Below are 57,671 nucleotides of genomic sequence, written 5' to 3' on the forward strand. Positions count from 1 at the left end.
CGAAGCGATCGCGCTTGAGCCAGTCGTCGAGAACGTCAAACCACCCTCTACTGGGCGCGCGTCCAACTGCGATGGTCATCGGACTAAAATCCTCTTTTTTTACTAAAATTGCAACGTTTTTAAGGCAGTACGGAAAGTTACTGTAACTAACTCCCGTGAGGAATTAACGTTTTTTTGACAATCTCAACAGCCTGAAAGCAACTGAGATTCTGAGAGCTTACTGATCTGAAATCAGCATTTCTCTTTGTTTATGTCATTACACGTACCATCGGCTAGTAATCTAGTTTGTGGTAACTTAATGATTCTTAATTTATCACACTAGTCCGGGTTTTGCCTGATACACAACAAGCAAGTCAGGTATGAAACACTAACCTTATAATTAACAGGACTTACGCAAACAATAGCCGAAACCGTGATTTTCAGGTAGGGGCAATACCCTGCGGTCAGCTAAAGCTACATGAATTGCCCCTACAACGTGTCATTTTGCGTAAGTCCTAATTAATATGAATATCAGAATTTTTACAATTTGACACAAGTTTTCTCAGAAATCTGAAAAAATTTAGTGCAGATGGGCGTCGATAGGTAACTCATTCCCCAGAGGTCAAAAATAGTCAGGGAGCAGGGAAGAAAGAATTTTTAACAAATATATAGATTCTATGGGTAGCACGAACAGTGAGAGGTGCAGTTGAGTTTTTGTCAACGATGTTTGGTAAAATGTAAATGGTTACTTCGCCGCCACGATCGCTGATACACCTCTGGAAAACCTATGTGAAACGTTGGACAACGGGAAAGGAAGTTGGCACATCTTGACTAATACAAATAGCCTAAGTGGTTTGTCCCATAGTGCAAGTAAGCCAGCATCATCCGGGACAGTAAAATTTGTGGGGTACAGGGTCAAGAATTCATAACTGGATGCAAAAGCGTTCAGTGTGCGAATATGTCACAACGAGTATCTCACGGGCAATGGTAGTTAAATGACGGCATCAACAACGATTAACAAAGGCGATCGCCTCCTGCATCAAAATGTTCTCGGTTCTCGTCGGTTCAGTAACTACTGGTGGGCAACTATCGTTACCTTGGGAGCAAGCGGCTTTTTATTGGCTGGCATATCCAGTTATTTGAAAGTTAATTTACTCATAGTTTCCGATCCAACTCAACTGGTATTTTTCCCCCAAGGACTAGTAATGGGGTTATATGGCACTGTTGGCTTGCTATTAGCCACATACCTCTGGCTAGTGATTTTATTGGACGTGGGCGGCGGTTACAACGAATTTAATCAGGAAACTGGCACAATCAAAATCTTCCGTTGGGGATTTCCTGGCAAAAACCGCCGCATTGAGATTAACAGCCGCATAGAAGATGTGCAATCTGTGCAAATAGCCGTCAAAGAAGGTCTTAATCCCCTTCGCGCCCTCTATCTACGCATTAAAGGCCGGCGAGATATACCCTTAACACGGGTTGGACAACCGTTATCTTTAACAGAGTTGGAAACAGAAGGCGCAAAGTTAGCCCGCTTTTTGGGAGTGTCGCTAGAAGGACTTTAAGGGAGTGGGGAGTGGGGGAGATTAGGGAGACAAGGGAGATGGGGGAGATTAGGGAGATGGGGGAGAGAAGGAGAATAACCAACTCGCATCTTGCACCTAGCCCTAGCGATTAGAAATCGCGGCTATACAAACATACTCCTTTGGAGAACCCGAAGGGTAGTCCGCCTGCGCGGACTAACATAAAATCAAGGGTTTTGCCTGTGTAGCCGCGACTTCCAGTCGCCTGGTGCAAGATATGAGCCAATGCCCAATGCCCCTCGAAACGATAAGATAGTCTGGTTAAATCAGTAACTGGCAATGCGGTTAAAAATTTCCCAATTTTTGCTTTCTTTTGTACTCATTAGTGGTTTGATGTTGGGTGGATGTTCAACACAGCAAGTCGCTTCTAATACATCTTCTCCAACCTCGACAGCTACCTCAACCACAAGTGAGGCAAGCATCAAGACAACTACTGAAGCAACATCTGTATCTCAAACTAGTAATGAGACTATTCCTGGAATCACAGATTTACCACGGCTAGAAGGCAAGGCTACTGTGGTGCTGACGGTTAAAGGCTCGCCGATTACTATCGAAGTAGACGGCACTGATGCCCCAATTACAGCTGGTAACTTTGTGGATCTAGTCCAAAAGGGCGTGTACGATGGTTTAGCTTTCCATCGAGTTGTACGCGAACCCCAACCGTTTGTTGTTCAAGGGGGCGATCCTCAAAGCAAAAACCCGAAAGTTCCAGTAGATAAACTGGGAGAAGGTAGTTATATTGACCCAAAAACGGGAAATGCTCGTTATATACCTTTAGAAGTTAAGCCAAAAGGTTCAGATACACCGATTTACAATAAACCATTTGATGCTACTGCTCAACCCGTCGTATTGCCCCATAAGCAGGGTGCAGTAGCGATGGCGCGATCGCAACAACCAGATTCTGCTTCTGCCCAGTTTTACTTTGCTTTAGCCGATCTAGCCTTTTTGGATGGTAACTACGCTGTGTTTGGCAATGTCACTCAAGGCTTTGCTGTAGTGAATAAAATTCAGCAAGGCGATCGCATTGACTCTGCTAAAGTCACCCAAGGGGCTGAAAATCTGAAAACACCTGGACAGTAGGAGAAATCAATTCAAAATTCAAAATAAAGAATTGAATGTTTGAATAGCGAAAAATTCCTCACTCGCAAAATTCAAATTGGTTAAGGTTTGTGTCACTGGTATTGGTTTAATTTCCGCCTTGGGTGGAAGCTTGGAGGATAGTTGGCAAAATTTGCTAGCTGGTAAATCTGGAATTCGATTACATCAACCATTTCCAGAACTTACACCACTTCCGTTAGGTTTGATTAGTCAACAACCATCTGAGTTAATATTGTTAACTCAGATGGTTGTTTCTTCTGCTTTGCAAGATGCTGGATTATTTCCACATGCAGCTGATTGTGCTGTAGTCATTGGATCGAGTCGATCTTATCAAGCGTCTTGGGAAATGCTAGCAAGGCAAATGTATGAAGATGCGGCGAATTCCTCGGTGTCCTCTTTGGGAAATTGGCTAGATACATTACCTCACATGAATGCGATCGCAGCTGCAAGACAAATCGGTGCATCAGGGATAGTTTTGGCACCGATGGCAGCTTGTGCTACTGGAATTTGGTCTATTGCCCAAGCAGCTTTACTTATCCAAACTGGGCAATGTCAACAAGCGATCGCTGGCGCAGTGGAAGCACCAATTACACCCTTAACTTTAGCAGGGTTTCAGCAGATGGGTGCTTTAGCGAAAACTGGGGCTTATCCCTTTGATTTGCACCGAGAAGGCTTAGTATTAGGGGAAGGCGCAGCTGTGTTTGTCTTAGAATCAGCAGAGTTAGCAAAGCAGCGTCAAGCAAAAGTCTATGGTGAAATTCTCGGTTTCGGCTTAACTAACGACGCATATCATAGCAATTCACTAGAACCTGAAGGGAAAAGTGCGATCGCTGCCATCAAACAATGTCTAGAACGTAGTTGTCTGTCACCACCCGACATTGATTATATTCATGCTCATGGCACAGCTACCCAGCTAAATGACCGCATAGAAAGTATGGTAATTCAGCGTTTGTTTCCTCAAAGAGTAGCAGTTAGTTCCACCAAAGGAAGCACAGGTCATACATTAGGAGCATCTGGAGCTTTAGGTGTAGCTTTTTCTCTCATGGCATTAAAGCATCAAATATTACCACCTTGTGTAGGATTGCGGCAGCCAGAGTTCGATTTAGATATCGTTACAGCCGCTCGTCTCAGTAAAATTAGGCAGGTCTTATGTTTGAGTTTTGGCTTTGGTGGACAGAATGCCGCGATCGCATTGAGAGAGAATGAAGGCACTTAAACCTAAATGTTATGTAACTCTTGTGGGGTGGGCAGCGTTCGATGGTTCCTGAGCTTTGTCGAAGGACTGAGCGCTCACACCGAAGTCTTGCCCAGCCTAATTATGCAAGTTAAATGTAAAACAGCTTACCAACCCTAAGGAACTTGCAAGTAAAAAAATATCCAACTACTTCTTGTGGGATGGGCGTCTCGCCCGTCCAATAAACTGGGCGGACTAAAGAGGGACTCCCCCCAAGATTGGATAATTTATTTTTTGGAATTCCCTAACAAAGCAGGCTATCTAGAATGCATTAGTCCATTAGTCCCCATACTGCTTTGCAGGCATAGCAGGATATAGAAAATAAAACTGTAACAAAAACTACAAAATCCTTGTTTTTCCCAAAAAAAAGGATAAGCTAAGTATAGATGATATCCGGTTCGTAAAGATACCGTGATTAGGAGAAAATTTTATGATTTCAAAATCCCTGTTGCTGGCAGAACCTGCTTCTCCAGCGCATATATGCCCATTTGACCAAGCCTGTAGCTACTTAGAAGCGGCAGCTAAAGAATTAAATTTAAATCAGGGTTTGCTGGAAATTCTCAGCCACCCGCGTAAAGTTGTCACGGTTTCCATTCCGGTGAAACTAGATGATGGGGAAATACAAGTTCTCGCTGGACATCGCGTACAGCACTGCGATGTCTTAGGCCCCTACAAAGGTGGAATTCGTTACCACCCAGCTGTGACACTGCGGGAAGTATCCGCTCTAGCAATGTTGATGACTTGGAAATGTGCATTGTTAGGTATTCCTTATGGTGGTGCCAAGGGTGGCATTCCCATAGATCCCAAACGCTACAGTGTTGGCGAATTAGAGCGAATCAGCCGCCGATATATCAGCGAGTTGATTAAAGATATTGGACCTGCGGTAGATATTCCTGCACCCGATATGGGTACTTCTGCCCGTGAAATGGCTTGGATGATGGATACTTACTCTGTAAATGTCGGTCATGCTGTACCAGGAGTTGTAACTGGGAAACCCGTTTCTATTGGTGGTTCTCTGGGACGAGAAATGGCAACTGGACGTGGTGTGATGATTATTGTGCGTCAGGCGCTAGCAGATAAAGGTAAATCCTTGGTCGGAGTGCGAGTAGTTATCCAGGGTTTCGGTAACGTTGGTAGTGCTGCTGCGGAATTACTATATGAAGCAGGCGCGAAAATTATTGCTGTTTCAACGGGTGCTGGGGGAGTATTTTCCGAAGTTGGTCTTGATATTCCCAAGTTGAAAGTCTACGCTGCTGAAAATCGCAAGAGTATTATCGGTTTCCCGCAATCTGTACCAATTAGCAATGCAGATTTATTAACTTTACCCTGCGATGTTTTAATACCAGCAGCTTTAGAAAACCAGATTACTGAAGAAAATGTGAATCAGGTGCAGGCGCAAATTGTCGCCGAAGCAGCTAACGGGCCAGTTACTCTTGAGGCTAACTTGGCGTTAGAGGCGCGGGGTGTGACAGTGCTACCAGACATTTTGGCAAATGCTGGCGGTGTGGTAGTCAGTTATTTGGAATGGGTGCAGGGTCTTTCTTACGTATTTTGGGATGAGGAGCGTGTTAATAGAGAAATGGAACATTTGATGGTGAATGCCTACCATCGGGTGATTCACCAGTCGAAAGTACGGCAAATTTCTTTAAGGTTAGCAGCTTACACTTTAGGGGTAGGTAGAGTGGCTCAGGCGCTGACTGACAGAGGTCTTTATCCTTAAGGGACTGACAAATAAAAAATACTCAACTACTTCTTGTGGGGTGGGCGACACGAGAGCCTTAAGCCAGAGGCGGGCAAGACTTCGGCGTGAGCGCTCAGTCGAACGCTGCCGACCCCACAAGATTGGGTAATTTATTTGTTGGAAGTCCCTAAGGTTTTAGGAAAGTTTTTAATTAAACACCAGCCTCAGTGAATGCCCGGCTCAAGGTATCAACCAAATCTAAATGTTCCGCCCACTCTATAAGGTAGGTGTAGTCTAAACTTTGTGTTTGCAACTTGAGTATTCCCAATACATCACGCCACTGTTTTTCAGATTGACTACTCCGCCCCCACCGCAACTTCTGTAAAATCGTATCCTCTGGCGAAGCCACCCAAAATGGAGGTATCCCATCTAAATTGGGCAATATCCGACGCGCCATCTGCGATACTGCGAATGGTGAACCATCAGTGATGTAAAGGTCGGCATTAGCTATGGTTTCGGTATGAGTGATGTTGAGCATTCGCTCGGAACCTCGCTTCAAATCTTCAACCGCCCCTGCTGGACAATAGTATCCTGCTGTTTCCAGTGTCGTTACCAACAAATCGATTTGGTCAGGTTGAACTGAAATCACCAAATCCAAATCACGAGTCGAGCGAGGTTCCCCATGAATTGAACTAGCAACACCTCCACTAACGTAATAAGGTATATTTATTGACTCAAAAAGTTGGTGGAGTTCGTTTGCTAGTGAGATGGAATCTTGAATCCACATACTTTCATCAACACCAATTGATTGGAAGTTTGGAGAAAATTTTTCTGCCAGCAATGCACGGGCAAATATACAACGAATTTCTTCCTTGGAAACACCGCGATGTCGTGATTTAATTCCTGCAAGGCAAAGTTTTTTTATCCCACGTTCATGAGCCACGAAAATTTTTATCCGTTGTTCAAGTGAGAGTTTTCGCAACTGGGTAAACAGATAAGTATCGGCATCGATGCTGATATCAGTGGCTTGCGATCGATAATTCAGTTTTGCGCCCATCTGTGAAGATGCAGCTTCAGCAGTTGCAGTATCAAAAATTATTAATCCTTGTTCTGCGGTCATACTACTCTTAAACGCGATTTATCAATTTGCCCACAGGGTGATACATTGTAGCCTACAATAATTTAGCGATCGCTCCAACATAACTAATACTGATTGTCTTTGATGTTACAACAGAAATCACAATCAGATACTTGGTATATATGGCAACTGACCTCCACAAACAGGGATTATTGCTGTTGCGTCAAGCCCTTGATAACTCCACAGCCAACTTTCGCTCCGGACAATGGGAAGCTATTGAAGAATTACTCCAGCAAAAGTCACGGTTACTCGTTGTCCAACAGACTGGTTGGAGTAAAAGTCTAGTTTATTTTTTAGCAACATTATAATGGTGTCCCAAGGCGGTAGTTTTCTTTTGGTGAAGGTAGAGCTATTGAGCTAGAGTGAGAAATTAGAGGCAATTATGCGTATTCAACACCGGAATCACAATTGATGTATAAAACACACCGTGTCTAATACAAATAATCGGAGTTTAACAAGTGTATGGTGACAGAAATACAACCAACGACTCAGACTTTATACGACGATGATTATTATCTTTGGCTTAAGACAACCATTAACCAACTTCGCGCTAGACAATTTTTATCTGTTGATTTAGATAATTTGTTAGAAGAATTAGAAACTATGGGTAGAAGGGAGAAGCGAACAATTGAAAGTTTATTAATTAAGCTTCTTGAACATCTACTAAAACTCAAGTGTTGGGATGAAGAACGAGAACGTAATGAAGGACATTGGAAAGGAGAAATCAGGACTTTTCGCAGAGAGATTAAAAATACTCTTAAAGATAGTCCTAGCTTAAAACCTTATATTTTATAAATATTTGATCAATGTTACCAAGATGCAAGAGCAGAAGCAAGCGATCGCTCTCAACTTTCCATTGACATATTCCCCTTGATACCCATTGGTTCTTTAGAGCAAATTTTAGATGAAAACTGGTTTCCCGAATATAATCACAATCATCATGCTAAAGCTGATTAGAATAGATACTTAATTTGTGCTGACCAAAGAAAGGATCATAACCTAAATCAAAATGATAATAATTTTTTCTGAAGTGCTGTCATACATAGGGCGATGCGAGAGTTGATATCTTTTTGCTCAACTTCATCAATACCCAATTTTACTTTGAGGTGTTGGATATGATTTTGAACAGCTCTGAGCGCTCGCGTAGCGCGATGCCCTGAGCTTGCCGTGAGCGCAGCGTCTCGTAGAGAAGGGTCTCGGAGAGAAGCCGAAAGGTTAAAATAGATACGCAACTTGGGCTTCCATAGGAGTTATCCAGCAGTGCAGCCGGATTTAATAGGCTTGGAAATTAGCAAGGGGGAACTGAGACGTTTGACTGGGTTCGATCCAGAAGACGTTTTTCGACCCTCGGTTATGCAAGATAGTAAGAAGCGATTAGGGTTTTTCATCAATGAAATGCTGGTGACGCTGGCGCTAACGCCAATAATTGTTGGCTTTGTTTATGCGTTTATTATTCTGCCGACAATTGGCTCTTCAATTCGACTCGGAATTCTTTTACTAATTTTAGTGCCAATCCCGATATTAGTTGGGCGATCGCTCTGGCGACAATTAACCTGTCCCGAAGGACTGACAATACTTTTAGATGAAGTTGATAAATATCATGACCTGATTGGCGCCATAGATATTAATGACCAATTGGCAGCATCAGGAAACGTTGAAAGCAGTATCCATGACCGAGATCAAGTAACCGCCGCCCTGCGACTGATTAGAGAAGATTTAGTCCGCGCTCTGAAAACGGAACGAATTTTACGAGATAATAAAAAATTGCTTGCTAATAACCAAGAGTTATTTGTAAATAATTTAGCCAGTCTGCAAGCTTTACAACTTAGTAGTCAAGCAGGCGAATATGCTCAACTGCTAAATCAATCATTGCAAATTGCGATCGATGTGCAAGCAGAAATCAGAAAATTATACAAAGGCTAAGAGAATGTTTGAGAAGCACTAGAAGGCGACTAGAAGTCGCAGCTACACATACTTGTATTGCGCGGAGTCGAAATACAAAACCTGCCTCCGCAGGTTAGAAAACCCTTGATTTATTAGTCCACGGAGGTGGACGAGAGCTTGTGTAGTAGCTAGCGACTTCGAGTTGCCTAATACTTTTAAAACATCCTCTAAGTAGAGATTACTTAAATGAGCAACAAACCTAAAATAATTGTCCTGGATGATGACCCTACAGGTTCTCAAACAGTCCACAGCTGCTTGCTGCTAATGCGTTGGGATGTGGACACTTTACGCGCCGGGTTGCAGGATGATTCGCCGATTTTATTTGTGCTGACTAATACTAGATCGCTAACGCCAGAGTCAGCTACATCTGTAACCATAGAAGTTTGCCAGAACCTAAAAATCGCCTTGAATGTTGAAGGGATTGACGATTTTCTGATTGTCAGCCGTTCTGATTCTACCTTACGGGGACATTATCCGGTTGAAACCGATGCGATCGCCCAAGAACTCGGACCCTTTGATGCCCATTTTCTCGTCCCAGCATTTTTTGACGGTGGACGCATCACCCGCGACAGTGTGCATTACTTAATTATTGGCGGTGTACCCACTCCAGTCCATGAAACTGAATTTGCCCGTGATTCAGTCTTCAGCTACCATCACAGTTACTTACCCAAGTATGTCGAAGAAAAGACTCAAGGACGAATTAGTGCCGAAGTTGTAGAAAGATTTCTCCTAGCCGATATTCGCGCTGGTAGTTTAGAACGCTTGTTACAACTCAATGGTAATCAGTGCGCTGTCGTCGATGGTGAAACTCAAGATGATCTCAACCGCTTTGCAGTAGACATATTAGCAGCAGCAAGTCAAGGGAAACGCTTTCTATTTCGCAGTGCCGCCAGTATTTTAACAGCTTTAGCCGCTTTACCACCCCAACCCATTGCTGCCGAAAAGATGGCGCAGTACGTGCGACAAGGCAAACCAGGTGCAGTGATTGTTGGTTCCCATGTTAAAAAGACTACTCAGCAATTAGAGGCGCTGTTGCAAATAGAAGGAACTGTGGGAATCGAAGTGAATGTAGCGCGATTACTTGATGATCCAAATCAATCTGCTACACTGCTAACTGAAATTCAGAAAAGTACACGGGCGGTACACGAAGCTGGCAAAACACCAGTAGTTTATACTAGCCGTCAGGAACTGAGTTTTAAAGATGTCAAAACACGATTGGAGTTTGGGACAAAAGTTTCAAGTTTATTGATGGATATTGTGCGCGGTTTACCATCTGATATAGGATTCTTAATCAGTAAGGGTGGTATTACCTCTAATGATGTTTTGAGTAGTGGACTCGCTTTAACTTCAGCCCGTTTACTCGGTCAAATTTTAGCTGGTTGTTCAATGGTGTTAACGCCATCCGATCATCCTCAATTTCCTAATTTGCCTGTAGTGCTGTTTCCAGGTAACGTCGGCGATGCTGATGCCTTGGGGACAATTTATCAAAGGTTGACTGTGCCAATTTGAGATTTGAGACTTTCCTGCGGAACGCTACGCGTAGCTTGCTTCTCCAAAGGAGTACGGCTACGCTCAGTCGAACGATTTGAGATTAAAGAATCTTTTGGTTGATGTCGGACTAATGTTCCGCTACGCCAACCCCCTTGTGGGTGACACAAATCCAAGTTGCGCTGGAAGCGCACCAAAGGTGCGACCCAAAATTTAAAATCTGTTGTCTTTTGGCTAGTACTGCATGACTTCTGATTCTGCGATTCCCAATCTAAAGTCAAATTCTGCACTTCCTAATGCAGAATTTGACTCTATCGTTTCTGAGGTAGACGTAAATCCTACTGTTTCTGATCTAGAGTCAGATTCTATCCTCCCGGTTGCGGAATTAAATTCTGTCCTCCTTTATTTAAAATCAAATACTGTCCTTGGGGATGTAGAGTCAAATCCTGTTAATCCCGATGTAAATTCAAATACTGCTAACCCTAACCCAGATGTAGAGTCAAATACTGATGCGGCATCAGATTTTATCCTGACTGATTTAAATCCCGATGAGTTAGCATTACCAGGGCATCGCGTAAATGAGAATACTCAAGTCCAGTTAAAAAGTAAGGAGGGACGACTGTTATTAATTTTGCCACCAGAATCTCAAGTATCTGCCTCAGAACTCAGTTGGTCTGATATTTGGCAACAAATAAAACAGCGTCTGAATGCAGGCGATCGCTTCCGTATATCTAATAGCCCTGTGCATCTGATGGCACAAGACCGCCTAGTAGATGCCAGACAACTGCAAGAACTTGGCGAGGCTTTAAGTGAAGTCCAACTCCGGCTGATATCTGTCTCGACGAGTCGTCGTCAAACTGCGATCGCTGCGGTGACATCGGGGTATTCTGTAGAACAACTACAGCCGGTAAGTTCTCTGGTCTCCGAGTCAACAGCTACAGCCATACCCCAGGCAGATGCCCTCTATCTGGAAATGACAGTCCGTTCTGGAGTAGAAATTCGTCATCCTGGTACAGTAATTCTCTTGGGAGATTTAAATCCAGGTGGTATTGTAATTGCAGATGGAGATATTATCATCTGGGGACGTTTACGGGGAATCGCTCATGCTGGGGCTGGAGGTAATAGTGAGTGTCTAATTATGGCCTTGCAAATGGAACCAACCCAATTGCGGATCGCAGATGCTGTAGCGAGGGCACCAGAAAAATTACCGATGCAATTTTCTCCAGAAGTGGCGCATATTACGCCCCAAGGGATTCGCATCGCTAGGGCTAGTGATTTTTACAGAAACCAATTTACTAAGATAAATTAGCAGCCCTGAATATTTACTTAAAAGATGAAGAATACGAAAGATGAAATATAGCGGTTTTCACATGGATAGAATACACTACTCTAATCCCTAATTTCTTTCCCCTAGAGAAGTGTATTGTACACAACCGAGGGTAGACGCTTCCTCGGCTTGTCCTCAGATATCGCTATAAAAAAATATTCATACCTCGCCCGAATCAGGGAGACCAGATATTTCTTCATACTTGATACGATACTTCATACTTTATACTGCAATTTACGGTTTTATATTTCCTGAACCCTCATTGACCGCATTTCTATCATGACTCGCATTATTGTGATTACCTCCGGTAAAGGAGGAGTGGGTAAAACCACAGTTTCAGCAAATCTGGGCATGGCTTTAGCCAAAATGGGGCGTCTAGTTGCCTTGGTTGATGCGGATTTTGGTCTGAGAAATTTGGATTTGCTGCTAGGGCTAGAAAACCGCATCGTCTATACTGCGGTGGAAGTCTTAGCCAGAGAGTGCCGCTTAGAACAAGCCTTGGTGAAAGATAAGCGCCAACCCAATCTCGTACTCTTGCCGGCAGCCCAAAATCGCTCCAAAGATGCAGTCACACCAGAACAGATGAAGTTATTGGTGAATGCACTAGCGCAAAAGTATCAATATGTGATCATTGATAGCCCCGCCGGCATTGAAAATGGGTTTAAAAATGCGATCGGCCCGGCAAAAGAAGCGCTAATTGTCAGCACGCCAGAAATTTCCTCAGTTCGTGATGCTGACCGGGTAGTGGGGTTACTAGAAGCACAAGGTATCAAGCGTGTTCATTTAATAATTAACCGCATTAGACCCTCAATGGTGAAAGCAAATGATATGATGTCTGTGCAAGATGTTCAGGAACTTCTCGCCATTCCCCTGATCGGGGTAATCCCTGACGACGAGCGTGTTATTGTATCTACCAATCGCGGCGAACCCTTAGTGTTAGCGGAAAATCCCTCTTTAGCTGCCATAGCCTTTGAGAACATTGCTCGTAGATTAGAAGGGGAAAGTGTCGATTTTCTGGAGATCGACTCGTCCCAAGACAGCATCTTCGCCCGTCTACGAAGGTTGTTGTGGACAAAGATTGTTTAACTTATTTTCCAGTCTCCGCCCCAGACCTATTCGTAATGATTGAACTTCTAGAACGACTTTTTTTTCGCGGTCCTGATAGCAGTAGAACTCAAGTTAAACGTCGCCTGCAATTGGTGATTGCTCATGATCGCGCTGACATAGACCCTCAAACATTGGAAAAAATGCGGCAAGAAATCTTAGATGTCGTCTGTCGCTATGTCGAAATTGAGACCGAGGGCTTGGAGTTCTCCTTAGAAAGCAACCAACGAACTACAGCTTTAATTGCTAATTTGCCCATCCGCCGGGTGAAAGGTGTCATACCTGAGTGGGAAAGGGGTGATAAATAAGTCTTTATAGTTTTAATCGAGATTCGATAATTTTTATTGGAGTTTATAGTTAAGTTTCTGCAAGATTATCTATTCAACGGCGTTCTCGTAGTAATCGTGGTGACAGGGCGGCTTAGTCACCACGATTGCTCATTTGAGCCCTTAATTCTGAAGTAGTTTTTGCAACAAAGTCATCCTTTTTACCCCTCAAATTTACTCAGTCTGATAGTGGGTAAGTGATAACGTCCGCGCTACACGATGGACAAGGCTTGAAGAAACATAGAGCAACATGAATCCAATCAGAGGATGGAGAACCTCTAGGTGAAACGGACTCTTGAGATGAATGCTCGCAAATTGGAGTCCAAGCAGGACAGGTAAACTGACGGCGAGAGATCGGATTCTGTCTGAGAATGGGGCGATGAACGACCCTCCTAGTAATAGAAAGGATAGTCCACTATACCCTCGCACCAGCCAAACATGAATAGTCCACCAGGCAGGATCGTTGAAGTAGGCAACCCCAACCGTTAATAACTGAGCAATCAAGCAGAGGTTAAAAACGATTGAAGTCGTATAAAAACCGATTTGTATCCAACGTGTGGGAACACTCTTAATTTCTAAATTTGTGGTCATATTAGACTGCCTATTTTACCTCTAAACCAAATGTCGCCGCAGCATATAACATCGCTTTGTTGATTAACTCAGCCCCCGCTTTTTCGGGTGAACCGACATCGAATGGAGGGGCTGGATCGTACTCCATTAATAGTTGAGCGATCTTGGCCGCTTCCTCACCACAAAGCACTTCAGCAATCGTTAGACCAAAATCAATACCTGCGGTAACCCCCCCACCAGTCATGCGATTTCGGTCAATCACAACTCGCTCCGTTCCGACCTCAACGCCCAACCTTGCGAGTTGTTCACGCATCATCCAGTGAGTCGCTGCTCGATAGCCTTGTAGCAGTCCTGCCTTTGCTAAAAACTCAGACCCGCCGCATACAGAGGTGATGAACTTTGCTGTGCTTCCCTGTTTCTGGAAAAACTCAAGCACTTCTGGATCATCTACTACTGCACTCTGTCCTAAACCGCCGCCGACACCGATCACGTCCAAGGGTGGGCAATTTTCAAAGGTGGTAAGCTGAAAAACATCTAATTTGCATAACCGAATTAAACAGAACTCTTGTGGGGTGGGCATCTTGCCCGCCCTAATTATGCAAGTTAAATGTGGAACAGCTTATCAGGCAAAATCATCATTCCGTCATCGCTTTTGATCGGGTCTAACGCTTTCCAGATGCGGTGGATGTGGACACCGGGAAGTGAACTAAAAACTGTCTGGGGTCCCACAATATCAAGTGCCGTCATGCCAGGATAAAGTACCAAGCCAATAATGTGCTTTTGTGAGTTAGTCATGAATCAATCTCCTGATGAGAGTTGCTACGAAATCTATCCTTATACTAGAAGTGGCAACCGACCTCGCGCAGTCCTCGAACGAGTACTCTTTTCGCCAGATGACGCTTTCCTTGCAGCTTTTATTTGAAGCGATTAACCAGGTAAAAGATGAACGCGAGTTGCGCTCACAAACCGCGCCAAAAATTGGTGAATATTTTGCAGCCAAGCGATCGGGGATTTTCTTCTTCGACCAACTGCCCTTAGCCAATCGCAATGTTCAGAAAATATTGAACGTTGCACTTTCGATCGAGCATAATCCGGTGGCGCGTTATATAGCGGAGCGTCATACTCCGATTCATGAAGGATTGGTAACATCACCAAAGGCTTGGGCAATCATTTGTCCTCGTCCCGATCATTGGCATGTGATGGCAGGACCGATTATTGATCGTGGTCAATTAGTAGGTATCGTGGGCTGCACTCGTGAAAAGTCGATGCCTGCCTTTGATACTCAAAATCTAGCTGATTTGAGCGCCATCTGCTTGCACTTATCAGTTTGGGCTACAACCATGCGATTAACGCAAAGTGCAACTCCAAAAGAAGCGCAGCATCAACCGTTTAAAATCAATCGTTTAACGTCTCGTGAGTTGCAAATTTCTGCGTTGGTTGCGTTGGGACGAACCAACGCAGAAATTGGGACTGAACTTTGGATTACTGAAAATTCTGTCAAGCAGGCTTTGAAGCGAATGTTCCGTAAGCTTGAGGTGTCATCTCGTGCAGCGATGGTGGCACAACTTTCTGCAACATATTATCATTTGCCAAGTGCAAAACTATCTTCATCTGACTCAGATAGGTATTCAGCCGAGATATGACCTAAAACCTGCAAGATGACCTCAAAAGGCTTGATTTTCGCAGGATAGGCGCAGCCACCCACAAACGTAAACGCTCATGAATTAGTTCCCAAGTTCCATCCTGGTGACATAAATATTTTTACATACCTACTTATAAACTCAGCCGCTAGGATTTTGAGAGGAGCTTGTCAGCAGGTAGATATTTGTGGAGTGTTGGAAGTTTTGGGCGATACCTACGGCGGCAAGCTACGCAAAACTAAATAATCCTACTTATATTTTGGGATAATTAATAGTTAATAATGATAACGAGCTTGTAAAAAATTTATTTCATCATCTTTTACAAGATATACAATTCTATGTTCTTGTGTTAAACGGCGAGACCAAGTATTAGGATCTAAATATTTTAAAGGTTCTGGCTTACCTTTCCCCTTAAAAGGATCTTGGCAAGTCTCTCTGACAAGATCCAAAACTTTAAGGGTAACTCGTTGATCATTTTCCACCCAAAATTTTAAGTCTTCTAAAAATTCAGGTTGAAATACTGTTTTTCTTTGCTTTGGAGTTGCTGGAATTTCTTGTTTTGATTGGTTTTTGATGTTCTTGTTTTTGGTCAAATCCTAACTCCTGACTAAGATCATCCAAGTTTTGAGATTTCACAACTCCTGATTTAGCTCTATTTAAAGCTGTTAGCAAACGTTCAGCATTACGGGGAGAACGTAAAAGATGAGCAGTTTCTAGAATACTAGAAAGTTCATCAACAGCTATTAAAGCTACATTTTCAGCATTCCGACGTGTAATGATTACAAAATCACGTTCTGAAGTAACTTTCTGGCACAGTTCAGACAGCTTTTCTCGTGCTTGTGTGTAAGTATAGCTAGCAGAAACCATAAGTATCAAAAGTTCCGTTTTTACTTGTAAATTGAATTAAGTAGATTCTCGCTTAACCTGTACACAAACTCTGTACAGGTTGATGCTTTTATCGTAACATAATAGAAATTGATAGGCTATGGAACGCCAAAAAATCTCCCGTTGTCAGCAGTGATGACAACGGGAGTAAACAAGATTTTTTATAACCTATCGGTAAGCTACTTGTGGTCCTGCCCAAATTTCTGTAACCTTTTTACCAAAGGTAATCGGCTGATCATTGTCTGTTGTAGTAACAGTCTTGCCATCATTAGCAACTTGGATTAGTGGCCAGTTTTCTTCGCCCAATTCACCCGCACGAAATAGCACATTATCCGGTTGGCTTTTACTCCAACCTAACAATACGGCAATTTTTTCATGATCTTCCTCATGAGCAGGAGCAACTGTGTTAGCCTGATTTTTTTGCCGATCCCAAATGACTGCACTATCTGTCGAATCACCTGTGTTAAATATACCTTCAAACTTGCGTGCTAAAAAGCGATCGCCTTTTTCCGACCAGCTAACTGGAACTAATACCCCAATCTGACCATTTGTATCAGTTTCTTCTGACTGCGCCGCCTTTGCAGCCTTTATCTTTAATAAAGGATCGTTAACAGGAGCAGTTGAAGCCATCACCCACAACCTTTGGGTTTGCATATCTTGGACAAACAGAATGCTGGTAACACGGCTGTTGTACATTTGGGGTTTTACCTCTAATTGCACCCGGCTATAAACAGCATATTTACCATCTGGAGAAACCACGGGTACGCTGCGGAAGTGACGCATTCCCGAACCACCCTTGGAAGCAATTGCCTCTTGAGTCGCTGTAATCCATTTCCAAGGAATAGGATGAGGACTACCTATGGGATCTATTTGTTCTGCTTGGGACTCATCGCGTGGTTCAGCAACAGGTATTTCTGTCGTTGTGGTTGGTTGTGATTCTCTCAGAGTTGGTGCTACTTGAGTTGCTGTCAATGATTTATTAAAAGAGTTTTCTTTCGAGAGATAATTTTCTTGGACTTTCAAAGACTGGATATTAGCAGCTTTAAGTTTTCGGATTAAATTAAGTTGACTAACAGGAACATCTGTTAATGGTGCAAGTTCAACTGCTGCTAAAGGATCAGGAACAGTTAAATCGCTGTTTGACACATAACTATCTGCTTGATCGAAAGACTCAATTTTATCTGCTGGTAATACTTGCGGTTCCTGGACAACAGTAGTTTGTGTTGGCACAGAGTCAAATTCTTCTGTTAAGGAGTTGATTTGATCTGTTTTTAATATTTCAGCTATTTTAGGTTCCCCAACTACAGCTATTTCCTTTGATACAGAGTCAGACTCTCCAGTTCTCGAAGTTACTTTAGCTACTTCGGATCTGGCTGGGGTCGAGTGACCTGATGCCCCTAGCAAGGGTGCGATTAGTATCACAACGACAACGTAATTAAGAAATGGTTGCGCGCGGAACCATCCTGACAGCAAAAGGGGTTTAAGCATTTGTAGACTCTCTAGAAGGGGCGGTTGCTATGTGCTATGTGAGAAGCAATACCTATGCAGCAATGGGGCAGCCAGTAATTATATGTATAACAAGAAACTAAAAGCAATGACTAGATATCTTCTTCAAAGTTTCCAGAGGTTTACAAAAATTAAGTATCATTGTCCACAGCTTTTTTTTACTCAAGTACTGAATGTTTGGTTGCCAAAATATGCAAATATAGTAAATATGCTGAAAACTCAGTAATTACTACATGATATATAATGTTGCTATACCCAACTAAACCAAAAACAGGTATTAGTCAAGGGATATTCAAGGTATAGTTTGGGCTAATGAAGCTGACAACCAAGGGTGAGATGACTCAGTTATTGGGGATCGTACTAGCGATCGCTAGTACGCAGCAACTAAGGCAAGTTTCACACTAGATATAACAGCGCCAACCCCGATAATGGTAAACGTGAGGCGTTACGTGAATTAAGCTGGCAAAGCGGATGTATTAATACATCATACTCAGAAAATCCTGCTGTCAGCAACCCCAATTTAGAAATGGCGATCTTAACTACAAAAATAGCTATAATACGCAATAGTTTTTTAGAAACCTAACTGCATTTAACGCCAATTTGCGGATAAATAATCAGGAACACAACTAAACTTACTCGGTAGATGCTCTAGGAGATCGTGAGGAGACACCACTAAACGATGAGGCTCTCCTTAGGCAGATGCAGTTGATAGTAGCTGTTACACTTATTAACTTAACTATTAAGTTAATCAAGCAGCCTTGGGTTTGACCAATACGAAAATATTGTACCACCAAACAGCCGATATGATTTACAGCAAATCAACTCTGCTTTGCAAATGTTTGGGAACATCTCAATGAGTGTAAAAAGTTTTGTAAAACTTCACCCCAACCCTCTCCGTGGGTTCGGAGAAGGTTGGGGTGAGGGTTCTCATCTGGTATATTTGCTTTCACTGAGATGCTCCGAACTGTTTTCCCCGATACAGGAGCCTGCTAAATCCTGGCTTGGTGAATTCCATTTCAATATGCAACTTATATATTGTCAGTTATGAGCAGCGCACTTACGATTAATTAATAACTAACGACTAACAACTATTTATTAATGAAAATTGTATTCTTTGGTACACCACAGTTTGCTGTGCCCACATTGTCAAAGTTATTGAATCATTCAGAATTCGAGGTGTTGGCAGTTGTCACCCAACCAGATAAACGCCGGGAACGCGGAAATAAACTTACGCCAACAGCAGTAAAAGCGATCGCTACTGCTCACAACTTACCAGTATGGCAACCCGAACGGGTGAAAAAAGACACTGAAACTTTAACCCAACTCAAACAGTTAGGCGCAGATGTGTTTGTTGTTGTCGCCTATGGACAGATTTTATCCTCAAAAATCCTAAATATGCCCAAGTTAGCCTGCATTAATGTGCATGGCTCGATTTTACCCAAATATCGCGGTGCAGCGCCGATTCAGTGGTGTTTGTATAACGGTGAGAGCGAAACGGGGATCACAACCATGTTAATGGATGCGGGGATGGATACTGGTGCAATGCTCCAAATCGCTACTACACCCATTGGATTACTGGATAGTGCCCAAGATTTAGCCGACAGACTAGCTGTGATCGGTGGGGATTTGTTGGTGGAAACTCTGTTGAAGTTGGAACGCCAGGAAATTCAACCAATTCCTCAAGATAATTTGGCAGCTACTTATGCACCTCTGATTCAAAAACAAGATTATGCTTTGGATTGGTCAAAAAGTGCTATCCAATTACACAATCAAATCAGAGGCTTTTACCCTAACTGTACCGCTACCTTTCGTAACAATCTGCTGAAAATCACCGCTTCTGCTCCCCTTGGTTCTGTAGGCGATCGCAATCTCCCACCAGAATTACTGCATAAATTGCCTGATTTGTCAAATCTATCAGACAAACCGGGAGTTGTAGTGAGCATTACCAAAGGAATTGGGGCGATCGTCCAAACTGGGGAAGGTTTATTGCTGTTGCGAGAGGTTCAGCTAGCTGGTAAACGTCCCCAGTCGGGATGGGATTTTGTTAATGGTACCCGCTTAACTGTGGGAGAAGTTTTTGGTGCGGGGAGTTGAGGGGTTGTCGATTTTAGATTTTGGATTTTGGATTTAAGGAAAAATTCAAAATTAAATTACTTTCAATTTTAGATTTTGGATTGAAGGAAAAATCTAAAATCGTTCGACTGAACGCTCACGACAAGTCTAAAATCCAAAATTAAACGGCTTCTAACTTTTCATAAAAGCGGCAAGATTTGCAAGGGCCATCTGGATTGACTGCACAGCGAATAATTTCTGAATGAGCATTGTAGCAGCAGGTGGCATCACCGATTACCCAACGTCCCGCTACCAAACTTTTCTCAGATGGTCGTTTCGCCGACTGTACATAAATCGCAATATTATGCAAGCGGTAGCGCCCAGATTGAAGTTGGTATCTATGGCGGCGCTCTAAAACCGCATAGGTTTTACCTTGAAAATCGAGATAGTTTCCAGGTTGGGGTGTCCAATCAAGTTGCACTCTGCCAAGAGACTCACGCGGATGCATCAGAATCACCTCGGTTTGTAAAGAGTCTGGCTCCATAAGCTATGTTATTTGATTTACATTATGCGATCGCTCTCTTTAGCTTACCGAATTTAGATTACAATTAATAGTTGACTCTTATTGTGAGAAATATACAGCTACCCTACAGATTACGGCAACCAAAAGTTAGGTAGGATAGATTTGCCGAAGTCATGCCAAGTTTGGTTAAGCGATCGCGCGACTTGTATATGCACTTCATCCTCTTCTACGGCTAAAATCTCAGATGGCTGACCTTCTCCCAAATAAGACACCACCAAATTCGCCGCCTCCAAACCAGTAACATAAGCCTTTTCCTGTGACCAGGAACCATGACGGGTTACAATCCAATCGCCACTCATAAACACATTCTCAAAACTTGTCTTAGCGGGTAACATATAACGATAGCTACCAGGTGCAAAGTGAGTCACTGCCTGAGATAAGCGAATTACACTGCTATCAATTATCTTTGCCTCTCGAAACGCTGGCACACAAGTTGCTAAATAACCCTGAATTATTGGTAAAATCTCCTGATCACTCAAACCCAGAAACTGATTCGCGTGATAAAAATCGGCTTCAATCACTGTTCCTGGTTCATCCCGATATTCATCATGTAAAGCATTCAAATCAAAAAACGTCCAACCTGTAGTTGCATCGAATCCAAAACAGGCATTAGAAGGACGAGGAACATCAATTTTCCGGTCAAACCATAGTCGCGTTGCTAAAACATCAATTGCTCCTAAATTGCTCAAATTACGGAATTCTTCACGGCTTTGTAAACTAGGGCTAGTTGAGACAATTTTCTTCATCCCCGTGATTCCAACCGCAAAAATTACAGCATCTGCTTCAATTACTTCATCACCGCAAACCACACCCTTGGCTCGATGATTATTATCAACAATTAAGTCTGTAACTCGGCGCTTGGGTAACACTCGCGCACCTGCTTTTTCGATACGTTCCACCCAAGGACGAAATATCTTTTCTCCAACAGTTCCCCGACACCAAACTACATCAAAATCTGGTTGATGAGCCAGAATAAAAAAGTAAAGCATCCCTAAAGTTGCTGCGGCTGAACATTGTTCACCAGGGGCAAACAAGCCCACTAATAACATTGGTTCAAAAGCCTCGCGGTAAAGCCGTGCCGAAACATTAAAGTCTTTGAATAATTCACGGGCAGTTACAAAGTCATAGCGCCGCCAAGCTGCATCAGAATTGTCAAAATCAACAACCGCATAAAGTAAAGGTAGGGCGCTAAGACGGTCAATTAGTGGCAGCCGCTTAAACTGAGTGTAGAGAAAAGTTCCTAGTGGGGAGGGGAGTCGCGGTAAGTCTTGAAAAATCGGTGATTCAACTTCCAAACCTGCTGGCGAATATTGCGAAGAACGAGTCCAAGTAGTAAAAGGATTAATTTCTAATTCATTGATTAGGGAAAAAATATTTTTGTAAGGATACCAAAAGCCATGAATGCCAGCTTCAACAGATTTTCCGGCAGCTGTTTGCCAACCTGCCACCAATCCACCGGGATAGGGGCCTGCTTCTAGAAGTGTTACATCATAGCCTTGTTTTGCCAAATGGTAGGTTGCTCCTAAACCAGCCCAACCTCCACCTACAACTACCACCCGTTTTTGTTGTAACCCTTCTACCATCACAGCCTCCAATTGTTGCAGTCCATCAACTAATGTATCCGAACTTATGTTCTGAATCAGGCGACGGTTTGCTATTATAGCGGTTTTCCTTTGGATGCAATAGGGGCTTTGGTAGCACAGCTGTCATGCGTGTTAACTTAGGAATAAGAATTAAATAACATCCAATTTATGTCCCTGGCTTACCTCACCCTCAATCCCTCTCCTGATAAAGGAGAGGGAAGCTAGATACAGGATGAAGTTTTGCATTTTATTTAATCCACGTTCCTTAACATTAAAAGGGCTAATGGAATTCCCCTAGCTCTGAAGAAAGGCTAAGTAAAGGAGTTCAGTAAAAATCACTTGCGGTTCATGCTGAGTTAAGAGTATAACAGAAAACAGACTTAACTATTGACGAGGAATAATTATAATGACTCAATTAGCAAATGGAAAATTCAGTCTAAATGACTTTGAATTACGAGATGGCATTTATTTTCCTAGCGACTACGAACAGTTGAATAATACTCAACATAAAAAAACGTGGGACGCGATTGGTAAAACATATTATGGTTCCCAAAAAGTTGAAAAACTTGCAGATACATCGCCCATAAAACAAGATTATACTCTGCTAACTGGCACACCTGGAGGTACTTGGAATAAATTCCCGTTGAATAAATCTGTTGGTTCTATTTTAGAGATTGGTTCTGGTTATGGTCGCGCACCTTTGCATCTTTCTAAAGCGAAAAATCTGAAATGCGAAAAATATTATGGAATTGATATTTCTGAGCCTTTGTTGCGGCGGTTAATCAAGGTTAAACAACAATATAATTTTTTCCCAGAAGCTGAATTTAACTTGATTTGCGATTCTGCTGAAATATTGCCTTTAGAAGATAATTCTATAGATTTGGTCATTTCTAACTGCGTCTTTATGCATATCCCAGATGCACAATTAAGAAAATTGTTGGCTGACATAGTTCGCGTACTAAAACCTGGTGGGATTTTTGTTTTTAATCATTCCTTTCACAACAAATCCTGTCCTTCTCATATTATCCATAATTTTGTGAGAAAGCTGAACCCATTTGTGAGAAATCCAGTTTATCTTAAACAATATTCTGCCTCTGAAATAGAGGAAATGTTAGCTACTGCTGGGATGAAAACGAAATGTCCACAATACATTGTCGAACCAACGCAAGAATATGCAATTTTGCCGGAAACTATTAAAGGAATTCCAGTACCATTTGCTAATGCTATCAATAGAAGTCTCAAGCCATCAGGTAGTTTAAAGGAAACTTTGGCTTATGGTTTTAGTGCCTACAGCAGTCAACTGGATTAATTACAGCTATTTTCAGGTAAATAGACCACGTTGTAGGGGCACAGCAATGCTGTGCCCCTACAGCATTGTCTAGTTTTTGCAATTTTCTTTATTATTTATTAGGTAATTTACCAACATACTGGTAATAAAGTTGGTAGATTATGGATTAGTTGAGCTAATTCTTTCCAGACAACTATGCCATTGGATTTATCGCCTCTTTGGATATCACTCAAAACTTCATTACTTGCCACATTTATCACCTTCTTTTTGGGTATCGCTGCTGCCTACTGGATGCTGGGATATCGTGGCAAAGGTAAATCGTTGATTGAGGGTATCTTTATTGCGCCACTGATTTTGCCCCCCACGGTTGTCGGTTTCTTGTTGCTACTATTTTTTGGGAAAAATGGCCTCGTAGGGAAACTCATGCAGGCTTTTGACTTCACCATCGTCTTTACTTGGTATGGTGCAGCGATCGCAGCTACTGTAGTTTCTTTCCCTTTAATGTATAAAACTGCACTGGGAGCCTTTGAACAAATAGATGGTAATCTGCTGCGAGTAGCCAGAACCCTTGGTGCAACTGAAGCCACAATCTTTTGGCGCATCAGTTTACCCCTAGCAGTATCTGGGATTGTAGCCGCCACAATGCTAGCTTTTGCCCGTGCTTTGGGAGAATTCGGGGCGACGTTGATGCTAGCTGGTAATATTCCCGGACAAACGCAGACAATCCCAATGGCGATTTATTTTGCTGTGGAAGCGGGAGCAATGAACGAGGCTTGGTTTTGGGCGATCGCAATTATGGTGATTTCTCTATCTGGAATTATTGCAGTCAACTTCTGGCAAGAATTGAGGGAAAAGAACAGGGGACTGGGGGGACAAGGGGGACAAGGGGGACAAGGGAGACAAGGGAGTGAATCATCTTTATTGTCTGCACCGTCGTCAACAGTTGGACTTTTTGTAGACATCGAAAAACAACTGCCGAGTTTTCATCTCAGGGTGTCTTTTAATAGCAATGATCAGCCTTTGGGATTGTTAGGGGGTTCTGGAGCAGGTAAGAGTATGATTTTGCGCTGCCTTGCGGGGATAGAAACGCCCACTAGAGGACGCATAGTTTTAAATGGCAGAGTCCTGTTTGACTCCGAACAAAGAATTAATCTACCCAGCCGCGATCGCCGCATCGGTTTTTTAGTGCAGAATTATGCGCTGTTTCCACATCAGAGTGTGGCGCAAAACATCGCTTTCGGCTTGCCCAAAAAACTATCTGCTGGAAGTATTAGAGTGCAGGTAGAGGAGCAACTAATAGCGATGCAGTTGCAGGGATTAGGCGATCACTATCCGCACCAACTTTCTGGGGGTCAACAACAACGGGTAGCCTTAGCCAGAGCTTTGGCAAGTCAACCGGAAGCATTACTTTTAGATGAGCCGTTTTCAGCACTTGATACCCATCTGCGTAGCCAATTAGAGCAGCAAATGACAGAAACTCTAGCTGACTACCAAGGTGTGACTTTATTTGTCACCCATAATATGGAAGAAGCTTATCGGATTTGCCCGAATCTGTTGGTATTGGAGCATGGTAGAGCCATTCATTATGGCAGCAAACATGATATTTTCGAGCATCCTACTACCGTTAGTGTCGCCCAACTTACCGGATGTAAAAACTTCTCCCGCGTTGTTCTCCAGTCATCACAACAGGTAGAAGCGACTGATTGGGGTTGTACTCTTCAAGTAATTGAACCAGTCAAGAGCGAATTATCCCACGTCGGCATTCGTGCCCATCAGTTCATTTTTACCAACGACTCATCACAGGAAAATACCTTTCCCTGCTGGGTAGTGCGAACAAGTGAAACGCCCCATCGAATGACGTTGTTTCTCAAATTACATTCGCCTGCCAAGAATTCTCAAGATTACCATCTGCAAGCTGAAGTCTTCAAAGAAAAATGGGCGACGATGAAAGACCAACCTTTTCCTTGGTATGTGCGTTTAGATCCTCTGCGGTTGATTTTGATGGAATGAACGCAGAGATGTACGGCATATAGGGAAGTTTCAAAAATTGCTCCAATCTTATAGCGTGAGATGCTCACCGAATTTTAGACTTTAAATTTTGGATTTTGGATTCAAAATCCAAAATTTAAAAAGGTCTGAAACCGCCGAATTTAAACGCGAGAATAAATCTAAAATCCAAAATCTAAAATTACTTGACTTGCCCCTGATTTTAAACATGGGGTCAATCTAAAATCTAAAATCCAAAATCCAAAATTGTCTGACAATGACCGTGAACGACTGATTTACATATTCCGCGAAGCAGCTTATACCAATTCATACAAACCCTGATACATATAGATTTATCGTAGGGGCACAGCATTGCTGTGCCCCTACCAACGTATTTGTCTGATTATTAAAGTAAAACGGTATTACCAGTATTTCATAGAGGAAATAAAAAGTAGGAGGAGTTCAGCGCCATGACCAGCCAAACCACAGAACAAGCTTTTGAAGTTGCTATACTATACTCCTTGATTGCTATTATTAGAAAAGGCTTGGTAATAATTAAATCTATGGTTATCAATTTCTCCCCCGTAACGCTACCTGAATCTGAGAATCTGAAGTTACATATCCTAGTGGAACGTAATAATGAAGGAAATGTAACAGCTTCTGTCCTGGAATTTCCCAACACTCAGGTTGAAGCACCTACTCAAGAACAAGCTGTACAAGAATTGAAAAAACTTTTGTCAACTCGTCTTGAGAAGATAAAAATTATTCCAGTAGAAATTCAATTACCTCAAAGCGAAACAGAAAATCCCTGGATTAAATTTGCGGGTGTGTTTCAAGACGATGCATGCAGATTTTGCTGAAATTGCTGATAATCTCAGATCAGAACGTAACTCAATAGATGAAGATTAAAAGCTGAAGGTTCGCTCCAGATTGAGAAAAAATGATGAGTCTTTATATACTTGACACAGACCATGTTTCGCTTTTACTTCAAGGAAACCAAGGTGTTATATCTAAAGTTACTCAAGTTTATCCCAATCTGACTATCACCATTGTCACAGTTCAAGAAATTTTTAACGGGTGGGTAGTCAAAATTAATGACCGGACTGAATCTGCCAACTTGGTAAACCTTTACACTAAACTGTGGACTACTCAAGAGTATTTCAAAGGAGTGAGAATACTCAACTTTGATACTACTGCCTACACTTGCTACGAGGGTTTACTTAAAAAAAACCAGCAACTAAATAAAAAAAGACTATAAAAAGATTTGCGAATAGCTGCAATCGCTCTTTCAACAAATGCGGTGATGGTTACTCGTAACCAAAAGGATTTCTCTCAAATTCCCGATTTGGTGCTGGAGGATTGGACACAGTAAAACAGAGAAATTTCAACAAAATGACCAGCCAAACGACAGGAGAAGAGAAGAATGTTAAGATGTCGGTTGTAGAGTTGATTGCAATTTGAGTAAGCGAACGCTGGCTGATTGTAATGTCTCAGGTCTTTTGCTGAAGCAGAATCTGATCAATGAATGTCCTTTTTCTGCTTGGCTGAAAAAGCTGGAACCGGGAACTACGGCAATACCAATCTCTTTAATTAGATGGTAAGTGAATTCAATATCTGTTTTGTAGCCGAATTTGGAAATATCTGCAAGCACATAATAGGCTCCTTGGGGAACGAAATAGGGAATGCCAACTTGATCTAGAATCTGTAAAATACTGTCTCGCTTCTGGTGATAAAGTTTGGCTAGTTCTTCATAATAGGATGGTGGCAGTTGCATGGCGGCAACTCCGGCTCGTTGCAATGGTGCAGGAGCGCCAACGGTGAGGAAATCATGGACTTTGCGAATCGCTCCTGTCAATTCGGGATTTGCCAAAATGTAGCCGACTCGCCAGCCGGTGACACTGTAAGTTTTAGAAAGGCCGTTGATAGTAACAGTGCGCTCTTCCATGCCGGGAAGGGTCGCTAAGGCGATATGTTGAATATCGTCATAGAGAATATGTTCATAGATTTCATCAGTGAACGCTAACACATCCCACTTTTGACAAAGTTCAGCAATTAGGGTGAGTTCTTCACGGGTGAAGACTTTACCTGTGGGGTTGTGGGGTGTGTTGATAATAATCGCTTTAGTATTGGCATTGAAAGCTTGACGCAACTGTGCTTGATCAAATGTCCAATCGGGGGGATGCAGTGTCACGTAGCGGGGCGTAGCACCAGCTAAAATTACATCAGGACCGTAGTTTTCGTAATACGGCTCAAATATAATTACTTCCTCACCGGGATCAACTGTCGCCAGCATCACAGCTGCCATTGCTTCTGTGGAGCCGCAGGTGACGGTGATTTGGGTTTCGGGATCGATATCTAAGCCCAGATACCAACGGACTTTTTTGGCGATCGCGTGACGAAAGGGGCGATCGCCCCAAGTGATGGCATACTGGTTGACATCTGCCTCTATTGCTTCGTAAGCTGCCTGTTTCAACTCCAAGGGACAGGGAAAATCAGGGAACCCTTGCGCCAGATTCACTGCATCGTATTGCAGCGCTACCCTGGTCATTTCTCGAATCACCGACTCTCTAAACTGGTTTGCCTTCGCTGATATTTTTTGGCGCACAATCTCACTCACCCCTATACCTCCGTTCATCTCTATTGCGGTTATGCAGGAATTTCTCTAAATCCGCTCAAATTCATAATATCGATAGATTCATCGTAGTATACTCAAATTTCAGATCCAGAGGAAGGATTAGAGAGATGAGGAAGATGAGGGAGATGAGGAGAATAACCCATGCCCCATGCCCAATGCCCTTATTATCTATATACTTAATTATTGAGATTAATAGTCAATTATTGAAAATACTGATCCAGAATCATCATGAAATCTTTGCACCGTCCCGATCTCTATAGCTGGTCTAATTTCAATCCGGCAAGAAATATTGATTTCAATGGGATTGCCTGGATTCGCCCAGATGGCAACATCTTGATTGACCCAGTAGCCCTATCAAACCATGATTGGAATCATCTGAAATCCCTCGGTGGTGTAGTTTGGATTGTGTTGACGAATTCTGAACATATCAGGGCAAGTAAAGAAATTGCTGATCAAACCTATGCTAAGATTGCCGGTCCTGTGGCAGAAAAAGACACTTTCCCCATACATTGCGATCGCTGGCTGTCTGATGGTGAAGACTTAGTACCAGGACTTCAGGTGATTGAACTCCAAGGCTCGAAAACTCCCGGTGAATTGGCTCTGTTATTGGAGGAAACAACTTTGATCACAGGGGACTTAGTACGGGCACGCAAAGCAGGTAGCTTAACGATTTTGCCAGATGACAAGCTGCTGAATCGAGAGGAGGCTGTTGCTTCTGTTCGCAGGTTGGCTCAACTGAGTCGGGTAGAAGCTGTGCTGGTGGGAGATGGTTGGCCAGTCTTCCGAGATGGGTGCGATCGCTTACAAGAACTTGTAGCGACGTTGTAAATGGATGGGTAGCACACCTAGCTGTGCTACCCTACAGGAGATTGTGGTTCAATATAGATGATAAAAGGCTGTAAGAAGAATTGTTTGGATCAAATTCTCCTATAAAGGAAAAGGTAGGAACTGACTTTGACTCTCGCATGATGCTGCGGTGTTTATCACTTGCTTGCCGCGCTTTAGGACGCACTTCCCCAAATCCGCTAGTGGGAGCGGTGATTGTCAAGGATGGCGAGATTGTAGGGGAAGGGTTTCATCCTCGTGCAGGTGAGCCTCATGCAGAAGTGTTTGCCTTGAAAGCCGCAGGCGTTAGCTCTCGTGGTGCAACAATCTATGTCAACCTCGAACCTTGCAATCACTACGGACGTACTCCCCCTTGTTCGGAAGGATTGATCCAAGCAGGGGTGGCAAAAGTGGTGGTGGGTATGGTTGATCCCAATCCCCTGGTAGCTGGAGGTGGTATTGCCCGTTTACGGGCGGCGGGGATCGAAGTCTTGGTAGGAGTAGAAGAGTCAGCTTGTCATCAGCTAAATGAAGCTTTTGTACATCGCATTCTCTACAAACGACCTTTGGGAATTTTAAAATATGCCATGACTTTAGATGGCAAAATTGCCACCACCTCTGGTAATAGCGCCTGGGTGACAAGCCAAGATGCCCGCAATGAAGTACATCAACTGCGAGCGGCTTGTGATGCAATAATTGTCGGTGGTAATACAGTCCGACAGGACAATCCTTACTTAACCAGCCATCAGGTGGGGGCACATAATCCCCTGCGGGTGGTGATGAGTCGCCATCTCAACTTACCCGAAAGCGCCCATCTGTGGGAAACTGCGGATGCTCCAACTTTGGTGTTGACAGAGGAGGGTGCTAACCCCGATTTTCAAGAACTGTTGCTCAACAAAGGGGTGGAGGTAGTGAAATTCACATCACTTACACCAGATAAGGCAATGACTTACTTATATGAGCGGGGTTTTTGTAGCGTTTTGTGGGAGTGTGGTGGGATCTTAGCTGCAAGTGCGATCGCTCAAGGAGCAGTGCAAAAAGTTTTAGCATTTATCGCCCCGAAAATCATTGGTGGTAGCATTGCTCCCACACCTGTAGGCGATTTAGGTTTTACTACCATGACTGAGGCGTTGTCTCTAGAACGTATTCGTTGGCGTGTAGTCGGCTCTGACTGCTTAGTGGAAGGTTATTTTCCTCAAAAAGTCAATAGTAATAACAGTCATCAAACCTCAATGGAATAATTGGCTTAACTCTCTTGAGATTACACAATTGCGATCGCAGTTTACAACATGAAGTAGAAGCTGAGACAAGTAAGCTAAATTTAAAATCTAACTTTTGAGATCAACTTTTTCCAGGAAATTAACACCTTTTGCCTGTCGATGGACTCACAAAATCATGTAAATCTACATCCCAAATGCTGATGTAAATAAAATCACATTCTTGGCGGATAATCTGACCTTTAACTGAGCCATTCTTGAAACTAAAATTATCTGACTGGCGCTGTTGTACCTGTTTTAGTCCCTGCTTAATTTTTTCAGTGGCTTGCCCATCTAACAATCCATTCAAGGTAGTCTCCATTATCTGTGGATCTACCGATTGGGCAAAAGATACCTCAGTTTGACGCAGCACTTGAGAATTACGATCAAATAAGTAGCCAAGGTCAATTTTATCTGGCACAAGTTTGTAAACGACAGCACGGGTTTTGCCCCATGAGCCTCTTAAATCTTGATTTGGTTTGCCGAGGGTAGCTTCTACGATGTTTCTTGCTGTCCCTGTAGGGAATGCGGGAACGCTTTCTCTGCTAATAGTGGCAGCTAATTTACTGCGCGGTTTGTTCTGTGGGGTGGAACGCGCTTTTGGTGTGGGAACTGTGTTGGTATTGCCCAGATTCGGCATCGCCTCTTTCTCTGGTTCTGGCTGTGGTGTGGATACTACTACTGGTGCTGGAGTATCTAAAATTACAGGCTTCTTTTTTCGCTGTGGTATGGATACAACTAGGGGCTTAAAGGTTGGCAAAGGATCGGGAATTACTGGCTGTTGTGGTCGTGAGATTGGTACAACTGGAACTGGAGAAGTTTGGGAAGATACAGACGGTTCGGGAGATGGAGAAGTCGTGGGCAAAGATTCTGGTGATGGGGTGGGACTTGTGGCAATAGTTATCTCTGGTTGTTGCTGACGAGTGATGCTAGAAATTGCGATCGCACCAACCAAGCCGCCTACCAGCAAACTACCAATAATTACAGCAGGTTTTTGCCAGTTTCCCCCAGAGTCAGACTGGGCGATTGCAGAATTTTTTTGCGGGGAATATAATGGCTGAGTTTGCCTCGGTGTTGCAGTAGGAGAAAAACTGACTGTGGAAGCATTTGCAGCTAACTCACTCGGTATATTAGTAGCAGACTGCAAGGCGTGTAACATTTTACTAGCAGTACTGTAGCGATCGCCAGCATGAGGCTTAATTGCTTGATTGATTACCGCCGCAAATTCGGAAGAGACCTTAGGGGCGTACTGCTGCCAAATTATTTCGCCAGTTTTGGGATCAGTTAGTAGTTGTTGTGAATGTTTACCAGTCAGCAGATAAATTGCCGTTAAACCTAAGCTATAGATATCAGTGGCGTAAACTGGACGGCCAACGGCTTGTTCACTAGGCATATATCCAGGCGTACCAATGACGAGCGATCGCGTCGGGTATCCTGGAGAATTCCCCACTGAACGAATTGTTTCTTTGACTGCACCAAAATCAATCAAAACTGGCTTGCCATCACCAGAACGCAGAATTATGTTATCTGGCTTGATATCCCGGTGAATAATCCCTTTGCTGTGAACATAATCTAAGACTGAAAGCAGACTCAAGAGAATTTGCCGAACAGTAGTTTCACTCTCAAATCCTTTGGCTTCGACAATTTTTGTTAGGGTTTGGCCGTGAATCCATTCTTGGACGAGGTAAAACTGCCCGTTCTCAGAAAAGTAGGCGTAGAGTTTAGGAATTTGATGACTACTTTCACCCAAATATTCCAACGTTGCTGCTTCGCGTTCAAACCGTTGTTGGATAAGTTGGTAGGTTTGCGGATCATTATTGGTTATCGGTTTGAGTTGCTTGATCACACAGCGACGGCGAGAAGGCATGTGGATATCTTCTGCTAGAAAGGTTTCGCCAAACCCACCAGCGCCGATTACCTGAATAACTTGATAACGATTGTTCAGCAGGGTTATTGTCATGAAAAATTACAAGCGTAGACACCGGAGACATTTCGCCTCTGGGCTTGTCGTCAGACATCGCCCTTTTCAAATGTACATCAGATGAGTTCATCAGTTATGGATATTGAATTAAGAACGCCATCCGTTCCCAATAGTTTTAGGACTTACACCCTGTACAAATTCATCATGATGTGCATTAGCGATGCATCGGTTGTTTCAGGCTTTTCTTAATTATCTTTTGCTCTGCTGTAGGGGTAAAGCAATGCTCATGCGTGTCAACTTAAGCCTTGGCGAATGGAATTCGCGGCTACACAAACAAAGTCCACCTCCGTGGACTAATACAAAATCAAAGATTCTTAACCCACGTTCGCCCTTGGCGTTCCACAGGAAAGGTGAACCCTTTTTGCGGTGACATCGACTAAGTGAACTCTATAGTCTCAACAAACTCTAAAATACTCTCCTTGATGTCTTCAGCTTCTTCTTCAACAGAATCGGGAGTTTCGCCGTTAATAAAGCTGTGCTGACTACTAACTATATACAAAAATTCCCCACTGATAAAGGTGAGCAGCCCTCGGTAAGCGTCTAATCTGATCGCAGTTCCATTATTTTCTTGCTTAGAAATCGTCGAACCTTTGGGCATATCGATTAACACGTAGTAAGCGCCTCGCAAAGTATCTTCCAGATATTCAGAATACTCCACAGAAGCATCTGGTACATTAGTAAAAATCGCTTGGGGTACATACTTGTCTACTAAGATTGTTTGTAAATATTCTTCTTGTCCAACAGACTCCAGTTCCTCTAACTGTTCCAACGGGAAAGGATAATAATCGATTCTTAGCAAAGTACCGATGTCATCGGAAAAGCCAACTACTCCTTCCTGACTTTGAATTCTACCGCCCTGCTGCGGATCAACCGGAATCGCCACCCTAAAATTACCTAAAGGTGATTGATATATCTGTTCAGTAAAATCTTCTATGACTACTGTTTCATCTTCATCATCTGCATCTTCATCATCTGCATATTCTTCCTCTTCTGCTTCTTTAAAGGCTGCAATTACCTCTTTGATGATTTCCTCTGCTTCTTCATCCTCAAGTTCCAAGGCTGCTTGTAGCTTTTTGAGATAGGCTTGTTTCGATTTGGGGATGGCGAGTTCATCGTCTAAAAGCACTATTACCCCGGCGGCAAAACCATCCAGCACTAATTCATCTGAGACAGATACTTTGGCGACATTAAATAAAGGCCCAATTCCCTCTTCTTCTGCAATGCCGATGAGTCGATCAACTATTTCTGTGATTTCATCTTCTGAGTATTCCTCGAAAACCTCGAATTCCCAAAGGATACCTGCTAAACTTTCTGCATCTACATCTTCAATGGATGAATCAGCGATCGCCGTGACAGTTGCGATCGCCGCCACCGCTTCCTCTGCACTTAGTGATTCCTCTGATGTCTTTGCTGAGTTAAAAACCTTCTCATATTTGGTCATAATTGCTACCTGAATTAATTGCTTAATAGTAATAACAGATTGAAAGTGACAATGGTCAGTTTACCTTACTCAGTGCTGAGTCAGGTAAAAGTACTCAGCACCCTTGATCAATGGAGCGAATCTTGTAGAGAAAAAGTTGGCTAATACGTGGTTTAATCAGTATTGCTCAGGTGCAACCGAACCTTGCTGACTCTTGGAAAATCTGTTGTCAAATATACACTTAAACCCTAAATAGGCTCAATATTTACTGCAAGTTACTTTGACTAGATATTGTAAATTTTTGTTATAGCGTTAATAATTGCTATATTCCTTTGTTTTTATCCTCTAGCAGATGAATTATATCTATCGATAGAATTATAAACTAGCTAGCGATAGATACCTACACCGTGGGACGGATGTCACAATACAAAAGTTTGTAGTGACACACAATACTCGAAAGGTTGTAGTGTTTGTTCTACAAGTATGAATTACATGAAATTTTGAGTTTTTTTATGGTACAAACCCCTCCATCTCAGTTTTCACCAGATCAATACAAAGTTGATTCTGCACAAGAAAAAGTAGACGCTATTATAGAAACACCACCATCAGAAACTGAGATTGACCTAGAGTTTCTTTACACTAGAGATATTGAATTTCGTCAGGAAACGATTTACTTTCTTGTGGTCGATCGCTTTTATGATGGCGATCCAGATAACAGCGAAGGTGCAAACTCAGAACTGTACGATCCAACTAGACAAGAGTGGGGTAAGTACTGGGGTGGCGACTTGCAAGGTGTGATCGACAAATTAGATTATCTCAAAAACATGGGAGTGACTGCCCTTTGGCTAACTCCACTATTTGAGCAGGTTGAAGAGTTATTTGTTGGCAATGCAGCGCTACATGGCTATTGGACAAAAGATTTTAAGCGGCTCAATCCTCGCTATATTGCTGACGGAGAGAACCCTTCTTTAAACGCCACCCAAGAAGAAAAAAATACAACCTTTGATCGGTTAATTGCGGAACTGCACAAGCGGAATATGAAGTTGGTGCTAGATATTGTCTGCAACCATAGCAGCCCTGATACTAGCGGTAGCAAAGGCGAATTGTTTGATGATGGTGTCAAAATTGCTGACTTCAATGATGATGTCAATAATTGGTATCACCACTATGGCGAAGTGCAGAACTGGGAAGACGATTGGCAAGTACAGAACTGTGAACTATCTGGTTTAGCAACCTTTAATGAAAACAATACCGAATATCGAGAGTATATTAAGTCAGCAATCAAACAATGGCTAGACCGGGGTGTGGATGCACTGCGGGTGGATACTGTCAAGCACATGCCCATCTGGTTTTGGCAAGAATTCACTGGCGATATGACCAATCACAAACCAGATGTATTTATATTTGGTGAATGGATTTACAGTAATCCTAGTGACGATCGCTCCGTGGAATTTGTTAACCACTCAGGGATGACACTTCTAGACTTTGGCTTGTGTGTAGCAATTCGAGCCGCACTAGCGCAAGGTTCAGAAAATGGATTCCAAACAATTCAATACATTTTTGACCAAGATTATCGCTATAACGGGGCAACAGAGTTAGTCACCTTCATCGATAACCACGATATGTCCCGCTTCCAATCGCTGAACCCCGATCCAGCGATGTTGAAGCTAGCGATCACTTTAATTATGACATCTCGCGGCATTCCCTGCATTTACTACGGTACAGAACAGTATCTGCATAATGATACCGATGGCGGTAACGACCCGTATAACCGTCCGATGATGGAAAGTTGGGATACTGAGAGTGAGATTTATCGTTGCATCAGGCTGCTGTCTGGCTTACGGCGACTGAATCCCGCCGTGTCAATGGGTAGCCACTGGCAAAAATACTTAACACCCGACGTTTACTGTTATGTGCGCCGCTATCGTGACTCCCTGTGTTTTGTCGCTTTAAACCGGGGAGGAGAAGTTACCTTACCAGAAGTAGAAACAGAATTACCCGATGGCGAACATACCTGCGTGGTGACTCGCAACAAGTATGAGGTAAAAGATGGCAAGATTTATAACCTAGTATTAGAAGAACGGGGAGCGCTTGTTTTTAGCCACGTTGGGGAACGGATAAAAGCACAGACAATTGTCCGCGCCCAACTGACTGGCGTCGATACTAAACCCGGTGAAATCATTGTGGTGACAGGAGATTGCCCAGAGTTGGGTAACTGGGATATCAGCAAAGCATATCCTTTAGAGTACATCAACTCAAATACCTGGTCTGCTGAGATTCCCTTTGATGAAAGTGCTGGTAAGCTGATTGCTTATAAATATGCCATGTGGCGGGAAGGGCGATCGCCTCTGCGGGAAAATCTCGTCAATCGTCGGTGGGTGATTGCCAAAGAAGGTACCGTTAAATGGCGTGATACCTGGGCATCGGGAAGAGAATCTTAGAAATTTCAGATAAACATGGAAGTGTGAAGGAGCAAAATTTTCATCCGTCGCACTTCATTTCGTTCAAATTACAAGACTCAGATCCCCGACTTCTTAAAGAAGTCGGGGATCTCGTTGTTTACGAATGATTAAGTAAGGCTATACATTTTAGCTTACAGTGATCTGGATCACACCATTTTGGCAGTGAGAATAGATAATATCAAGCAGATAAATACCTAATAACTGTCAAAAAGACAAGATAAATGGTAATGCTTGAACTCTTACTAAAAAACCAATTAAGCGCTCCTAAAAAACTAGAATTTAAAAATGAAATTTTGGCACGGGTTCAACGACGAAACCCAGAAGCTTTAAATACCGAAATAAATTTTTATAAAACTGAGTTACTTCCCTATTTTATCAAGTTGACCCAACAGAATCATGTTTTCAGTGTTACAGAGCAATTACGACTTTTAGTAGGTGTTTGGACACCAATCTGGTCTAGCATATCGTTTCATGAAAGTTTACCGAAAAGAATACAAGATCAGTGCTTCCAAATTTTCCAACAAGATGGTTACTGTGCCAGTGTAGCTCGTTATATACTAGGAAAAGAGTCAGCTTTATCCGATAATTTTCAACAATCAAAATTACCAGCTTATGATTTCATGGTAATCCAGAAATATGAAGTTAAAAATGGGAAATGGTATCTTCAAAATATTGATAGATTTCAGGCTTTTAAAAATAGAGAAATTCCTTTAACTTTAGAATCAGTTTACAACTGGTTTACTAATGTAGTTAACACGAAAGTCAAACCGAATGCGTCAAAAGCTCTGAACTTAGAAAATCTAGAGATCAATCATGTTAATGAATTTCAAAAAACATACTTAGCAACTTCTCAAGTATTTGAGCATTTATATATAGATAATGACTGGCGACTTGTGAAAACTCAAACAGATGCCTCACATCTACCTAGTTACACAATTGCTGTGAGGAGGTAATAATTGTAAGATGTCTAGTACAGCATTGCATTGGGCGAAAATATGATAAATGTCGCTGAAATCTGAATTTATCTAAGTTAGACCGATGATTTTAAGCAATATGAATAAGTGGTACAAAGAAGACCTTGCGTTTATTCATGATGACGGTTTCCGTGACTTCGCTCTCAAATCTGCTCCCGGTATCTTAGAAATATTGGCTGAAAACAAAATACATGATGGACTAGTGGTTGACTTGGGTTGCGGTAGCGGATTATGGGCACAAGAACTTACCAAAGCTGATTATCATGTTCTCGGAGTCGATATCTCTGAAGATATGCTCAATATTGCCCGAACAAGAGTGCCAACTGCTGAGTTTCGGATCGATTCACTATTTAAGACAGATATTCCGCCATGCAATGCCGTCACATCAATTAGTGAGTGCCTTAACTACCTGTTTGATCCAGACAGCGATCGCCAAACGCTTGTTCAACTTTTCCACCGCGTATATAATGCCTTAACTCCTGGGGGTGTATTCATTTTCGATATTTTGGAGAAAGGACAAGTTGCTCAGGGAACCACAATTAAAGGATTCACTCAAGGAAAAGACTGGGTAGTATTAGTTGAAAAGGAGGAGGATCAAGAGCAAATAACTTTGACTCGCCGGATTACCAGCTTCCGCAAGGTTGGGGAACACTACAGACGATCTGACGAAGTACACCATGTGCGGTTATACGAAGCGACAGCGATTGCAAATGAACTCTCTGGCGTGGGTTTCCAAGTTGAAACAACCCATAGTTATGGTCAATTTCTGCTGTCGAAGGGTCATGTAGCGTTCATTGCACGCAAACCAGTAGGCGTTGCTATTAAGCTAAAACACATCTAATTTGCATATTAAATTTTATCAAATTCTTGTGGGGTGGGCATCTTGCCCGCCTTTAGAAACTTTTCCCCTTGAGTGTCCTTTTAGTATCGAACAGGTTATTGAACCCAAGTTTTTTGTCTAGTTAGAGCGTTTTTTAACTTTATTACTATATTTTATTCTTAAAACAGCGCAATGTTGGTTCGGAATATCGTGATGTTCTTTATGAATGTCGTGATGTTCTTTATGAATATCGTGATGTTCTTTATGAATATCGTGATGTTCTTTATGAATATCGTGATGTTCTTTATGAATGTCGTGATGTTCTTTATGAATGTCGTGATATTGGTTACAACTGATCTGGATATTCTCCCAAGTCTGGCAATCGCTGTGCCAATCGCTCGGCGCCTAAAGAAACCTCACCCTGGTTATGCTACGCAAAACCTGTCCCTCTCCTTAGTAAGGAGAGGGATGTCCGTCAGGACAGGGTGAGGTTTTTGTTTACGCTTTCACCTGTCCCTCTCTTTAGTAAGGCTAGGGTGTAAATACAAGTCAGCTACGTTTAACTTACTCCCCAATACAGTTGATACAAACACTAAAATTAAACAAGGGAAAAATATACTAGCGATTACGCACTCAGAGACTGAAGATCAACTCAAGAGGTAATACAGATGACTACAGTATCTACAAGCACTTTATCTCAATTTTCTAAAGAGCGATCGCTCATTCTCTGGTTTGATGAAGTTGGTATTGCTGATATCCCTGTAGTTGGTGGTAAAAATGCCTCACTGGGGGAAATGATTCAACAGCTAACGCCCAAAGGCATTAACGTTCCCACCGGATTTGCTACCACTGCTTACGCTTATCGTCATTTCATCCAATCAGCAGGCTTAGAACCAAAGCTACGCCAACTCTTTGCTGACTTGGATGTTGAAGATGTCAAAAATTTACGAGAACGAGGTAAAAAAGCGCGATCGCTATTAATCCACACCCCATTTTCTGTAGAATTGCGGGAGGCGATCGCTACAGCATATCATAGTCTTTCTGAACGATACAACGCAGAGACAGATGTTGCAGTTCGTTCTAGCGCCACTGCTGAAGACTTACCCGATGCTAGTTTTGCCGGACAGCAAGAAACTTACCTCAACGTTGTCGGTGTCGAAGGAGTTTTAGCAGCTTGTCATAAATGCTTTGCTTCCCTATTTACCGATCGCGCTATTTCTTATCGCCACACCAAGGAATTTGACCATTTTAGCATTGCTCTTGCCGTTGGGGTGCAAAAAATGGTGCGCTCTGACTTAGCAACCTCTGGGGTGATGTTCTCCATTGATACAGAAACCGGATTTAAGGATGCGGCACTGATTACAGCTGCTTACGGTTTAGGTGAAAATGTTGTCCAAGGGTCTGTAAATCCCGATGAATATTATGTTTTCAAACCAACTTTAAAAGCTGGTTTCCGCCCAATCATCGATAAAAAATTGGGCAGTAAAGAACTGAAAATGATCTATGATGACGGCTCCAAATTTACAAAAAATGTGGCTGTTCCGGCTAGCGAAAGAGCTAAATTCGCCCTGAGTGATCAAGAGATTTTACAACTAGCAAGTTGGGCGTGTTTAATTGAAGACCATTATTCGCAAGTCCACGGCATTTACACTCCAATGGATATCGAGTGGGCAAAAGATGGAATTACTAACCAACTTTTTATTGTGCAAGCGCGTCCCGAAACCGTCCAGTCGCAGAAGATGGGAAATGTGCTGCAGAGTTATCGGTTGGTATTGGAAACTGGGAACTGGGGACTAGGAACTGGCGAAAAATCTTCCCAATCCCCACTCCCCCTTATTACCGGACGTGCGATTGGAGAAGCAATTAGTCAAGGAAAAGTACGCCTAATTTTAGATGTTCAGAAACTCGGACAGTTCAAAGCCGGGGAAGTTTTGGTGACAGAGAGAACTGACCCCGATTGGGAACCAATTATGAAACGCGCCAGTGCAATTGTCACCAACTCTGGTGGTAGGACATGCCATGCAGCAATTATTGCACGAGAATTGGGTGTACCTGCGATCGTGGGATGTGGCAATGCTACGGAAATATTGAAACCGGGTCAAGAGGTAACAATTTCTTGCGCTGAAGGGGAAGAGGGAAAAGTTTATGCAGGCTTATTACCTTTTGAAGTTCAAGAAGTTCCTTTAGAGAACTTACCGCGTACTCGCACTCAAATTTTAATGAATGTGGGTAATCCTCAAGAAGCATTAAGTTTATCGGCAATTCCCAACGATGGCGTCGGTTTAGCGCGGACTGAATTTATTATCGCTAACCAAATCCAAATTCATCCAATGGCGTTGATTCACTATGATTTGTTAAAAGATGAATTTGTGAAAGCTAAAATTGCTGATATAACTGCACTTTACGACGATAAACCCCAATATTTTGTAGATAAATTAGCCCAAGGTATAGGTAGAATTGCGGCGGCATTTTATCCTAAACCAGTGATTGTCCGAACCTCAGATTTCAAAAGTAATGAATATGCTAATTTGTTAGGTGGGCGACAGTTTGAACCCCATGAAGAAAACCCAATGCTGGGTTGGCGAGGGGCGGCGCGTTATTATGATCAAGGTTACAGAGAAGCTTTTGCCCTAGAATGTCATGCTATCAAGCGGGTACGGGAAGAAATGGGTTTGACGAATGTGATCCCGATGATTCCCTTTTGTCGCACTCCCGATGAGGGGCGTTTGGTTTTGGCAGAGATGGCAAAAAATGGTTTAAAGCAAGGTGTTAACGACTTGCAGGTTTATGTGATGTGCGAGTTACCGAATAATGTAATTATGGCTGAGGAGTTTGCTGAGGTATTTGATGGTTTCTCGATTGGTTCTAATGATCTAACTCAGTTGACACTGGGGATAGATAGGGATTCGGCGTTAGTGGCGCGGTTGTTTGATGAACGTAGTGAGGGTGTGAAGCGAATGGTAAAAATGGCCATAGAAGCGGCGAAAAAATGCGATCGCAAAATCGGCATTTGTGGACAAGCACCCAGCGACTATCCAGAATTTGCTCAGTTTTTGGTTGAACAAGGAATTGACTCAATCAGTCTGAATCCAGATTCGGTTTTAAAAACGATGCTAGAAGTGGCAAAAGTCGAGGGTAGTAATTCGTAATTCGTAATTCGTAATTCTAGTAATTTATGCCAGCTAAAGACCGTTACCACGAAAACGTCAAAAATGCCCTAATCAAAGATGGCTGGACGATTACCGACGATCCCTTTCATCTAAAGTGGGGAAAAAGGGATATGTATGTTGACTTGGGTGCAGAAAAATTGATTGCTGCTGAAAAGGAAGGACAGCAGATAGCCGTTGAGATTAAAACGTTTCACAGCGTATCGGAAATGACCGCTCTCGAACACGCCTTGGGACAGTACCTTGCATATCGCTCTGTGATGACTAGAACCAATCCTGATCGCGTCCTCTATCTCGCCGTTCAAGACGTAGTATACGCCGATATCTTTGATGAGCCAATTGCTAAACTTTTAGTAGAAGATTACAAAGTTCATATTGTTCTATTTCAGCTAGAGCAGGAGGTTATTTTTAGATGGATACCTTGGAGCAATACAGGCAGTTGATTCGGAATATTCTAATTGAACATACAAAAATCCCCTTCAGCGCTGGTAATATTCAATTTGAAACAGTTTTTGATAGCGAACAAGACCGCTATCTCTTGATGATTTTGGGAAGAGAACCAGCCTATGATTTGTCTCCTACTGTGACTCGTCGCGTTCACGGCTGTATGATTCACATTGATATTATTGATGGCAAAATTTGGATTCAACGTGATGGTACTGAAGAGGGGGTAGCAACGGAATTAGTTAGGGCTGGTGTGCTGAAGGATCGGATTGTATTGGGATTTCGGTCTGAGGAACTGAGAGAAAATTCCGAATTTGCTGTTGCATAGTAGTGAGTGGGGAGTAGGGAAAAAAACTATTAATTATTAACCTATGACAAATGACTAAAAAGTGGTTCCGAATTGGCATAGCGACTGTATTTCTTCTCTCACTTGCCTTACGGTTTTGGGGATTGGAGCGATTCAACACTCTGGTATTTGATGAAGTTTACTTTGCTAAATTCGGTAATAATTATCTCACGCATACGCCATTTTTTAATGCTCATCCGCCGCTAAGTCAATATATTATTGGTATCGGCATTTGGATTGGTAGTCACATTCCTTTTTGGCACGATAGGGTAAATGGGTTGACAGGTTCATTGCGATCGCCTTGGACTTATCGGTGGTTAAATGCTCTCACCGGCTCATTTATCCCTTTAGTTGTGGCTGCGATCGCTTATCAATTGAGTTATCGCCGTAGCTTTGCAATACTTGCAGGTTTGTTCACAGCTTGTGATGGCATTTTTCTAGTTGAATCTCGCTATGCTTTAAGTAATATTTATATCGTCATTTTTGGTTTGTTAGGACACTGGTTTTTATTATTAGCATTAGATAACCAAAATCGGCGGCGTTCTTTTTGGTTAGTTTTTGCTGGCATTACTTTTGGTGCGTCAGTCGGTACTAAGTGGAATGGTTTATGGTTCCTGTCAGGTGCTTATCTCGTTTGGATAGCAGCTTGGGTAATTCATTTGATACATTCTTTTCCTAACCCGAAACTCTTTTTTACATCCCCCTCATTGAAGGAGGCAGAAGTTACTACTTATTCTTCCTCATCTCAGACACCGCTACAAAACTTAACTCAGCTAAACATTTTCCAGATGTTATTTTATCTAGGAATTATCCCAGCTTTTATCTACAGTATCATCTGGATTCCTCACCTTCAACTAGATAAAACATATGGATTTATTGAAGTACATCAGCAAATTTTGAAATTTCACTTGCAGCTAGGTGGCAATAGTCCTAACGTGCATCCTTATTGTGCTGCCTGGTATAAATGGCCTTTGATGACTCGACCAATGGCATATTATTATCAAACGGCTGAAAGTATCACCGAACCGTTACCTGTGATGGGGCCGCCTTTGCCTGCTGGTGCTGGAAAAGTTATTTATGATGTCCATGCAATGGGCAATCCATTTTTGTGGTGGTTTGGTATTGCGGCAATGTTGTTCTTAGTTGGCATGCTGGTGTCAAAAGTAGTGATTTTTTGGGTGAAGGAAAAGCGTTTTTCTGGAAGAGCAACTCTGAGTGTTGATACTTGGATTGCCTTGTATTTAGTTATCAATTATGTTGCTAACTTATTACCTTGGGTAGAGGTGACGAGGTGCGCTTTTATCTACCATTATATGTGTGCAGTAGTGTTTGTATTTTTAGCGATCGCTTGGTTTGTTGATCAGTGTCTTCGCAGTTATTATCAACAACTCCGGGCATTAGGTGTCACCATTACTTTTATCATTCTGGCTGCTTTTATTTTCTGGATGCCCATTTATTTGGGCTTACCCCTGTCCCCTAACGGTTATAAGCTGCGAATGTGGTTTAACTCTTGGATTTAGATTAAATAAGGGGCATTGGGCACTTGTACTGAGCGTTCGCGTAGCATCTCGTAGAGAAGTCGTTGGCGTAGCCTCTCTTAAAGAAGTATTGGGCATTGGGCATCGGAACAATAATAACTCCTAACTCCTGTACAGACGCGATTAATCGCGTCTCTCCTAACTCCCAACCCCTAACTAATTTCTCAACTTAACATAGCTACATATATACAGATTTGTATAATTTCATCGATTTCACATTTCTTATTACTATGTAGCTTTATTTACTGTTAAAGTGTTAAAAGCGCAAGCAGATGAAAGTAAGGCTGCAAAACGCAACACTAGGGCATAGTGAATTAGATACTAAGTAAAAATAATGAATGAGAACTTATAAAATTTTTGACATTTATTATTCTCCGTTATTATAGATACCTAGTAGATACTTAGTTTTGATGCTCCTGAACAATAGAGGAGGATCGTTATAAAAATGAATTTAGAATTGCCAGCTATTAATTTAATTAGCTTGAAAGAAGCATCGATTCATGTTTTTAGTCAAATTCAGCCTCATGGTGTCCTGTTAGTATTAGATGAGTGTGAGCTAAAAATATTACAAGTTAGCACTAATACATTAAAGTTTTTCGGAATCACTCCCGAAAATATGTTGCAAAAAAAACTAGAAGATTTACTCGACCCATTTCAAATGGAGAGAATTAAAACAGGGCTATCCGGGGCAAATCTTGATTTAATCAATTCCACCAAAGTTTGGATGCGAAAACAAGGTGATGATTACATAGTATTTGATGCAGTATTTCACCGCAATCAAGAGGGCTTTTTAATTGTAGAATTAGAACCTACTATTACTCAGGAAAATATTCCATTTTTAAACTTTTATCATCTAGCTAGAGCCTCCATAAATCAACTAGAAAAAGTATCAAATTTCCGTGATTTTTGTCAAGTTATCGTTCAAGAAGTTCGGAAAATAACGGAATTTGACAGGGTGATGCTATATAAATTCCATGATGATGGGCATGGTTCCGTTGTCGCTGAAGAAAAACTAGAAAACCTAGAACCATACTTCGGACTGCATTACCCAGAATCAGATATTCCCCAACCAGCGAAAAAATTATTTGTTACTAATTCGATCAGAATCATACCGGATTCTTCTTCTGAGCCAGTAAAAGTTTTTCCTGTGAATAATCCAATTAGCGATCGTCCGATTGATTTAACCAACTCTATTCTCAGAAGTGCTGCTCCCTGTCATATAGAGTACTTGGATAATATGGGGGTTGCGGCAACACTTACTATCTCTTTAATTAAAGACCAAAAACTCTGGGGGCTAATTGCTTGTCATCATCAATCCCCTAAATATATTTCTTACGAATTGCGTAAAGCCTGTGAATTTTTGGGGCGATTAATATTTACCGAAATCTCAGCGAGAGAAGAGACAGAAGACCACGATCGCCAGATAAATTTGACATATATTCAATCCAGACTGATTGAATATATGTCTCAAGAGGAAAACTTTATTGATGGTTTAGTTAAAAACCCACAAAATCTTCTAGATTTAGCTAGCGCTCAAGGCGCAGCCGTGTATTTTGGGGGAAATTATCGGGTAGTTGGTGAAACGCCTAAAGAAGAAGACCTGAATTCTTTAGTCCAATGGCTCAAGAAGAACGTTGAGGAAGAAGTATTCTATACAGATTCTTTGGCGCAGATTTATCCAGATGCCGAAAGTTTTAAAAACGTCGCTAGCGGTTTATTAGCTATTCCCATCGCCAAGCGAAATTATGTTTTGTGGTTTCGGCCAGAAGTAATTAAAACTGTAAATTGGGGTGGCGATCCTAATCAGGCGTTTGAAGTTAGCCAGTCAGAAGGAAATATCCGTTTATGTCCACGCAAATCATTTGAACTATGGAAAGAAACCGTCCACTTAACATCTTTACCTTGGAAAGATGTAGAAGTTAAAGCAGCATTAGAACTGCGGAAAGCAATTGTGAATATTGTACTGCGTCAAGCCGATGAACTTGCCCAGTTAGCACAGGATTTAGAACGTTCTAACGCCGACCTGAAAAAGTTTGCCTACGTCGCCTCCCATGACTTGCAAGAACCTCTTAATCAAGTTGTGAATTACGTGCAGTTGTTGGAGATGCGGTATGGTGAACAACTGGACGAAGAAGCGCGGGAGTTTATCAGCTATGCTGTAGACGGAGTTACCCTGATGCAGACTTTGATTGATGACGTGCTGGCATACTCGAAAGTAGATATGCAGGCGATCGCATTTCAAATGACTGAGGTAAAAACAGTTTTAGATCGGGCGCTGGGCAATTTACGTCAACGGATTAAGGAAACTGGGACTACGATCACCCACGACGCCTTACCAACCGTGATGGCTGACAGCACCCAACTGATGCAGCTATTCCAAAACCTCATCGGTAACGCCCTTAAATTCCACAGTGACCAGCCGCCACAAATCCATCTGGGAGCAAAAAGGATAGAAGATGCATGGCTGTTCTCAGTTCGGGATAATGGTATTGGCATTGACCCACAATTTAGCGATCGCATTTTCGTGATCTTTCAGCGCCTACATACGCGGGATGAATATATCGGTACAGGTATGGGTTTAGCAATATGTAAGAAGATTGTCGAATGCCACCGGGGGCGGATCTGGATAGAGTCAAAACTGGGTGAAGGTGCGACCTTCTACTTTACGATTCCAGTTGGAGGACGTGAACTTGAGCCGAGAAAGGGGAGAAAAACACAAAACGATCTTTTTGATCGAGGACAATAAAGCCGACATTCGCTTAATTCAAGAAGCGTTGAAAAATAGTTCGGTGCCACACAAGGTGGTCATTTCCAGGGATGGCATAAACGCTATGGCTTATTTACGCCAAGAAGGCGAATATGCTAATGCACCGCGCCCTGACCTTATCCTCCTGGATTTGAATTTGCCCAAGAAAGATGGTAGAGAAGTGCTAGCAGAAATTAAAACTGACCCAGCACTAAAACGTATTCCAGTCGTTGTGTTAACAACCTCAAAAAATGAGGATGACATTATTGACTGTTACAACTTGCATGTGAATTGCTATATCACCAAATCCCGCAACCTTAATCAGCTATTCCAAATCGTCAAGAGTATTGAAGAATTTTGGTTTTGTACTGTGACGCTACCATTGGAGTAAAACCTGAAGATTATGGTTGTGAGCTACTCAGTAAAAATCTTGTTAATTGAGGATAACCTACCTTATGCTAGGTTGTTAGAAGAGTTTATTATGCAAGAAGACCACTCCCAAGAGTTTACTCTAGTTCATGTGAAGCGATTGGGGGAAGCACTTCAGGAACTAACTCAGCGTAATTATAATGTTATTTTGTTAGATTTAACTCTACCTGACAGCGAAGGATTGTTATCTCTGCCTCCCCTGATTGGTCAAGCCCCAAGCATACCGATTGTTGTCCTAACCAATACAAATGACGAACAACTGGCAATTGAGGCAGTGCGGCAGGGGGCACAAGATTATCTAATCAAGCGCCAGGTAAATCCAGATATGTTGGTTCGTTCCCTGCGTTATGCGATCGAGCGCAAGCAACTTTTAGAATCATTACGCACCGTTAATGAAACGTTACAAATCCGGGTTGAAGAACGAACTGCTGAACTGGTGAAAGCCAATGAAGTTAGCCAGTTCAAATCAGAATTTGTCTCGATGCTTTCCCATGACATCCGCAATCCCCTAAATATTATTCTCTTGGCTACTGGATTGCTACAAAACTACGACGAAAAATTGACTAAAGAGAAAAAACTGAATCATTTGCAAATGATTCGCTCGGCAATCAAAAACATGGCGCAGCTATTAGATGAAGTTTCATTCATCGGTGAAGCTGATTCTGCTAAACTGGGGTGTGAACTTCTCTCCTTAGATTTAGAAGCTTTTTGCCACCAACTCGTCGAAGAAGTTCGATTAATGGCAGACGAGAAAGATATGACTTTGGTATTCGCTAGTTTTGGGCAATTAGGCGAAGCACTATGGGATAAAAGCTTGCTGCGGCACATTTTGAGCAATTTACTCACCAATGCTATTAAGTATTCACTATCGGGCGGCATAGTACGCTTTGAAATAATTGGTCAGGAAAAAACAGTAATTTTCCGAATTCAAGATTGGGGAATTGGCATTCCTCAAAAAGACCAAAAGCGACTGTTTCAGCCTTTCCAACGTGCAGAGAATGTGGGACGCATTCCTGGTACCGGCATGGGGCTAGCGATCGCTAAAAAGTGTGTCGAAGCACACGGAGGCGAAATTCTAGTTAATAGTCAAGTTGGAGTGGGTACTACATTTACTGTTACCCTCCCTTTGATCAGAATTTAAGCTTCTGCGCCTCTGTGGTTCGTTAAGGGACTTCCAAAGAATAAATTATTCCAAGAAAAACAAGAATTTAACTACGGCGTAGCGCGTCTCTAGCTGTGGGGTTTTGTTTTTGGTGAGGTGCGATCGCACTACACCATCTATTTAATTTTTTTGTTTAAGTGCATAAATCAAAAAATGCGTCGTAATCAGAGTTAGTAAAACCCTCGATTTGGATATTGCATTATGAATAGATTTTTCTTTGTGATTTCTTGTCATCGTGCCTTCACAAAGTTAGCTCTTGGCGCGGCAGCTGCTCTAACCTGTAGCCAAGCCCTTCCTGCAAACGCTACTCCAGGCGGAGCTGGCTGGCAAGGGAAGTACACCCTCTCCCATCTGGTCTGACTGACCAGTTTTTCCATTATGGGTGTCCAGCGAATTTCCCAGTTGCGGTCAGCGGCGGGTTCCTTTCAAATTTAGCGGCCAAACCGGGAATGGTCGTCCTTGGTAATGGACCACAACTGCAATTAGACCCGACCGGTTACAACGAATGGGCTTGGCTAATTGATTGGCCAAACGGAGCGCCGGCAGGATCGGCGATAAATATTCAAGTGCAACTGCTGGCAAATGTTTAACACCCTTTCAACGGAAACTACTGCTAGAAAATTTGTCCAAAAGTTTACCTGAATCCTACCACCAACGAATTGAAATCATGTTGTTGGCAGATGAGGGAAAAACTCAAAGGTCGATTTGTCAAACCTTGGGATGTTGTGCAGCAACAGCAAGACATTGGATGCACATAGCCCGAACTGGGATGGCGCACCAATGGCAAGATTGCCCCATTGGTCGCCCGAAGGCAGTCAATGATGAGTATTTAGAACGTTTGAAAGAACTACTTAACAGCAGTCCTCGCGATCATGGCTATGTTTTTCGACGGTGGACAACAAACTGGCTGGGGAAACATCTGACAAAAGAATTTGGGATTGAGGTGAGCGATCGCCATATCAAGCGATTGCTAAAACAGATGGGGTTATCAACATTACCAAAACCCAGCAATGGTGAACAGGCTCAAAGTTGCAAAATTTTGATTACTGACCTTAAATCGACAACTATTCCCGATAATTCGGAATTGTTACCGATTAACTTTGCCAAATTTGGAAAAGATGTAGACATTCATGGCGCAAGATATATCCACTCAGTTGGTTTCTCTGCAACAGTTCAACAATACTCTGGGTTATTCTCTTTCCACAGAGGAATATCAACATTGTCTTCAACAAGTTAAATTTATCAACCCAAAAGTCGGCAAGTTTTGGCAAGGAACTGATGCGGAATCGGGAATCTATATTGCGATCGCTGGTAAAGTCAGGTTGCTAGATAGCTTAGATGAGTTAATCGCCACTTTAGAGATAGGAGACTCATTTGGGGAATTTACCTTGTTTAAGGAGGGTGGCTTTAAACCTTATGCAGCAAGGGCTTCAATCAACTTGCAACTGTGTTTTGTTCCGGGTGAGGTGTTGTGGCCATTGATGGCTAAATATCCTCAAATTCGGGAGCATTTGTGGGCTAAGGCGCTGTCCCGGAGCCCCCAACAGGTGGACTCAGATCATCCCCCAGTCAGGGCGGCTGAGTCAAATACATATCATCAAATAGAGATTTTGTCAAGGACTAGGGATCTATCGGGTGAGAAAAAAATTAGCAAAGCCTATTTTCCCAATCCGACTCAGAAAGTCGGGCATTTATGGCAACGGGCGATGCGGCGTTATCCGTTTTTTGCCCAACACAGTGCATCCGACTGTGGTGCAGCTTGTTTAGTGATGGTGTCTCGCTATTGGGGAAAACGCTTTAGTGTGAATCGTTTGCGAGATATCGCCAATGTAGATCGCAATGGCGCATCCTTGCGGGGGTTATTGACGGCGGCGGAAAGTATTGGTTTTGCTACACGCCCTGTGAAAGCTGGACTTCAACAGTTGGCGAAGCAAAAATTGCCTGCGATCGCTCACTGGGAAGGCAAGCATTACATTGTTGTCTACGAAATTACGTCCAAATACGTCATTGTAGCCGATCCCGCCATTGGACAACGCACCCTCAGTCACGCCGAATTTAAAGCCAACTGGACTGGTTACACATTGCTGCTGCAACCGACAGCCATGCTCAAAGATACCAAAGAGACATCCACTCCCTTTTGGCAATTCTTTGAGTTGATGAAGCCTCATTCTTTGGTAATGCTGGAGGTGTTTATTGCTTCGGTATTTATCCAGATATTTGGACTCGTTACCCCCTTATTCACCCAGTTAATTTTAGATCGGGTGGTAGTGCAGCGATCGGAACTCACCTTAACAGCAGTGGGGTTAGGCTTGCTGATGTTTAGCCTGTTTCGGGTGGCGATGACAGGGTTACGCCAATATCTCCTAGACCACACAGCCAACAGGATAGACTTGGCGCTAATTGTGGGGTTTATTCGCCATACCCTACGGCTACCCTTGAATTTCTTCGAGTCCCGTTACGTGGGGGATATTATCTCTCGCGTCCAAGAAAACCGTAAAATTCAACGCTTCCTCTCAGGTGAAGCATTATCTATCCTGCTAGATTTACTTACCGTCTTTATCTATGTAGGATTAATGTTTTGGTACAGCTGGCAAATGGCGTTACTATCATTGTTAATTATCCCGCCTTTTGCCTTACTAGCGTTGATTGCCACACCTTTTTTACAAAGGATTTCCAGAGAAATCTTTAATGCTGTTGCCCAGGAGAGTAGTTACCTAATTGAAACCCTAACTGGTGTGCGGACGGTGAAAGCTACGGCGGTGGAACAAACAGTCCGTTGGCATTGGGAAGAGTTATTAAATAAAGAGATAAAAACTAACTTTTCCGGGCAAGTTATTAGCAATCGGTTGCAAATCTTTAGTAATACCATTGAAGCGCTAATCACTACTGGTTTGCTATGGTTTGGGGCATACCAAGTTATTCATAACCAATTAACTATTGGGCAACTAGTGGCATTTAATATGCTGCTTGGGAATATTATTACACCATTTCAACGCTTAACCGTATTGTGGAATCAATTGCAGGAAGTTGTGATTGCAGTTGAACGCATTAATGATGTATTAGATGCAGAGCCAGAAGAAGATTTACATCACCAACCACGCCAAAATTTACCAGAAATTCAGGGTCATATTCGCTTTGAGGGAGTGACATTTCGCTATCACCCAGAAAGCGATATCAATATCCTAGAGAATCTCAGTTTTGAAATTAAACCAGGGCAAATGGTGGCGCTGGTGGGACGTAGTGGTTCGGGAAAAACTACCATTTCTAAGTTAGTTTTAGGGTTGTATCCAGCTACAGATGGCAAAATCTTAATTGATGGACAGGATATTACCAGTATTTCCTTAAGTTCCTTACGTCAGCAAGCTGGAGTAGTTGACCAAGATACCTTTTTATTTGGCGGAACAATTCGAGAAAACATTAGCTTAGGACATCCTGGGGCAAGTTTAGCAGAGGTGATTGAGGCAGGACAACTAGCGGGTGCTGATGAGTTTATTAAAAAGTTGCCGATGGGGTATGAAACCCAAATTGGTGAAGGTGGGGGGTTATTGTCTGGCGGACAGCGACAACGGATAGCTATTGCCAGGGCTTTATTAGGTAATCCCCAATTATTGATTTTTGATGAGGCAACGTCCCATTTAGATACTGAGTCAGAGAGGATTATACAGCAGAATTTCAACACAATTCTTAAAGGAAGAACCACATTAATAATTGCTCATCGTCTTTCCACTGTGCGAAATGCAAATTTGATTTTGGTGCTAGACAGAGGCGTTTTGATTGAGAGTGGCTCTCATGAAGAATTGATGGCGAAACGGGGACATTATTTTTATCTCAATCAACAGCAGTTACATGGGAGAGCGTGAACAGTTAAGAGGAAAATTCCAAATCTATCTATCTCGTTGTAAAAGATAGATTTAGAGAGAGGTTTTCCAGATAGCGTGACAAGTCATAATATTTAATAAGCAATTGCGTAACCATTAACCATTCAAAGCTACAAATTAGTATCAGAAATCATCATGATAAATACTTCATTATTAAATGGACGGGTTACTAACTCACTCTCAGAAGACACATCCCATCAGGAAACTTTAGCCCCACAAATACCGCCCATATCAAGCAATGATTGGTCTGACGTTACCAAAGAATCACTTGATAGCTTGCCCCAGATTTGGACGAGGGGACTACTATATTTTTTGGTTGTATTTGTATCTATATTTTTACCTTGGGCAATGCTCTCGAAAGTAGATGAAACAGGTACAGCTATAGGGCGGACTGAGCCTAAAGAAAAGACAATTAGGCTTGATGCTGCTGTGGCTGGAACCGTTGCCGAAATTCGAGTTAAAGAAGGTGAATCAGTTAAGGCTGGGCAGACTTTATTGTTGTTAGAATCGGAACTAGTAAAAGCAGATTTGCAGCAGGCACAGGATAAGCTAGAGGGACAGTTAAACCGTCTTACTCAGTTAAATTCGTCCAAAAATCAGTTATTTGTATCTTTAGCAACTCAAGAGCAACAAAATCAATCTCAGCAGTTAGAAAAGCAAGCACAAATTGATCAAGCGCGACAGAGTTTGAATGCTCTAAAGAATGCCTATGAATTACAAAAATATGAAAAGTTGGCTCAAGTTAATCAGGCACAACAAACCCTTAAACATACTCGCAATACTAGTAAATTAGTGGAGAGTAGCTTGGCAAGTACTCAGAGAGAAGTTGAACGCTATAGTAAACTAAAACAAGAAGGAGTTGTTCCAGAAATTAATGTAGTAGACAAGAACGATATAGCTCAAGAGAAGCAAAAACTATATGAACAAACTAAGTCAGATATAGAACAAGCTAAGTTAAGTCTGGCAGAACAACGGAGCAGTTACGAACGAAATCTTCGTCAAACCAATGCAGATATTGAACAGGCTGGATTGCGGCTAAAAGAACAGGAAAGGAGTAATGAAACTTTGACCCGTTCTTGTGAGTTAGCTGTCCTAAAAATTCAAGAACAACAGAAAAGTTTAGAAACAGATATCACTTCGCTGAAATCAGAAATCTCTCAAAATCAAAGGCAGATTGAATCATTAAAATTTCAGTTAGGACAACGAGATATCAAAGCTACTGCAAGTGGTGTATTGTTTCAATTGCCGATTGAAAAAGCTGGATCTGTTGTCCAGCCGGGGACAATGCTAGCGGAAATTGCATCACTTAATTCACCTTTAATAATCCGGGCACAAATGGCAACTCCTGAAAGTGGTTCTTTGCGAACAGGATTACCAGTAAAGATAAAATTTGATGCTTATCCTTTTCAGGATTATGGGGTTCTACCAGGGGAGTTAATTAAGATTTCTTCTACTACTACACAAATAGATACCCCTAATGGAAAAGTTGCAGCTTATAACTTAGATATTGCCCTAAAACAGAATTGTATTCCATCTGCCAATAAATGTATTCCCTTGCGTGCAGGGGATACGGCGACGGCTGAAGTGATTGTACGCCAACGTCGAATTATTGATTTCCTGCTCGATCCGTTTAAGAAATTGCAGCAGGGAGGGGTGAAATTGTAGAAGTTTAATATAAGTTTAGGTGCTGAAGACTGTGGATTTAATAAACTATAAGTTTCAATTAATTGTGCGTCTTAAAAATGTAACGCACAATTGAAGATGCTATTGATATGTTATGGTGTCACTACAAATAATCAGGAGCAAAAATATGTCACAATCTATTCCCATTACCAGCGAAGATATTCTTCAACAAGTCAAGCTATCTTACAAAATACCTGAGATAGTTGAGCAAATAGTCAGCCGCAAAGTGATTATATCTATTGCTGAAGAAACTGGTATAAAAGTTGAAACAGAAGAATTACAAAAAGCAGCAGACTTATTCCGCTTAATGAATAAACTCACCAGTGCTGAAGAGACTTGGGCTTGGTTGGAAAAACATAGTTTGTCATTAGATGATTTTGAAGCAATTGTCTATAATGGTGTTATTTTTGGAAAGTTAAGTCAACATCTGTTCACAGATAAAATCGAACCATACTTCTTTGAAAATCAGTTGGACTACGCTGGCGTGGTAATGTATGAGGTTGTTTTAGATGATGAGGACTTGGCGCTAGAACTTTTCTATGCTGTTAAGGAAGGTGAGATTAGTTTCTATGATGTGGCTCACAAATATATCCAGGATACTGAGTTACGCCGAAAAGGGGGATATCTGGGGATAGTTCAACGCAAAGATTTAAAGCCAGAAATTTCTCCTGCTGTCTTTGCTGCTACACCCCCTCAGGTTCTAAAACCGATAGTGACCTCCAAGGGATTACATCTAATTTTTGTGGAGGAGATTATCCAGCCAGAGTTGGATAACAAACTGCGTAATCAAATTCTCACTGATTTGTTTGATGAGTGGATTAAACAACAGATTGAACCAGTTGAATTAGTGAAAAATTTTGACTTAGATAGTTAGATGAGTAGGTTTACAGGTTTAGGTAAAAAACTAGTATAGTTTGCCTAATAAACTCTCACATATAACGAGGGGTTTGCTGTTAGTCTAAACTATATGAATCCGATAGGAATCATATTTGATATTTGAAATATACATAGGTTAGGCAATGACCACCAAAATTCGGGTATACTGGGCATTGTCTACCCTACACTTAAGATTCAAGTGTAGGGAGTTTCTTCAACAGTTATAAATCAAGGGTTTTTGACTACCTTCTAATAATAATTATTATTATGATAAGTCCTCCCCTAATATTGACAGCATCGCTTTCTGACAATTCTGTTAACTGATCTAAATAGCTTTCAGAATCAGAAGAAAATTCGTTTCTAATCGCGGACAAATTATCAATTTTGATTTTAGCCATTGGTTTATCTCCTTTGAATTTATTTTCGCAAGGATTAGTTTAGAAATCCGCTAATCCTCATAACTACATATTTTCATTTATAAAGCTGTTAAGGCAACTAGATATAAGTTTTTTTTAATGACATAATTGTTTCAATACTGACATTAATATAATTGAAGCCATAGTAATCCACCATGAGTCAAACTCATCTCCTCATCTGTGAGTTCATAGAGAATGCTTTCGGAAGGATTCAAGTCAGATATTGTAATTTTAGTCATCTTGTAATTTACTCCTTGGTAAAGTATTTTTTGAGAATTTAGCTTAAAAATGCCTCATCTCTATTGACATCATGGATGATTTACCCTGTTGTTGCAAGTTTTTTAGGAATAGATAATGTGCCAAAATTAATACATTTATGTCTGATTCGATTCTTGATCATCTTTGATAAATAGATAAATTACGAAAAACTTATAAAAAACTCAGCCCAATATTTACTTTGGGTTGAGATGTAATAAATCTTAAAAATGAATAGTCTTGGAATATAATTATTATTTATCGCTTTTCAAAATACCTGCTTCCTTTTCGATGCGGTCTAGAGCTTTCTTTGCGCGAAAAACAATTCTCAAATAGGGTAACTGACTATTCCAAGCAGAACGAGGTAACAAGGGTTCTTGAGAGTCTGTAAAAGTTGTATTTTGTTCAGAAATAGAATCAGTGGAAATATTATTCATAAAAAAGCGATATTTGGAGTGTTTAATTACTGGAATTAACCAAAGATGGAACTAACTCTGATTCGGCTTCCCACCCTTGCGGCCATTGAATGCGATCGCTAGTAAAATGAAGTGGATCGTTTTCAGGCCAAGGAGCATTTATTGGTTCCTCAATTAGCCCAAACTCCCCATTATCAAATGGGTTTCCATCCGCACGACGCTGAAGAAAAACTCGCTCTCGAATACCGCCTTTTTCCTGAGTGAGGGCGCGATGATGACAATAAGGATTATTACCTCTCTTATCAAAAAAAACGTGAGAGGGCTTCTGCTGTGGAAAGTTCATTTGTCCTTGTATGCCCAGCACGAGAACCGCAGTGTTGACAGGCTAGATTACACTTGAGTGTAATTTCCCAAACTGCATAACTAATTCGGCGATAAGTCATTAAAATACCCTCAATTCATTTTTCTAGAAAGGGACGAACAAATTCCCATCCGTCCCTATAAGTTTCATCTGTTCTATTAGCAACAGAGGTTCCCTAAATTATGTCATCCACCCGAATAACTCCATACAACAGTTGGTATGGTGGCCGTACAACTCCATATAATGGTTGGATTTTATGTTTCCCAGTTAATCCACCAAAAACTGCTGCCAGTTCTTTTTCACTTAAATCCTTGAGTTCACTTTCCCCTTCGGCAGACTCTAGCAATTTAGCGGTATATTCTTCATACTCTTCTAGAGTGAAATCGTAGCCCGCAGCTTTAACTATTTGGCTACATTCTTCTTTACTATTAACGCCTTGAATTTGATTACGAAATGCTTCATCATTTGCTAGCTTTTCGTAAAAACCTTTGACATGTTCTAGAGACATAATCTTTTACTCCTGAAATTACTTAACAGTTGGTAACTTTGTTGGAATATTGAACCGGCTTATTAGATAATTTTTCTTGGCCGTATTCAATAAAAATTATGCTATGGTGATGGGGAAATATCCGAGAATGATTCTCAAACCACCATTAATGCCTTTTTTCTCTTCATCAGACAGATCTGACAAGGACTCTTGTGTATCTAAAACTTGGTTGCGTCGTGCAGATGCATGATCAACTGCCTCTGCAATCAAGTCTGCAATTTCAATTTGACTTTTGAGATGTCTTTGATTCATTTCTTTCGACATAATAATCTCCTGAAATTACTTAATGAAATCTTTGTTAGAAAGTTCTTTCGCCTGACAAACCTAATCTGTGGTTGTGCTTAACCAGCAGCTAGTTTTGATACTTGAATTGCTAGTTCAGACGGATTGTAGTTATCTGTAATTACTTGCGGACAACGCATACAAGCTGCCTTGCCTTCTTGCTGCCACCACCGACAATCTCGGCGGATAGAACAAGGAGGCAATTCCTCTGCGACTGCGGGTAATTTTTCGGCAATTTGTTTCGCTAGACGACAATCTTGTCCATCAAAATGCAGACAAGCTTTAGCGGCGCAAGGTGCTGCTGTGCGAAAAATTTCCGCAGGTGTAATTGGACTAGCTTTTGCTATCAGTTCATCGGTGATAGGTAGGGGCTGCTTGAGATAAGCTACACGGGGTTCTGCAACTGTTCCACTGATTATGCCGAAAACAACACTATCCTCAGATTCTGGTCTAGCACTGGGGCAAAGTGTAGTTTTATCCACAACAATGTCTTCCATCAATTGAGCCTCCAGTGGAGAGAATATTTATTAATACTCAGTTGGAGTATAGGAATCATATTTGATTTCTGAAAAAATCTCGGTAGTCTTGTAGTAGCCCTCTTGGCTAGAATATTGCAAAAAAATTGTAGGTTGGGTGGAGGCTTTGCGTAACCCAACATCCTGATAATCAGTTGGGTTGCGCTCTGCTCCACCCAACCTACCTACGTCTAATGCACTATTTTAGCCTAGAGGATTCACTACGTGCATTTCAAAAATTAAATACTGGTCCTATAGGATTTCCTATGACTCCTATAGGATTTCCTATGACTCCTATAGGATTTGCTATGAGTCCTATAATAAAAGGCTTAATAAGAATGCCAGGTATTATACCTACTCCACCTGCAACGCTTTTTGCTTCCTCATCAGACATAGATAACAAAGCTTCTTCTGAATCCAAAACTTCGTTCCGACGTGTCACGGCATTTTTCACAGCATCATCAATCAAATCGTTAATTTCAATTTGACTGTTATATTTTCTTTCTTTGGCTTCCATCTTGATTTTCCTCTGATTTTTGACCATTGATTAACTTTTAGGCAATTATACTAATCAGTGTAATTGCCTTATATGTCCTCATCTTAGGAAAAAAGAAGCTACTCACTCTATATCTTAATAACTTTAAATTAGACAAAAATAAAACTTTTATGTCACTAAAAAACGATAATTTTTGAGTTATCCCTATTTTTCTGTGGGGACATATATCAGTTATTCAAGCTATCAACTCTCGCATAGCAATTCAAATTCGATATCTCAGGGAATTCGACCATTAACAAAAACATTTATGTCCCGAAAATATTGCCAACTGACAGAGGATATCTAATGTTTAGTTGATACATATCAACTTTAAAACACATATAAACTCTAAAATGTCAAAATAACAAGCAATATTTGCCATAGCTCTAGACGATCGCACTATCACTATTTATTCACAACTTCTCGCTTGACAAACAAAGCTCGATAAACAGGTTCACCCTTTTTTTGCGTACTTATTTCTCGTTCTGTAGGGACTGGCAGGGGGTTTTCAGCCAACCATTCTTCTGTACCAATTTTCTCAAAAGCTGGATTTTCAGCAAAGCGATCGCGCATTTCCACAGCGACAAATTCCATATCTGATTGTAGAAATACAACGCAACCAACCGCCAGATAATTAGCTAATTCTGCCACTAGTTCTGGTTGGACTACACGACGTTTAGCATGGCGGGTTTTAAACCAAGGATCGG

The 57,671-nt window shown here is 42.0% G+C and carries 52 protein-coding genes and 1 pseudogene (1 of these 53 running past the window's edge); 33 read left to right on the forward strand and 20 right to left on the reverse strand.

The window, feature by feature from the left end:
• Positions 1 to 974: 974 nt before the first annotated feature.
• The 4 genes from HWQ38_RS25030 to HWQ38_RS25045 all read left to right on the forward strand — a co-directional run bounded on the left by HWQ38_RS25030 (position 975) and on the right by HWQ38_RS25045 (position 5,614).
• Positions 975 to 1,544: a photosystem I assembly protein Ycf4 gene (locus HWQ38_RS25030; protein WP_292798969.1), complete on the forward strand. Its 570-nt coding sequence runs from the start codon at positions 975 to 977 to the stop codon at positions 1,542 to 1,544.
• Between the two features lie 297 nt (positions 1,545 to 1,841).
• On the forward strand, positions 1,842 to 2,642 hold the full coding sequence (locus HWQ38_RS25035) for a peptidylprolyl isomerase (RefSeq protein WP_292798971.1): 801 nt from the start codon (positions 1,842 to 1,844) through the stop codon (positions 2,640 to 2,642).
• Between the two features lie 76 nt (positions 2,643 to 2,718).
• Entirely contained in the window at positions 2,719 to 3,876 is a 1,158-nt protein-coding gene (locus HWQ38_RS25040; RefSeq protein WP_292798973.1) for a beta-ketoacyl-ACP synthase, read from the forward strand.
• A 448-nt stretch (positions 3,877 to 4,324) separates the two neighbouring features.
• Entirely contained in the window at positions 4,325 to 5,614 is a 1,290-nt protein-coding gene (locus HWQ38_RS25045; RefSeq protein WP_292798975.1) for a Glu/Leu/Phe/Val dehydrogenase, read from the forward strand.
• Between the two features lie 172 nt (positions 5,615 to 5,786).
• Here HWQ38_RS25045 and HWQ38_RS25050 read toward each other — a convergent pair whose 3' ends face one another.
• On the reverse strand, positions 5,787 to 6,632 hold the full coding sequence (locus tag HWQ38_RS25050) for a hypothetical protein (protein ID WP_292799164.1): 846 nt from the start codon (positions 6,630 to 6,632) through the stop codon (positions 5,787 to 5,789).
• Between the two features lie 203 nt (positions 6,633 to 6,835).
• On the opposite strand from HWQ38_RS25050, the gene HWQ38_RS25055 reads away from it, so the two are divergent.
• From HWQ38_RS25055 to minE, 7 genes and pseudogenes are all read left to right on the forward strand, one after another.
• A complete protein-coding gene (locus HWQ38_RS25055; protein WP_292798977.1) occupies positions 6,836 to 7,021 on the forward strand; it encodes a hypothetical protein in 186 nt (61 codons plus the stop codon).
• A gap of 154 nt (positions 7,022 to 7,175) precedes the next feature.
• Positions 7,176 to 7,670 (forward strand): annotated as a pseudogene (locus HWQ38_RS25060) (DUF29 domain-containing protein).
• A gap of 303 nt (positions 7,671 to 7,973) precedes the next feature.
• On the forward strand, positions 7,974 to 8,636 hold the full coding sequence (locus HWQ38_RS25065; protein WP_292798979.1) for a hypothetical protein: 663 nt from the start codon (positions 7,974 to 7,976) through the stop codon (positions 8,634 to 8,636).
• Between the two features lie 207 nt (positions 8,637 to 8,843).
• Complete coding sequence (locus tag HWQ38_RS25070; RefSeq protein WP_292798981.1) at positions 8,844 to 10,166, forward strand: four-carbon acid sugar kinase family protein; 1,323 nt, start codon at positions 8,844 to 8,846, stop codon at positions 10,164 to 10,166.
• 223 nt (positions 10,167 to 10,389) lie between these two features.
• Complete coding sequence (minC, locus tag HWQ38_RS25075) at positions 10,390 to 11,454, forward strand: septum site-determining protein MinC (RefSeq protein ID WP_292798983.1); 1,065 nt, start codon at positions 10,390 to 10,392, stop codon at positions 11,452 to 11,454.
• Between the two features lie 297 nt (positions 11,455 to 11,751).
• Complete coding sequence (minD, locus tag HWQ38_RS25080) at positions 11,752 to 12,558, forward strand: septum site-determining protein MinD (protein WP_292798985.1); 807 nt, start codon at positions 11,752 to 11,754, stop codon at positions 12,556 to 12,558.
• Positions 12,559 to 12,593: 35 nt separating this feature from the next.
• Complete coding sequence (gene minE / locus HWQ38_RS25085; protein WP_292798987.1) at positions 12,594 to 12,884, forward strand: cell division topological specificity factor MinE; 291 nt, start codon at positions 12,594 to 12,596, stop codon at positions 12,882 to 12,884.
• 192 nt (positions 12,885 to 13,076) lie between these two features.
• Here minE and HWQ38_RS25090 read toward each other — a convergent pair whose 3' ends face one another.
• Genes HWQ38_RS25090 through HWQ38_RS25100 form a run of 3 tightly spaced genes read right to left on the reverse strand, consistent with a single transcriptional unit; the run spans position 13,077 to position 14,267 of the window.
• The gene (locus tag HWQ38_RS25090; protein ID WP_292798989.1) at positions 13,077 to 13,493 is read right to left on the reverse strand and encodes a DUF6220 domain-containing protein; all 417 of its coding nucleotides are present in this window, start codon (positions 13,491 to 13,493) and stop codon (positions 13,077 to 13,079) included.
• 10 nt (positions 13,494 to 13,503) lie between these two features.
• Entirely contained in the window at positions 13,504 to 14,052 is a 549-nt protein-coding gene (locus HWQ38_RS25095; protein ID WP_292798991.1) for a DJ-1/PfpI family protein, read from the reverse strand.
• Positions 14,053 to 14,075: 23 nt separating this feature from the next.
• On the reverse strand, positions 14,076 to 14,267 hold the full coding sequence (locus tag HWQ38_RS25100; protein ID WP_292798993.1) for a hypothetical protein: 192 nt from the start codon (positions 14,265 to 14,267) through the stop codon (positions 14,076 to 14,078).
• Between the two features lie 98 nt (positions 14,268 to 14,365).
• Between HWQ38_RS25100 and HWQ38_RS25105 the strand changes: the two genes are divergently transcribed.
• Complete coding sequence (locus HWQ38_RS25105) at positions 14,366 to 15,115, forward strand: LuxR C-terminal-related transcriptional regulator (RefSeq protein WP_292798995.1); 750 nt, start codon at positions 14,366 to 14,368, stop codon at positions 15,113 to 15,115.
• A gap of 272 nt (positions 15,116 to 15,387) precedes the next feature.
• On the opposite strand, the gene HWQ38_RS25110 is transcribed toward HWQ38_RS25105, so the two are convergent.
• The 3 genes from HWQ38_RS25110 to HWQ38_RS25120 all read right to left on the reverse strand — a co-directional run bounded on the left by HWQ38_RS25110 (position 15,388) and on the right by HWQ38_RS25120 (position 17,485).
• On the reverse strand, positions 15,388 to 15,594 hold the full coding sequence (locus HWQ38_RS25110; protein ID WP_366933341.1) for a Txe/YoeB family addiction module toxin: 207 nt from the start codon (positions 15,592 to 15,594) through the stop codon (positions 15,388 to 15,390).
• A 25-nt stretch (positions 15,595 to 15,619) separates the two neighbouring features.
• Positions 15,620 to 15,979, reverse strand: coding sequence for a type II toxin-antitoxin system Phd/YefM family antitoxin (locus tag HWQ38_RS25115; RefSeq protein WP_292798997.1), 360 nt, complete (start codon positions 15,977 to 15,979; stop codon positions 15,620 to 15,622).
• A gap of 186 nt (positions 15,980 to 16,165) precedes the next feature.
• A complete protein-coding gene (locus HWQ38_RS25120; protein WP_292798999.1) occupies positions 16,166 to 17,485 on the reverse strand; it encodes a hypothetical protein in 1,320 nt (439 codons plus the stop codon).
• A gap of 1,116 nt (positions 17,486 to 18,601) precedes the next feature.
• Here HWQ38_RS25120 and fmt point away from each other — a divergent pair.
• Positions 18,602 to 19,597: a methionyl-tRNA formyltransferase gene (gene fmt / locus HWQ38_RS25125; protein ID WP_292799001.1), complete on the forward strand. Its 996-nt coding sequence runs from the start codon at positions 18,602 to 18,604 to the stop codon at positions 19,595 to 19,597.
• Positions 19,598 to 19,736: 139 nt separating this feature from the next.
• Here fmt and HWQ38_RS25130 read toward each other — a convergent pair whose 3' ends face one another.
• Both HWQ38_RS25130 and HWQ38_RS25135 read right to left on the reverse strand, forming a co-directional pair.
• Positions 19,737 to 20,099, reverse strand: coding sequence for a DUF6464 family protein (locus tag HWQ38_RS25130; RefSeq protein WP_292799003.1), 363 nt, complete (start codon positions 20,097 to 20,099; stop codon positions 19,737 to 19,739).
• Between the two features lie 110 nt (positions 20,100 to 20,209).
• Positions 20,210 to 21,721 carry an FAD-dependent oxidoreductase gene (locus HWQ38_RS25135; protein ID WP_292799005.1) on the reverse strand — a complete coding sequence of 504 codons (1,512 nt, stop codon included), beginning with the start codon at positions 21,719 to 21,721 and terminating at the stop codon, positions 20,210 to 20,212.
• Positions 21,722 to 22,127: 406 nt separating this feature from the next.
• Between HWQ38_RS25135 and HWQ38_RS25140 the strand changes: the two genes are divergently transcribed.
• The 4 genes from HWQ38_RS25140 (at position 22,128) to HWQ38_RS25155 (ending at position 26,253) form a co-directional block, all read left to right on the forward strand.
• Positions 22,128 to 23,030, forward strand: a complete 903-nt coding sequence (locus HWQ38_RS25140) for a class I SAM-dependent methyltransferase (RefSeq protein ID WP_292799007.1) — start codon at positions 22,128 to 22,130, stop codon at positions 23,028 to 23,030.
• 174 nt (positions 23,031 to 23,204) lie between these two features.
• Positions 23,205 to 25,019: a molybdate ABC transporter permease subunit gene (modB, locus tag HWQ38_RS25145; RefSeq protein ID WP_292799009.1), complete on the forward strand. Its 1,815-nt coding sequence runs from the start codon at positions 23,205 to 23,207 to the stop codon at positions 25,017 to 25,019.
• 446 nt (positions 25,020 to 25,465) lie between these two features.
• Complete coding sequence (locus HWQ38_RS25150) at positions 25,466 to 25,855, forward strand: hypothetical protein (protein ID WP_292799011.1); 390 nt, start codon at positions 25,466 to 25,468, stop codon at positions 25,853 to 25,855.
• Positions 25,856 to 25,938: 83 nt separating this feature from the next.
• Positions 25,939 to 26,253 (forward strand): type II toxin-antitoxin system VapC family toxin, encoded by a 315-nt coding sequence (locus HWQ38_RS25155; RefSeq protein WP_292799013.1) that lies wholly within the window; start codon positions 25,939 to 25,941, stop codon positions 26,251 to 26,253.
• Positions 26,254 to 26,421: 168 nt separating this feature from the next.
• Here HWQ38_RS25155 and HWQ38_RS25160 read toward each other — a convergent pair whose 3' ends face one another.
• Complete coding sequence (locus tag HWQ38_RS25160; RefSeq protein WP_292799015.1) at positions 26,422 to 27,612, reverse strand: aminotransferase class I/II-fold pyridoxal phosphate-dependent enzyme; 1,191 nt, start codon at positions 27,610 to 27,612, stop codon at positions 26,422 to 26,424.
• A 246-nt stretch (positions 27,613 to 27,858) separates the two neighbouring features.
• On the opposite strand from HWQ38_RS25160, the gene HWQ38_RS25165 reads away from it, so the two are divergent.
• Together HWQ38_RS25165 and ribD are read left to right on the forward strand one after the other, a co-directional pair.
• Complete coding sequence (locus HWQ38_RS25165) at positions 27,859 to 28,458, forward strand: MBL fold metallo-hydrolase (protein ID WP_292799017.1); 600 nt, start codon at positions 27,859 to 27,861, stop codon at positions 28,456 to 28,458.
• 137 nt (positions 28,459 to 28,595) lie between these two features.
• Entirely contained in the window at positions 28,596 to 29,696 is a 1,101-nt protein-coding gene (gene ribD, locus HWQ38_RS25170) for a bifunctional diaminohydroxyphosphoribosylaminopyrimidine deaminase/5-amino-6-(5-phosphoribosylamino)uracil reductase RibD (RefSeq protein WP_292799168.1), read from the forward strand.
• Positions 29,697 to 29,814: 118 nt separating this feature from the next.
• Here ribD and HWQ38_RS25175 read toward each other — a convergent pair whose 3' ends face one another.
• Positions 29,815 to 31,671, reverse strand: a complete 1,857-nt coding sequence (locus HWQ38_RS25175; RefSeq protein ID WP_292799019.1) for a serine/threonine protein kinase — start codon at positions 31,669 to 31,671, stop codon at positions 29,815 to 29,817.
• A gap of 397 nt (positions 31,672 to 32,068) precedes the next feature.
• Positions 32,069 to 33,133: a hypothetical protein gene (locus tag HWQ38_RS25180; protein WP_292799021.1), complete on the reverse strand. Its 1,065-nt coding sequence runs from the start codon at positions 33,131 to 33,133 to the stop codon at positions 32,069 to 32,071.
• Positions 33,134 to 33,624: 491 nt separating this feature from the next.
• Between HWQ38_RS25180 and HWQ38_RS25185 the strand changes: the two genes are divergently transcribed.
• The 14 genes from HWQ38_RS25185 to HWQ38_RS25250 all read left to right on the forward strand — a co-directional run bounded on the left by HWQ38_RS25185 (position 33,625) and on the right by HWQ38_RS25250 (position 53,635).
• Complete coding sequence (locus HWQ38_RS25185; protein WP_292799023.1) at positions 33,625 to 35,553, forward strand: alpha-amylase family glycosyl hydrolase; 1,929 nt, start codon at positions 33,625 to 33,627, stop codon at positions 35,551 to 35,553.
• A 242-nt stretch (positions 35,554 to 35,795) separates the two neighbouring features.
• A complete protein-coding gene (locus HWQ38_RS25190; protein WP_292799025.1) occupies positions 35,796 to 36,527 on the forward strand; it encodes a hypothetical protein in 732 nt (243 codons plus the stop codon).
• An 85-nt stretch (positions 36,528 to 36,612) separates the two neighbouring features.
• A complete protein-coding gene (locus HWQ38_RS25195; RefSeq protein WP_292799027.1) occupies positions 36,613 to 37,389 on the forward strand; it encodes a class I SAM-dependent methyltransferase in 777 nt (258 codons plus the stop codon).
• A 647-nt stretch (positions 37,390 to 38,036) separates the two neighbouring features.
• Positions 38,037 to 40,517, forward strand: coding sequence for a phosphoenolpyruvate synthase (gene ppsA, locus HWQ38_RS25200; protein WP_292799029.1), 2,481 nt, complete (start codon positions 38,037 to 38,039; stop codon positions 40,515 to 40,517).
• A 26-nt stretch (positions 40,518 to 40,543) separates the two neighbouring features.
• The gene (locus HWQ38_RS25205; protein WP_292799031.1) at positions 40,544 to 40,978 is read left to right on the forward strand and encodes an element excision factor XisH family protein; all 435 of its coding nucleotides are present in this window, start codon (positions 40,544 to 40,546) and stop codon (positions 40,976 to 40,978) included.
• Positions 40,948 to 41,307 carry a XisI protein gene (locus HWQ38_RS25210; protein WP_292799033.1) on the forward strand — a complete coding sequence of 120 codons (360 nt, stop codon included), beginning with the start codon at positions 40,948 to 40,950 and terminating at the stop codon, positions 41,305 to 41,307. The genes HWQ38_RS25205 and HWQ38_RS25210 overlap by 31 nt, the downstream gene beginning before the upstream one ends.
• Before the next feature lie 50 nt (positions 41,308 to 41,357).
• Positions 41,358 to 42,845 (forward strand): phospholipid carrier-dependent glycosyltransferase, encoded by a 1,488-nt coding sequence (locus tag HWQ38_RS25215; protein ID WP_292799035.1) that lies wholly within the window; start codon positions 41,358 to 41,360, stop codon positions 42,843 to 42,845.
• Between the two features lie 457 nt (positions 42,846 to 43,302).
• The gene (locus tag HWQ38_RS25220) at positions 43,303 to 45,609 is read left to right on the forward strand and encodes an ATP-binding protein (RefSeq protein ID WP_292799170.1); all 2,307 of its coding nucleotides are present in this window, start codon (positions 43,303 to 43,305) and stop codon (positions 45,607 to 45,609) included.
• Entirely contained in the window at positions 45,554 to 46,000 is a 447-nt protein-coding gene (locus HWQ38_RS25225; RefSeq protein ID WP_292799037.1) for a response regulator, read from the forward strand. Before HWQ38_RS25220 ends, HWQ38_RS25225 begins: the two co-directional genes overlap by 56 nt.
• A gap of 12 nt (positions 46,001 to 46,012) precedes the next feature.
• On the forward strand, positions 46,013 to 47,179 hold the full coding sequence (locus tag HWQ38_RS25230) for a hybrid sensor histidine kinase/response regulator (protein WP_292799039.1): 1,167 nt from the start codon (positions 46,013 to 46,015) through the stop codon (positions 47,177 to 47,179).
• A 568-nt stretch (positions 47,180 to 47,747) separates the two neighbouring features.
• Positions 47,748 to 48,437, forward strand: a complete 690-nt coding sequence (locus HWQ38_RS25235; RefSeq protein WP_292799172.1) for a helix-turn-helix domain-containing protein — start codon at positions 47,748 to 47,750, stop codon at positions 48,435 to 48,437.
• The gene (locus HWQ38_RS25240; protein ID WP_292799041.1) at positions 48,331 to 51,060 is read left to right on the forward strand and encodes a peptidase domain-containing ABC transporter; all 2,730 of its coding nucleotides are present in this window, start codon (positions 48,331 to 48,333) and stop codon (positions 51,058 to 51,060) included. Before HWQ38_RS25235 ends, HWQ38_RS25240 begins: the two co-directional genes overlap by 107 nt.
• A gap of 153 nt (positions 51,061 to 51,213) precedes the next feature.
• Positions 51,214 to 52,743: an HlyD family efflux transporter periplasmic adaptor subunit gene (locus HWQ38_RS25245; protein ID WP_292799043.1), complete on the forward strand. Its 1,530-nt coding sequence runs from the start codon at positions 51,214 to 51,216 to the stop codon at positions 52,741 to 52,743.
• Between the two features lie 145 nt (positions 52,744 to 52,888).
• A complete protein-coding gene (locus HWQ38_RS25250) occupies positions 52,889 to 53,635 on the forward strand; it encodes a peptidylprolyl isomerase (protein WP_292799045.1) in 747 nt (248 codons plus the stop codon).
• Between the two features lie 244 nt (positions 53,636 to 53,879).
• On the opposite strand, the gene HWQ38_RS25255 is transcribed toward HWQ38_RS25250, so the two are convergent.
• The 8 genes from HWQ38_RS25255 to trmB all read right to left on the reverse strand — a co-directional run.
• Positions 53,880 to 54,035, reverse strand: a complete 156-nt coding sequence (locus HWQ38_RS25255; protein ID WP_292799047.1) for a hypothetical protein — start codon at positions 54,033 to 54,035, stop codon at positions 53,880 to 53,882.
• A gap of 527 nt (positions 54,036 to 54,562) precedes the next feature.
• The gene (locus tag HWQ38_RS25260; RefSeq protein WP_292799049.1) at positions 54,563 to 54,745 is read right to left on the reverse strand and encodes a hypothetical protein; all 183 of its coding nucleotides are present in this window, start codon (positions 54,743 to 54,745) and stop codon (positions 54,563 to 54,565) included.
• Positions 54,746 to 54,767: 22 nt separating this feature from the next.
• On the reverse strand, positions 54,768 to 55,067 hold the full coding sequence (locus tag HWQ38_RS25265; protein ID WP_366933342.1) for a hypothetical protein: 300 nt from the start codon (positions 55,065 to 55,067) through the stop codon (positions 54,768 to 54,770).
• A gap of 193 nt (positions 55,068 to 55,260) precedes the next feature.
• Entirely contained in the window at positions 55,261 to 55,593 is a 333-nt protein-coding gene (locus tag HWQ38_RS25270) for a Nif11-like leader peptide family natural product precursor (RefSeq protein WP_292799051.1), read from the reverse strand.
• Positions 55,594 to 55,689: 96 nt separating this feature from the next.
• Complete coding sequence (locus HWQ38_RS25275; RefSeq protein ID WP_292799053.1) at positions 55,690 to 55,896, reverse strand: hypothetical protein; 207 nt, start codon at positions 55,894 to 55,896, stop codon at positions 55,690 to 55,692.
• Between the two features lie 77 nt (positions 55,897 to 55,973).
• Complete coding sequence (locus tag HWQ38_RS25280) at positions 55,974 to 56,411, reverse strand: nitrogen fixation protein (protein WP_292799055.1); 438 nt, start codon at positions 56,409 to 56,411, stop codon at positions 55,974 to 55,976.
• A gap of 250 nt (positions 56,412 to 56,661) precedes the next feature.
• A complete protein-coding gene (locus tag HWQ38_RS25285; protein ID WP_292799057.1) occupies positions 56,662 to 56,946 on the reverse strand; it encodes a hypothetical protein in 285 nt (94 codons plus the stop codon).
• Positions 56,947 to 57,369: 423 nt separating this feature from the next.
• On the reverse strand, positions 57,370 to 57,671 hold the 3' end of the coding sequence (trmB, locus tag HWQ38_RS25290) for a tRNA (guanosine(46)-N7)-methyltransferase TrmB (protein WP_292799059.1). The gene runs 349 nt beyond the window's last position; 302 of the gene's 651 nt are visible here — the last part of the coding sequence; its start codon lies off the right edge, out of view — the gene reads right to left on this strand; it ends in the stop codon at positions 57,370 to 57,372.

It is taken from the genome of Nostoc sp. NMS7 (genome assembly GCF_017115085.1).
In the GTDB taxonomy this organism is placed as follows: domain Bacteria; phylum Cyanobacteriota; class Cyanobacteriia; order Cyanobacteriales; family Nostocaceae; genus Nostoc.

Bases quoted from the DNA above. Each gene is read 5' to 3' on its own strand.
- HWQ38_RS25030 (WP_292798969.1), top strand. From the start codon at position 975: ATGACGGCATCAACAACGATTAACAAAGGCGATCGCCTCCTGCATCAA.
- HWQ38_RS25035 (WP_292798971.1), top strand. From the start codon at position 1,842: ATGCGGTTAAAAATTTCCCAATTTTTGCTTTCTTTTGTACTCATTAGT.
- HWQ38_RS25045 (WP_292798975.1), top strand. From the start codon at position 4,325: ATGATTTCAAAATCCCTGTTGCTGGCAGAACCTGCTTCTCCAGCGCAT.
- HWQ38_RS25050 (WP_292799164.1), bottom strand. From the start codon at position 6,632: ATGGGCGCAAAACTGAATTATCGATCGCAAGCCACTGATATCAGCATC.
- HWQ38_RS25055 (WP_292798977.1), top strand. From the start codon at position 6,836: ATGGCAACTGACCTCCACAAACAGGGATTATTGCTGTTGCGTCAAGCC.
- HWQ38_RS25070 (WP_292798981.1), top strand. From the start codon at position 8,844: ATGAGCAACAAACCTAAAATAATTGTCCTGGATGATGACCCTACAGGT.
- minC (WP_292798983.1), top strand. From the start codon at position 10,390: ATGACTTCTGATTCTGCGATTCCCAATCTAAAGTCAAATTCTGCACTT.
- minD (WP_292798985.1), top strand. From the start codon at position 11,752: ATGACTCGCATTATTGTGATTACCTCCGGTAAAGGAGGAGTGGGTAAA.
- minE (WP_292798987.1), top strand. From the start codon at position 12,594: ATGATTGAACTTCTAGAACGACTTTTTTTTCGCGGTCCTGATAGCAGT.
- HWQ38_RS25090 (WP_292798989.1), bottom strand. From the start codon at position 13,493: ATGACCACAAATTTAGAAATTAAGAGTGTTCCCACACGTTGGATACAA.
- HWQ38_RS25095 (WP_292798991.1), bottom strand. From the start codon at position 14,052: ATGCCCACCCCACAAGAGTTCTGTTTAATTCGGTTATGCAAATTAGAT.
- HWQ38_RS25100 (WP_292798993.1), bottom strand. From the start codon at position 14,267: ATGACTAACTCACAAAAGCACATTATTGGCTTGGTACTTTATCCTGGC.
- HWQ38_RS25105 (WP_292798995.1), top strand. From the start codon at position 14,366: ATGACGCTTTCCTTGCAGCTTTTATTTGAAGCGATTAACCAGGTAAAA.
- HWQ38_RS25115 (WP_292798997.1), bottom strand. From the start codon at position 15,979: ATGGTTTCTGCTAGCTATACTTACACACAAGCACGAGAAAAGCTGTCT.
- HWQ38_RS25120 (WP_292798999.1), bottom strand. From the start codon at position 17,485: ATGCTTAAACCCCTTTTGCTGTCAGGATGGTTCCGCGCGCAACCATTT.
- fmt (WP_292799001.1), top strand. From the start codon at position 18,602: ATGAAAATTGTATTCTTTGGTACACCACAGTTTGCTGTGCCCACATTG.
- HWQ38_RS25130 (WP_292799003.1), bottom strand. From the start codon at position 20,099: ATGGAGCCAGACTCTTTACAAACCGAGGTGATTCTGATGCATCCGCGT.
- HWQ38_RS25135 (WP_292799005.1), bottom strand. From the start codon at position 21,721: ATGGTAGAAGGGTTACAACAAAAACGGGTGGTAGTTGTAGGTGGAGGT.
- HWQ38_RS25140 (WP_292799007.1), top strand. From the start codon at position 22,128: ATGACTCAATTAGCAAATGGAAAATTCAGTCTAAATGACTTTGAATTA.
- modB (WP_292799009.1), top strand. From the start codon at position 23,205: ATGCCATTGGATTTATCGCCTCTTTGGATATCACTCAAAACTTCATTA.
- HWQ38_RS25150 (WP_292799011.1), top strand. From the start codon at position 25,466: ATGACCAGCCAAACCACAGAACAAGCTTTTGAAGTTGCTATACTATAC.
- HWQ38_RS25155 (WP_292799013.1), top strand. From the start codon at position 25,939: ATGAGTCTTTATATACTTGACACAGACCATGTTTCGCTTTTACTTCAA.
- HWQ38_RS25165 (WP_292799017.1), top strand. From the start codon at position 27,859: ATGAAATCTTTGCACCGTCCCGATCTCTATAGCTGGTCTAATTTCAAT.
- ribD (WP_292799168.1), top strand. From the start codon at position 28,596: ATGATGCTGCGGTGTTTATCACTTGCTTGCCGCGCTTTAGGACGCACT.
- HWQ38_RS25175 (WP_292799019.1), bottom strand. From the start codon at position 31,671: ATGACAATAACCCTGCTGAACAATCGTTATCAAGTTATTCAGGTAATC.
- HWQ38_RS25180 (WP_292799021.1), bottom strand. From the start codon at position 33,133: ATGACCAAATATGAGAAGGTTTTTAACTCAGCAAAGACATCAGAGGAA.
- HWQ38_RS25185 (WP_292799023.1), top strand. From the start codon at position 33,625: ATGGTACAAACCCCTCCATCTCAGTTTTCACCAGATCAATACAAAGTT.
- HWQ38_RS25190 (WP_292799025.1), top strand. From the start codon at position 35,796: ATGGTAATGCTTGAACTCTTACTAAAAAACCAATTAAGCGCTCCTAAA.
- HWQ38_RS25195 (WP_292799027.1), top strand. From the start codon at position 36,613: ATGATTTTAAGCAATATGAATAAGTGGTACAAAGAAGACCTTGCGTTT.
- ppsA (WP_292799029.1), top strand. From the start codon at position 38,037: ATGACTACAGTATCTACAAGCACTTTATCTCAATTTTCTAAAGAGCGA.
- HWQ38_RS25205 (WP_292799031.1), top strand. From the start codon at position 40,544: ATGCCAGCTAAAGACCGTTACCACGAAAACGTCAAAAATGCCCTAATC.
- HWQ38_RS25210 (WP_292799033.1), top strand. From the start codon at position 40,948: ATGGATACCTTGGAGCAATACAGGCAGTTGATTCGGAATATTCTAATT.
- HWQ38_RS25215 (WP_292799035.1), top strand. From the start codon at position 41,358: ATGACTAAAAAGTGGTTCCGAATTGGCATAGCGACTGTATTTCTTCTC.
- HWQ38_RS25230 (WP_292799039.1), top strand. From the start codon at position 46,013: ATGGTTGTGAGCTACTCAGTAAAAATCTTGTTAATTGAGGATAACCTA.
- HWQ38_RS25240 (WP_292799041.1), top strand. From the start codon at position 48,331: ATGGCGCAAGATATATCCACTCAGTTGGTTTCTCTGCAACAGTTCAAC.
- HWQ38_RS25245 (WP_292799043.1), top strand. From the start codon at position 51,214: ATGATAAATACTTCATTATTAAATGGACGGGTTACTAACTCACTCTCA.
- HWQ38_RS25250 (WP_292799045.1), top strand. From the start codon at position 52,889: ATGTCACAATCTATTCCCATTACCAGCGAAGATATTCTTCAACAAGTC.
- HWQ38_RS25255 (WP_292799047.1), bottom strand. From the start codon at position 54,035: ATGGCTAAAATCAAAATTGATAATTTGTCCGCGATTAGAAACGAATTT.
- HWQ38_RS25260 (WP_292799049.1), bottom strand. From the start codon at position 54,745: ATGAATAATATTTCCACTGATTCTATTTCTGAACAAAATACAACTTTT.
- HWQ38_RS25265 (WP_366933342.1), bottom strand. From the start codon at position 55,067: ATGAACTTTCCACAGCAGAAGCCCTCTCACGTTTTTTTTGATAAGAGA.
- HWQ38_RS25270 (WP_292799051.1), bottom strand. From the start codon at position 55,593: ATGTCTCTAGAACATGTCAAAGGTTTTTACGAAAAGCTAGCAAATGAT.
- HWQ38_RS25275 (WP_292799053.1), bottom strand. From the start codon at position 55,896: ATGTCGAAAGAAATGAATCAAAGACATCTCAAAAGTCAAATTGAAATT.
- HWQ38_RS25280 (WP_292799055.1), bottom strand. From the start codon at position 56,411: ATGGAAGACATTGTTGTGGATAAAACTACACTTTGCCCCAGTGCTAGA.
- HWQ38_RS25285 (WP_292799057.1), bottom strand. From the start codon at position 56,946: ATGGAAGCCAAAGAAAGAAAATATAACAGTCAAATTGAAATTAACGAT.